The 55270-nt window shown below is 63.8% G+C and carries 60 protein-coding genes and 1 pseudogene (1 of these 61 cut by a window edge); 29 read left to right on the forward strand and 32 right to left on the reverse strand.

Annotated elements, in window-relative coordinates:
- The 4 genes from A8M77_RS21425 to A8M77_RS36470 form a co-directional block, all read right to left on the reverse strand.
- On the reverse strand, positions 1 to 430 hold a 430-nt coding region (locus tag A8M77_RS21425), incomplete at its 3' end, for a hypothetical protein (protein ID WP_143694705.1).
- A 1132-nt stretch (positions 431 to 1562) separates the two neighbouring features.
- Positions 1563 to 2708, reverse strand: coding sequence for a hypothetical protein (locus A8M77_RS21430; RefSeq protein WP_086923542.1), 1146 nt, complete (start codon positions 2706 to 2708; stop codon positions 1563 to 1565).
- A gap of 9 nt (positions 2709 to 2717) precedes the next feature.
- Entirely contained in the window at positions 2718 to 3569 is an 852-nt protein-coding gene (locus A8M77_RS21435) for a serine/threonine-protein kinase (RefSeq protein WP_086923543.1), read from the reverse strand.
- Positions 3502 to 4314 (reverse strand): hypothetical protein, encoded by an 813-nt coding sequence (locus A8M77_RS36470; RefSeq protein WP_192871651.1) that lies wholly within the window; start codon positions 4312 to 4314, stop codon positions 3502 to 3504. Before A8M77_RS36470 ends, A8M77_RS21435 begins: the two co-directional genes overlap by 68 nt.
- Positions 4315 to 4418: 104 nt before the next feature.
- On the opposite strand from A8M77_RS36470, the gene A8M77_RS35380 reads away from it, so the two are divergent.
- The 8 genes from A8M77_RS35380 to A8M77_RS21475 all read left to right on the forward strand — a co-directional run bounded on the left by A8M77_RS35380 (position 4419) and on the right by A8M77_RS21475 (position 13044).
- Complete coding sequence (locus tag A8M77_RS35380; RefSeq protein ID WP_143694706.1) at positions 4419 to 4679, forward strand: hypothetical protein; 261 nt, start codon at positions 4419 to 4421, stop codon at positions 4677 to 4679.
- Positions 4680 to 5096: 417 nt separating this feature from the next.
- A complete protein-coding gene (locus A8M77_RS21445) occupies positions 5097 to 5561 on the forward strand; it encodes a MerR family DNA-binding protein (RefSeq protein ID WP_086923627.1) in 465 nt (154 codons plus the stop codon).
- Positions 5558 to 6028 (forward strand): hypothetical protein, encoded by a 471-nt coding sequence (locus A8M77_RS21450; protein WP_086923544.1) that lies wholly within the window; start codon positions 5558 to 5560, stop codon positions 6026 to 6028. Before A8M77_RS21445 ends, A8M77_RS21450 begins: the two co-directional genes overlap by 4 nt.
- A 127-nt stretch (positions 6029 to 6155) precedes the next feature.
- Positions 6156 to 7481 carry a TolC family protein gene (locus A8M77_RS21455; protein ID WP_086923545.1) on the forward strand — a complete coding sequence of 442 codons (1326 nt, stop codon included), beginning with the start codon at positions 6156 to 6158 and terminating at the stop codon, positions 7479 to 7481.
- 19 nt (positions 7482 to 7500) lie between these two features.
- On the forward strand, positions 7501 to 9168 hold the full coding sequence (locus tag A8M77_RS21460; RefSeq protein ID WP_086923546.1) for an efflux RND transporter periplasmic adaptor subunit: 1668 nt from the start codon (positions 7501 to 7503) through the stop codon (positions 9166 to 9168).
- Positions 9165 to 12335 carry an efflux RND transporter permease subunit gene (locus tag A8M77_RS21465; RefSeq protein ID WP_086923547.1) on the forward strand — a complete coding sequence of 1057 codons (3171 nt, stop codon included), beginning with the start codon at positions 9165 to 9167 and terminating at the stop codon, positions 12333 to 12335. The genes A8M77_RS21460 and A8M77_RS21465 overlap by 4 nt, the downstream gene beginning before the upstream one ends.
- Entirely contained in the window at positions 12322 to 12684 is a 363-nt protein-coding gene (locus A8M77_RS21470; RefSeq protein ID WP_086923548.1) for a hypothetical protein, read from the forward strand. The genes A8M77_RS21465 and A8M77_RS21470 overlap by 14 nt, the downstream gene beginning before the upstream one ends.
- A gap of 63 nt (positions 12685 to 12747) precedes the next feature.
- Complete coding sequence (locus tag A8M77_RS21475; protein WP_192871652.1) at positions 12748 to 13044, forward strand: hypothetical protein; 297 nt, start codon at positions 12748 to 12750, stop codon at positions 13042 to 13044.
- Positions 13045 to 13140: 96 nt separating this feature from the next.
- On the opposite strand, the gene A8M77_RS36905 is transcribed toward A8M77_RS21475, so the two are convergent.
- Together A8M77_RS36905 and A8M77_RS36910 are read right to left on the reverse strand one after the other, a co-directional pair.
- The gene (locus tag A8M77_RS36905; RefSeq protein WP_238136911.1) at positions 13141 to 13425 is read right to left on the reverse strand and encodes a hypothetical protein; all 285 of its coding nucleotides are present in this window, start codon (positions 13423 to 13425) and stop codon (positions 13141 to 13143) included.
- Positions 13426 to 13445: 20 nt separating this feature from the next.
- A complete protein-coding gene (locus A8M77_RS36910; protein ID WP_238136917.1) occupies positions 13446 to 13760 on the reverse strand; it encodes a hypothetical protein in 315 nt (104 codons plus the stop codon).
- 44 nt (positions 13761 to 13804) lie between these two features.
- Between A8M77_RS36910 and A8M77_RS21485 the strand changes: the two genes are divergently transcribed.
- On the forward strand, positions 13805 to 14002 hold the full coding sequence (locus A8M77_RS21485; RefSeq protein WP_086923549.1) for a hypothetical protein: 198 nt from the start codon (positions 13805 to 13807) through the stop codon (positions 14000 to 14002).
- 335 nt (positions 14003 to 14337) lie between these two features.
- Here A8M77_RS21485 and A8M77_RS21490 read toward each other — a convergent pair whose 3' ends face one another.
- The 4 genes from A8M77_RS21490 to A8M77_RS36615 all read right to left on the reverse strand — a co-directional run bounded on the left by A8M77_RS21490 (position 14338) and on the right by A8M77_RS36615 (position 17933).
- The gene (locus A8M77_RS21490; RefSeq protein ID WP_086923550.1) at positions 14338 to 15219 is read right to left on the reverse strand and encodes a serine hydrolase; all 882 of its coding nucleotides are present in this window, start codon (positions 15217 to 15219) and stop codon (positions 14338 to 14340) included.
- A gap of 231 nt (positions 15220 to 15450) precedes the next feature.
- Entirely contained in the window at positions 15451 to 16761 is a 1311-nt protein-coding gene (locus A8M77_RS21495) for a YncE family protein (protein WP_086923551.1), read from the reverse strand.
- A gap of 52 nt (positions 16762 to 16813) precedes the next feature.
- On the reverse strand, positions 16814 to 17620 hold the full coding sequence (locus tag A8M77_RS21500; RefSeq protein WP_086923552.1) for a creatininase family protein: 807 nt from the start codon (positions 17618 to 17620) through the stop codon (positions 16814 to 16816).
- 115 nt (positions 17621 to 17735) lie between these two features.
- On the reverse strand, positions 17736 to 17933 hold the full coding sequence (locus tag A8M77_RS36615; RefSeq protein WP_202820642.1) for a hypothetical protein: 198 nt from the start codon (positions 17931 to 17933) through the stop codon (positions 17736 to 17738).
- Between the two features lie 730 nt (positions 17934 to 18663).
- Between A8M77_RS36615 and A8M77_RS21510 the strand changes: the two genes are divergently transcribed.
- Positions 18664 to 19116, forward strand: coding sequence for an SbtR family transcriptional regulator (locus A8M77_RS21510; protein WP_202820643.1), 453 nt, complete (start codon positions 18664 to 18666; stop codon positions 19114 to 19116).
- 113 nt (positions 19117 to 19229) lie between these two features.
- A complete protein-coding gene (locus A8M77_RS21515) occupies positions 19230 to 20135 on the forward strand; it encodes a F510_1955 family glycosylhydrolase (RefSeq protein ID WP_086923553.1) in 906 nt (301 codons plus the stop codon).
- Positions 20136 to 20271: 136 nt separating this feature from the next.
- On the opposite strand, the gene A8M77_RS21520 is transcribed toward A8M77_RS21515, so the two are convergent.
- On the reverse strand, positions 20272 to 20574 hold the full coding sequence (locus A8M77_RS21520; protein ID WP_086923554.1) for a DUF5676 family membrane protein: 303 nt from the start codon (positions 20572 to 20574) through the stop codon (positions 20272 to 20274).
- A gap of 458 nt (positions 20575 to 21032) precedes the next feature.
- On the opposite strand from A8M77_RS21520, the gene A8M77_RS21525 reads away from it, so the two are divergent.
- The 4 genes from A8M77_RS21525 to A8M77_RS21540 all read left to right on the forward strand — a co-directional run bounded on the left by A8M77_RS21525 (position 21033) and on the right by A8M77_RS21540 (position 25609).
- Positions 21033 to 21380 (forward strand): hypothetical protein, encoded by a 348-nt coding sequence (locus tag A8M77_RS21525; protein WP_086923555.1) that lies wholly within the window; start codon positions 21033 to 21035, stop codon positions 21378 to 21380.
- Positions 21381 to 21408: 28 nt separating this feature from the next.
- Positions 21409 to 23637, forward strand: a complete 2229-nt coding sequence (locus A8M77_RS21530) for a copper-transporting P-type ATPase (protein ID WP_086923556.1) — start codon at positions 21409 to 21411, stop codon at positions 23635 to 23637.
- A gap of 41 nt (positions 23638 to 23678) precedes the next feature.
- Positions 23679 to 24125 carry a DUF411 domain-containing protein gene (locus A8M77_RS21535; protein WP_086923557.1) on the forward strand — a complete coding sequence of 149 codons (447 nt, stop codon included), beginning with the start codon at positions 23679 to 23681 and terminating at the stop codon, positions 24123 to 24125.
- A 392-nt stretch (positions 24126 to 24517) separates the two neighbouring features.
- Positions 24518 to 25609, forward strand: coding sequence for an IS630 family transposase (locus tag A8M77_RS21540; protein ID WP_086923558.1), 1092 nt, complete (start codon positions 24518 to 24520; stop codon positions 25607 to 25609).
- On the opposite strand, the gene A8M77_RS35390 is transcribed toward A8M77_RS21540, so the two are convergent.
- The 5 genes from A8M77_RS35390 to A8M77_RS21560 all read right to left on the reverse strand — a co-directional run bounded on the left by A8M77_RS35390 (position 25583) and on the right by A8M77_RS21560 (position 28850).
- A complete protein-coding gene (locus tag A8M77_RS35390; protein WP_143694708.1) occupies positions 25583 to 25936 on the reverse strand; it encodes a hypothetical protein in 354 nt (117 codons plus the stop codon). The genes A8M77_RS21540 and A8M77_RS35390 overlap by 27 nt on opposite strands.
- A gap of 1269 nt (positions 25937 to 27205) precedes the next feature.
- The gene (locus A8M77_RS36915) at positions 27206 to 27418 is read right to left on the reverse strand and encodes a GDCCVxC domain-containing (seleno)protein (protein ID WP_086923559.1); all 213 of its coding nucleotides are present in this window, start codon (positions 27416 to 27418) and stop codon (positions 27206 to 27208) included.
- Between the two features lie 31 nt (positions 27419 to 27449).
- On the reverse strand, positions 27450 to 28145 hold the full coding sequence (locus tag A8M77_RS21550; protein ID WP_086923560.1) for a cytochrome c biogenesis CcdA family protein: 696 nt from the start codon (positions 28143 to 28145) through the stop codon (positions 27450 to 27452).
- A 1-nt stretch (position 28146) separates the two neighbouring features.
- Complete coding sequence (locus tag A8M77_RS21555; RefSeq protein ID WP_086923561.1) at positions 28147 to 28407, reverse strand: hypothetical protein; 261 nt, start codon at positions 28405 to 28407, stop codon at positions 28147 to 28149.
- Positions 28404 to 28850: a heavy metal-responsive transcriptional regulator gene (locus A8M77_RS21560; protein ID WP_086923562.1), complete on the reverse strand. Its 447-nt coding sequence runs from the start codon at positions 28848 to 28850 to the stop codon at positions 28404 to 28406. The genes A8M77_RS21555 and A8M77_RS21560 overlap by 4 nt, the downstream gene beginning before the upstream one ends.
- Before the next feature lie 116 nt (positions 28851 to 28966).
- On the opposite strand from A8M77_RS21560, the gene A8M77_RS21565 reads away from it, so the two are divergent.
- Entirely contained in the window at positions 28967 to 29173 is a 207-nt protein-coding gene (locus A8M77_RS21565) for a hypothetical protein (RefSeq protein WP_086923563.1), read from the forward strand.
- On the opposite strand, the gene A8M77_RS35395 is transcribed toward A8M77_RS21565, so the two are convergent.
- The 4 genes from A8M77_RS35395 to A8M77_RS21585 all read right to left on the reverse strand — a co-directional run bounded on the left by A8M77_RS35395 (position 29158) and on the right by A8M77_RS21585 (position 31664).
- Positions 29158 to 29640, reverse strand: a complete 483-nt coding sequence (locus A8M77_RS35395; RefSeq protein WP_143694709.1) for a hypothetical protein — start codon at positions 29638 to 29640, stop codon at positions 29158 to 29160. The two genes, A8M77_RS21565 and A8M77_RS35395, sit on opposite strands and share 16 nt — an antisense overlap.
- A gap of 687 nt (positions 29641 to 30327) precedes the next feature.
- Positions 30328 to 30765: a hypothetical protein gene (locus tag A8M77_RS21575; RefSeq protein WP_086923565.1), complete on the reverse strand. Its 438-nt coding sequence runs from the start codon at positions 30763 to 30765 to the stop codon at positions 30328 to 30330.
- A 190-nt stretch (positions 30766 to 30955) separates the two neighbouring features.
- Entirely contained in the window at positions 30956 to 31249 is a 294-nt protein-coding gene (locus A8M77_RS21580; RefSeq protein ID WP_086923566.1) for a hypothetical protein, read from the reverse strand.
- Between the two features lie 223 nt (positions 31250 to 31472).
- Positions 31473 to 31664 carry a heavy-metal-associated domain-containing protein gene (locus tag A8M77_RS21585; RefSeq protein WP_086923567.1) on the reverse strand — a complete coding sequence of 64 codons (192 nt, stop codon included), beginning with the start codon at positions 31662 to 31664 and terminating at the stop codon, positions 31473 to 31475.
- 181 nt (positions 31665 to 31845) lie between these two features.
- On the opposite strand from A8M77_RS21585, the gene A8M77_RS21590 reads away from it, so the two are divergent.
- The 5 genes from A8M77_RS21590 to A8M77_RS21610 are packed head-to-tail and all read left to right on the forward strand — an operon-like array spanning position 31846 to position 38938.
- Complete coding sequence (locus A8M77_RS21590) at positions 31846 to 34269, forward strand: heavy metal translocating P-type ATPase (RefSeq protein ID WP_086923568.1); 2424 nt, start codon at positions 31846 to 31848, stop codon at positions 34267 to 34269.
- The gene (gene cueR / locus A8M77_RS21595) at positions 34266 to 34757 is read left to right on the forward strand and encodes a Cu(I)-responsive transcriptional regulator (RefSeq protein WP_086923569.1); all 492 of its coding nucleotides are present in this window, start codon (positions 34266 to 34268) and stop codon (positions 34755 to 34757) included. Before A8M77_RS21590 ends, cueR begins: the two co-directional genes overlap by 4 nt.
- Positions 34758 to 34811: 54 nt before the next feature.
- The gene (locus tag A8M77_RS21600) at positions 34812 to 36779 is read left to right on the forward strand and encodes a DUF4396 domain-containing protein (protein WP_086923570.1); all 1968 of its coding nucleotides are present in this window, start codon (positions 34812 to 34814) and stop codon (positions 36777 to 36779) included.
- 57 nt (positions 36780 to 36836) lie between these two features.
- Positions 36837 to 37520, forward strand: a complete 684-nt coding sequence (locus tag A8M77_RS21605; protein WP_086923571.1) for a heavy metal response regulator transcription factor — start codon at positions 36837 to 36839, stop codon at positions 37518 to 37520.
- 2 nt (positions 37521 to 37522) lie between these two features.
- Positions 37523 to 38938: a heavy metal sensor histidine kinase gene (locus A8M77_RS21610; protein ID WP_086923572.1), complete on the forward strand. Its 1416-nt coding sequence runs from the start codon at positions 37523 to 37525 to the stop codon at positions 38936 to 38938.
- Between the two features lie 37 nt (positions 38939 to 38975).
- Here A8M77_RS21610 and A8M77_RS21615 read toward each other — a convergent pair whose 3' ends face one another.
- The gene (locus tag A8M77_RS21615; RefSeq protein ID WP_086923573.1) at positions 38976 to 39914 is read right to left on the reverse strand and encodes a LysR substrate-binding domain-containing protein; all 939 of its coding nucleotides are present in this window, start codon (positions 39912 to 39914) and stop codon (positions 38976 to 38978) included.
- 97 nt (positions 39915 to 40011) lie between these two features.
- Between A8M77_RS21615 and A8M77_RS21620 the strand changes: the two genes are divergently transcribed.
- The 8 genes from A8M77_RS21620 to A8M77_RS36920 all read left to right on the forward strand — a co-directional run bounded on the left by A8M77_RS21620 (position 40012) and on the right by A8M77_RS36920 (position 45607).
- Positions 40012 to 40464, forward strand: coding sequence for a hypothetical protein (locus A8M77_RS21620; RefSeq protein WP_086923574.1), 453 nt, complete (start codon positions 40012 to 40014; stop codon positions 40462 to 40464).
- Between the two features lie 103 nt (positions 40465 to 40567).
- Entirely contained in the window at positions 40568 to 41722 is a 1155-nt protein-coding gene (locus A8M77_RS21625) for a trans-sulfuration enzyme family protein (RefSeq protein WP_086923575.1), read from the forward strand.
- A 37-nt stretch (positions 41723 to 41759) separates the two neighbouring features.
- Positions 41760 to 42647, forward strand: coding sequence for a transporter substrate-binding domain-containing protein (locus A8M77_RS21630; RefSeq protein ID WP_443272079.1), 888 nt, complete (start codon positions 41760 to 41762; stop codon positions 42645 to 42647).
- 37 nt (positions 42648 to 42684) lie between these two features.
- Positions 42685 to 43422, forward strand: a complete 738-nt coding sequence (locus A8M77_RS21635; protein WP_086923577.1) for an amino acid ABC transporter permease — start codon at positions 42685 to 42687, stop codon at positions 43420 to 43422.
- Complete coding sequence (locus A8M77_RS21640; RefSeq protein WP_086923578.1) at positions 43422 to 44111, forward strand: amino acid ABC transporter permease; 690 nt, start codon at positions 43422 to 43424, stop codon at positions 44109 to 44111. The genes A8M77_RS21635 and A8M77_RS21640 overlap by 1 nt, the downstream gene beginning before the upstream one ends.
- 9 nt (positions 44112 to 44120) lie before the next feature.
- Positions 44121 to 44855 (forward strand): amino acid ABC transporter ATP-binding protein, encoded by a 735-nt coding sequence (locus tag A8M77_RS21645; RefSeq protein WP_086923629.1) that lies wholly within the window; start codon positions 44121 to 44123, stop codon positions 44853 to 44855.
- Positions 44856 to 44892: 37 nt separating this feature from the next.
- On the forward strand, positions 44893 to 45411 hold the full coding sequence (locus tag A8M77_RS21650) for a cupredoxin domain-containing protein (protein ID WP_086923579.1): 519 nt from the start codon (positions 44893 to 44895) through the stop codon (positions 45409 to 45411).
- 46 nt (positions 45412 to 45457) lie between these two features.
- Complete coding sequence (locus A8M77_RS36920) at positions 45458 to 45607, forward strand: hypothetical protein (protein WP_238136918.1); 150 nt, start codon at positions 45458 to 45460, stop codon at positions 45605 to 45607.
- Between the two features lie 47 nt (positions 45608 to 45654).
- Here A8M77_RS36920 and A8M77_RS37460 read toward each other — a convergent pair whose 3' ends face one another.
- The 11 genes and pseudogenes from A8M77_RS37460 to A8M77_RS21695 form a co-directional block, all read right to left on the reverse strand.
- On the reverse strand, positions 45655 to 45858 hold the full coding sequence (locus A8M77_RS37460) for a transketolase-like TK C-terminal-containing protein (protein ID WP_443272048.1): 204 nt from the start codon (positions 45856 to 45858) through the stop codon (positions 45655 to 45657).
- Positions 45788 to 45955, reverse strand: coding sequence for a hypothetical protein (locus A8M77_RS37465; RefSeq protein WP_443272082.1), 168 nt, complete (start codon positions 45953 to 45955; stop codon positions 45788 to 45790). The genes A8M77_RS37460 and A8M77_RS37465 overlap by 71 nt, the downstream gene beginning before the upstream one ends.
- A gap of 194 nt (positions 45956 to 46149) precedes the next feature.
- A pseudogene (locus tag A8M77_RS36925) lies at positions 46150 to 46567 on the reverse strand (HAD family hydrolase); the annotation flags it as partial.
- Positions 46568 to 46847: 280 nt separating this feature from the next.
- Positions 46848 to 48671, reverse strand: coding sequence for a glycoside hydrolase family 15 protein (locus A8M77_RS21660; protein ID WP_086923580.1), 1824 nt, complete (start codon positions 48669 to 48671; stop codon positions 46848 to 46850).
- Positions 48672 to 48675: 4 nt separating this feature from the next.
- Positions 48676 to 50082 carry a glucose-6-phosphate dehydrogenase gene (zwf, locus tag A8M77_RS21665; protein WP_086923581.1) on the reverse strand — a complete coding sequence of 469 codons (1407 nt, stop codon included), beginning with the start codon at positions 50080 to 50082 and terminating at the stop codon, positions 48676 to 48678.
- A gap of 1 nt (position 50083) precedes the next feature.
- A complete protein-coding gene (gene gnd, locus A8M77_RS21670) occupies positions 50084 to 51199 on the reverse strand; it encodes a phosphogluconate dehydrogenase (NAD(+)-dependent, decarboxylating) (RefSeq protein WP_086923582.1) in 1116 nt (371 codons plus the stop codon).
- A 334-nt stretch (positions 51200 to 51533) separates the two neighbouring features.
- On the reverse strand, positions 51534 to 52304 hold the full coding sequence (locus A8M77_RS21675; RefSeq protein ID WP_086923583.1) for a copper resistance protein B: 771 nt from the start codon (positions 52302 to 52304) through the stop codon (positions 51534 to 51536).
- A complete protein-coding gene (locus tag A8M77_RS21680) occupies positions 52301 to 54226 on the reverse strand; it encodes a copper resistance system multicopper oxidase (RefSeq protein WP_337590026.1) in 1926 nt (641 codons plus the stop codon). The genes A8M77_RS21675 and A8M77_RS21680 overlap by 4 nt, the downstream gene beginning before the upstream one ends.
- Positions 54187 to 54495 carry a four-helix bundle copper-binding protein gene (locus A8M77_RS21685; protein ID WP_086923585.1) on the reverse strand — a complete coding sequence of 103 codons (309 nt, stop codon included), beginning with the start codon at positions 54493 to 54495 and terminating at the stop codon, positions 54187 to 54189. Before A8M77_RS21685 ends, A8M77_RS21680 begins: the two co-directional genes overlap by 40 nt.
- Before the next feature lie 294 nt (positions 54496 to 54789).
- Entirely contained in the window at positions 54790 to 55161 is a 372-nt protein-coding gene (locus A8M77_RS21690) for a BON domain-containing protein (protein WP_086923586.1), read from the reverse strand.
- A gap of 65 nt (positions 55162 to 55226) precedes the next feature.
- On the reverse strand, positions 55227 to 55270 hold the end of the coding sequence (locus A8M77_RS21695; RefSeq protein WP_086923587.1) for a hypothetical protein. Its footprint extends 409 nt past the window's final position; only the last 44 of its 453 coding nucleotides appear in the window; its start codon lies off the right edge, out of view — the gene reads right to left on this strand; the stop codon is at positions 55227 to 55229.

Below are 55270 nucleotides of genomic sequence, written 5' to 3' on the forward strand. Positions count from 1 at the left end.
CACGCAGGCCGGTGCCTCTATTCGATCCCCATCGCCAGCGTCTCGGGGCCGGGGGCTGCGGCCCCGAGACGCTGGCGATGGGGATCGAATAGAGGCACCGGCCTGCGTGCGACCAGAGGTCGAAGGTGTACTGCAGCCACTTCGTTCGGCGCTCGAGCACGACGCCCGGCAGCTGCTCGCGGCAGGCGGCGGCCAGCTCATCGAAGGTGACGGCCGAGGCCTTGCCGCTCACAAGGAAGTCCACCGACCGCTGGTTGATCTCGGCTTTGATCGAGAAGCTCCGAGCGACCTGCTGCGCATCGTTCTGAGGCGCCGGCTGGCGCGGATCCAGCTCCTGCGCTGCCCAAAGAGTCGTGGGCCTCGGGGGCGCACCGCGGCTGGCGCGGCTGCTGCGGCTTCGTCGGGTCTCCGGGTCCTCGGCGGACTCCATGACGTCTGCGATACGGTGCGTCTTGGAGACGGGCGCGTGGAGGATGGAGGGCGCTGGCTTGCGCGCGGCGGACGCTCGGCCCGGGCGAGCAACCGGCCCTTGCGCACCGCCACGACCACCGTGGCCAGGATGCTCACGGGCAGGAGGAGGACGGCGCACAGGACGAGCGCGGCGCAGCCGAACAGGCACATGCAGAACAGGCCCGCCGCGTCGCCTGGGTGGTCAATCGCCTGGCCGAGCAGCTCGAGCCAGCCGCACTCGGCGGCGCGTGCGCGCAGCGCGGCGGTGACCGCATGGGAGGCACCTAGGGAAAGCAGTCCGGCAAGCATCTTTTCTCGGTCTTGTGTGTGAATTCCTGGATATGAACTCGTCGCGTCCGTAGCGTTCGCAAGAATAGTAGCGTACAAATAAAAGAGGTCGCAAGAATTGCATGACATCGAGGTTACTCACCCAACGAGCGGCGGCCGGAGAGCCCAGCGCCGCGCCGGCCACTGCCCCAGCCGCTAGGAGAGCGCGCCCCCCCCCCCGCGCGCCGGCCCACCAAAGAAAAAAGTTCGTCGAAGACAATAAAGATTGTCGGAAAAGCGGTATCTGCCTGGCAGAGAGGCCCACGTTCGGCGGTGCTTCGGCCCTGTATTGCCGCCGAGCCCCGGCTGTCGAACCAGGCGTATCCGCTCGCGCAATGGGCTGCCGGGGGGAGCTTCAGACTGAGCTCGGATGTCCAGCGCCACCAGCGCATTCGACGTAGCTGCTCCGCGCGGGCCTATCGCGTCGATCATCAGCAGCCACGGCGCGGTGTCGAGCTTGAGCTTCTCTTCGAGACGCCCGTTCCGCATGCGCCTTGGGCGGCTTCTCGATTAGACTGGCCGCAGGCGAAAGAGCACGCGGTAGCCGGCCTCGATCGCCTTCCCAGCGCGACCGAAAGCGAGAACCGCTAACCAGTCGGGCCATCGCAGCAAAACAGCCATCTTCTCCATGGACGAAGAGTAGGCACGTCATTCGTCACGCCGCCGTGCACCAAGACGCGAGATTTGGGATTGCGCACCTGCAGTGTCGAGTTCCGAATCGCTCCGGGGTTCGACGCTAATTCATAGAAGGTGCGGGTCGGCAGAGTGGCGCCAAGCATCACACCCTACCTTGAGGTGCCCTCCCGCACCGCGTTAAGCCAGGTCCTGACGTGGCGGCCATCGCTACGGTCCGCAAACAAGATGCGTTTCGTGTGAATTTCGCCCCATCTCGCGTCCCACATCTCCAGCGCTTTCTCGGCTTCGCCGGATCTCGTGAACACGCCCTCAACTTCGGCGAACCATCGCAAGTACTGAAGCCACGAGAGCTTCTGCCATGCCTCACCTTCCCCCGCTCGGAGGATGTCTAGGATCTGAACTCCATACGGATCGGACCCGAAATTCCGATCGGCAAACCATCGCTCGCGGTCAAGCCGGAGTACCTCCTGGTCTCGTATCACCGTGGCGAGATCCGCCTCGTTCCAGTACGGCACCAGGCGGCCAGCACCGTCTTCATCCCTCCATCGACTAGGAACGAAGCGCCGGAGGTTGAAGTATTTGCCCGACGAGGCGTCAGCAACACCCGCGGCTTTCCACATGACTAGGTCATGCGCGCAGAACGCGACATGGACTCGTAGCTGGGAACTCAGCAGCTTGACGAGATGGACTGCCGTGGCGAGCGCGGCTCCGTCATCCAGCGGCTGGCGAGGCTCGATCTCGCCAGCCAAAAACGTCAGGTAGACGCGTTCGCAGTCGGTGCTTGATAGGATGCTGCCGATCTGCTGAGCTCTTGCAGGGGTTGCGAGATCCCGGAGGCTGATCATTGCGGTAACGAGAGTATCGATGCCGTTTTCACCCGCATATGCTGCGGTCGCGTCAGCCACGTCAACGATGAGGCGATAGTAGTCATCGCTGAAGTCGCGCGGAAACAGAGCGGGCGAGCAGACGGCATCAATTCCAAGTGAGCGGGCATCGTTCACGACTTCTCTGCCACGCGTCGCCCACCAACCCAGGTCGCTGTGGTTGGCCGTCTCAAAATCCGCCGAGTAGTAGGTCCACTCGGCCAGCTTGCCTTTGTCAACCGTTGGGTTGTACAGCTGCGGGTCTAGGATTACTTCGAGGCTCTCTCGCCGGTCTCTAAGCCTCGCGAGACCACTCCGAACAGCGTTGGGGCCGTCGTTTACAGGACTGATGACTAAGCCTCGATAGTCCCCAATGTCGGCCTCCTCAAGCAATCCCCACGATCCGTGCCCTTGCTGCAGATAAGCTGCCATGTTGCGCTTTCAGAGGTTCTTCAATGCTTCGATGAACTGTCCTGGCCGCCTGAATCGGGCGATGGGCCAGGGCTTTAGCGCCTGCACCAAACACCCGAACCCTGCACGAGTGAGCTCATCAGAACTCGAGGGCGGCATTTCCTGTTTTCCGGCCACTGCATGGATCGCCTCGTGGATCGACTGGCCCGGGCCGGCAAAGGGATGGCGGCCGATAACACATTCACTCAAGACGATGGCTAGACCGAACTGGTCGGTTCTCCAGTCAATCAGAGCCTTTTCATTGGTGAGCTGTTCCGGTGCGGCGTACGCGGGTGTTCCGGGCCCTTGCGCCAGGAATGCTTTCGTGAGTGATGGCTCATCGAGCATGCGCACTATTCCGAAGTCCGTCAGTACGGGAACTCCGTCAGCGCGAAACATGATGTTGGCTGGCTTGATGTCCCGATGGACCAACCGACGAGGATGAAGATGCTCCAACACCTCCGCCAAGCAGAGTCCGATTGCCCGAACCTCGGCCGCGGGGATCGGTCCAGCTTGAAGCCGAGCCTCGAGCGTGCCGCCGCCAAGAAATTCCTCTACTACGACCCATAGCGTCGATAGGCCATGCTGGTAGGGGAAGGCGGCGACCAGCTTTGAGATGCTGGGGTGAGAACTTCCTCGAAGGGCCTCGGTTTCTCGGATCAGTCGATCGGGAGAACCAGCAACAACTGCGAGCTTGAGCGCGAATGCGACCCCATCCACCGCGACGACGAGGTACGCGCTCTTGAACGCGCCCTTGGCAATCAGCCCATTGAAACTAAGCTGCTGCTGCTTGCAGATCTCCTCGGCGGCGGCCTGAAGATCTAGGGGCGGGGCGGCACTCATAGAGCAATGCATCGAAGTGCTCGTGTGCTCGAGCACGGACCCATTTCAACAGCGGCTCCTGCTCGCATGCTTCGATGAGTATCTGGATTGCCTTTCCGTCGAACGCGCATAGTCCCACCCCTCTCAATTCGAATTCTTCACGATCTTGCATCGCGCGCTCTGCCACAGTGGGAGGCAACAGCACGTATGTTCGATTTGCGTAAGCGGTGCTGCGGTAAGCCTGCATAAACGCTCGCCGCCAGTTTTTAAGCTTGGCCTCGAACGCGACGAGCGCGCCCGCGCAGTCTCGGGCAAGGACGTCGACCAGCCCTGAGCGATGGTCCCACTCTGTAACGACTTCGACAGAGCCGTAGCAACTGCGTCCCGCCTGCAGTTTGCCCACAAAGCTTGCGACCAAGTCTGCCTCCGTGGCAAACGTCGTCTTCTGGGCGATGGCTCGTTTCGTCGTCATGGTGCTAGACAGCGCAGATGGTACCTGCATCTGCGGCCGGCCTGAGGGCGATTCTGTGATGGACGCCTCACAAGGCGCTGGGCGCCTCCTCGTAGTTTCCCCAGCTTGAGTGGATCTCAAAGATTCATGGCTCGGCCGAGCGAACATAAAGTTTGACCGCGCGCCGATCTTGGCTTGCGCCGCAAGCGTGTTCGGCCGCGCGGGCTGGCGGGTTGCGACGGCGCGAAACGCGCCTTTGCTCTTGAGCTTGTCGAGAAACTCCCGTTCGCGCCGCTGATAGTCTCGATCTCGCATGGATGAGACTTTTCCTGCAACGCGAACCAGCTCTTTTGATGTCCCCACCAAGTGGCGCCTGGCTCTGTTTCTCCGGCTCACCACAGCCTCAAACGCCTTGGCAAATGCAGCGTCTCATCAGCCTTGGCAGTGCTCTGTTGTTGCGCACTGCCTGTAGCACTCATGTGAGCTGCGCGATTTCGATCGAGCTTCATACGTTGTTCCTCGGCTCGCTGCAGCCAGGTGGCGCGCTGCTCTTCAATCAGGTCGCTGTCCGTCCCGTTGGAAGCCAAAGTTCGAGCGATTCCGATCCGTCGCTCATCCGCAACAGCGAGAATCCAGCAGGCGCGGCGACCTTGCGATTGACGGTCAACAGCATCTCATGATCGCCGTTCATCGTTCCTCCCATTCGATCGAATGTCGCCATAGACCCTCGAGACCTTCCTCGCCATCGCCGGCATCGCGAGATTGGGAAGTTCCTCATGCTTGAGGACCACCTCGCCGCGCGTTGTGTCGATTCGTTGTACGACTGCCTTTGACTTGGGCCCCTTGGGCGATGGCGCGGAGCGCTGCGCGACCTGGGTGGCGCCGAACGACACAACGAGCAGGAGGAGGGCAAGGCGTTCGTGAACTTCATGAGGTACTCCATCACTTTCGGCCGACCTGATCTGCACCTGCTGCGTTGACCATGCAAGCACCGGCGCGAGCGTTCGCGCGGATGCCGAAACCCCCACACCGGCGCTGTCGCAACTTGCGTGGCCCCATTTTCCGGCTAAACTCCGTATCGAACAACCGAGTTGGACATGCCCTCCCACGCCTTCACCATCTCCAAGCTTGCCGACGCGGCAGGCATTGGCGTGGAAGCGGTGCGTTATTACCAGCGTCGCGGCCTCTTGGCGCAGCCTGGCCGCGCGGAAGGCTCCTTCCGCGAATACTCCGCCACGGATGTCCAGCGCTTGCAATTCATCAAGCGCGCGCAGGAACTCGGCTTCACGCTCGAGGATGTGGCCGAGCTGGTCTCGCTGAGCGCGGAGCCTGACAAGCAACGCGTTCGCGCAGTGACGCAGCGCCGCGTTAGCGAGATTCGCGAGCGGGTCAGGAACCTGCAGGCGATGGCGAGTGCCCTGGAAGGTCTGGCCAGCTGCTGCGAGAAGGCCGCGCCAACCGATGCTTGTCCCATCATCGCAGCGCTGGCCGGTGCACTGCCGTCCGAGTTGCGAACCAAGTCGGTGGCGCAGGCACAGGTCGTCGAGGCGGAGACGGTATGACCATGACCCGCGCCTTCAAGCGACTGGTCAGCGCCGGGCTGGTCGGGCTGATTCTGTTCGCGCAGCTGGCCATTGCCGCTTATGCTTGCCCCGCGCTGCAGTCGTCAGGCGCTCGGATGCAGGGCCTGGAAGCTGCGGGTGGCGGCGATCAGGTGGTTCGCGACGATGGCATGGCGACCACGGGCAACGATGCTGGTCTTGCCGCCATGCCCGGCTGCGATCAGATGGCCGGCGCGCCGGACGAGGCCGCTCCCAATCTGTGTGCAGAGCACTGCCATTTCGGCCAGCAGGGCAACCAGTCCCATGTGCCGGCGCTCCCCGTGATGACGCTGGTCAGCCTCTACACCGTCGCTGCGACGGTGCCCGACGAGGCGAGTCTGCCGGTGACGGTGCGCACCGCGTCGCTGTCCACACCCGCTGTGGTCCCCATACCGCACGCCATCCTGCACTGTTGCATCCGAGATTGATCGTCCAGACGACGGCGCGCTGATGACCGCACAGGTCATGCGCGCCGAGGCTGCGCCTGTTCGCGTGCGAGTTTCGGCTCGCCTCGCCAACGGGACCAACCCCGCCCGTTCGTTGTCTGGAGATCTCATGTTCATCACCCTGTCCCGTCGCGCGGCCTGGCCGCCGCGGCGGCCGCGTTTACAGCGGACCATCCTTGCCCTGGCGCTCGCCGCGGCGTTCCTTGCTGCCGATCTGCACGCCCAGGAGTCATTGACCCTGGAGCGCGCGCTGTCCCTCGCCCAGGACCGATCACGCCAGTTGAGCGCTCAGGACAGCGCCGCCAGCGCTGCCCGCGAGATGGCGGTCGCCGCCGGCCAGCTGCCTGATCCGACGCTCAAGGCCGGTATCAACAACCTGCCGGTCAATGGCGAGGACCGCTTCAGTTTGACACGCGACTTCATGACCATGCGCTCGATCGGCGTGATGCAGGAGTTCACGCGCGCCGACAAGCGCGAGGCGCGCTCAGCGCGCTACGAGCGCGAAGCCGATTCGGCCCTCGCCGCACGGGAACTCGCGCTGGCCAATTTGCAGCGCGATACCGCCAGTGCCTGGCTGGAGCGCTACTACCGGGAACGCGTTCGCGAGCTGCTGATGAACCAGCGCGACGAAGCCCGATTGCAGATCGATGCGGCGGACGCCGCCTACCGGGGCGGGCGCGGCGCCCAGGCCGACGCATTCGCAGCGCGTTCGGCTGTGGCCCAGATCGAAGACAGGTTGGCAGAGGCAGACCGTCAGACTGCCACGGCCACCACGCAACTGGCTCGCTGGATCGGACAGGGAGCGGATCGGCCGCTGGGCAGTCTTCCCAACACGGATACCGTGAGATTGAACCAAGCCGATCTCGACGCCGAACTGGCCCACCACCCGCAGCTCACCGTGATGGCGCGGCAGGAGGATGTGGCGCGAGCCGAAGCCGACATCGCGCAGGCCAACAAGAAGGCCGACTGGAGCGTGGAGCTGATGTACAGCCAGCGCGGCTCGAGCTATTCCAACATGGTCTCGGTGAATCTGTCCGTCCCGCTGCAGTGGGATCAGAGGAATCGCCAGGACCGCGAGCTAGCCGCCAAGCTGGCCGTGGTCGAGCAGCGGCGTGCCGAGCGCGAGGAAGCCACGCGAGAGCACGTGGCCGAGGCGCGCGCCATGCTGCAGGAATGGCGCAGCAACCGGGAGCGCCTGACGCGCTACGACGACGCGCTCATCCCCCTGGCGACCGAGCGCACACGCGCGGCCCTCGCTGCCTACCGCGGCAGCACCGCGCCGCTCGCCGGGGTGCTCGACGCCCGCCGGGCCGAGATCGACATCCGTATCGAGCGCCTGCGCCTGGCGCTGGACACCGCACGCCTGTGGGCGCAGCTGAACTACCTCGTGCCGGTGGGCCACGCCGCCACCACCGTCCCTGCCATCCGGCCTTGAAGCGCCCTCGGAGAGCTCCATGCAAACAAAAAACCTCGTGATCGCCTTCATCGCTGCCTGTGTCCTGGGGGCCGGCGGTTACGGCATCTATGTCCTGGGCATGCAGCGCGGCATGACCATGGCTCCGGCGTCGGGCGGCTCTGCCGGGCCCGGCACGGAGAGCACCCCCGGCGCGTCCTCGGCTGTCACGGCATCTGCGAACGAGTCGGGCGAGGACGCCACGCGACGCCACATCGCGGCCGGCCTCAAGGCCGGCGACGTCGACCCGGCGAACGGCAAGAAGATCCTCTACTACCACGACCCCATGGTGCCGGGCAACAAGTTCGACAAGCCGGCCAAGTCGCCCTTCATGGACATGATGATGTCGCCGGTCTATGCCGGCGGTGACGGCGACCAGAACAATGTGACCGTGAGCCCGCGCGTCCAGCAGAACCTCGGCGTGCGAACCGCGGCTGTCACGGAGGGCACGCTGTCGCCGCAGGTTGCAGCCGTCGGCAGCATCGCCTTCAACGAGCGCGACCAAGTCATGGTTCAGGCGCGGGCGACCGGGTACGTCGAGCGCCTGCACGTGCGTGCCACGCTCGACCGCGTCGCCAAGGGCCAGGCTCTCGCCGAACTCTACGTTCCCGACTGGATTGCAGCCCAGGAGGAGTTCCTGTCGGTGCAGCGCATGCGAGGCACCGACCTGGCTCCATTGGTCGATGGTGCCCGCCAGCGTATGCGGCAGGTGGGCATGAGCGAAGGGCAGATCGAACTCGTGGCCCGCAGCGGCCGCACGCAGCCCCGCAGCACGCTGGTCGCACCGATCGGCGGGGTCATCACCGAATTGACGACGAGAGAGGGGATGACGGTGATGCCGGGCGCCACGCTTTTCCGCATCAACGGTCTTTCCACCGTCTGGGCCAATGCCGAGGTGCCGGAGAGCCAGGCGGCTCTGCTGCGACCAGGCGCCAAGGTGCAGGCCAGGAGCCCGGCTGTTCCCGGCGAAACCTTCGACGGCAAGGTGCAGGCCATCCTGCCCGACGTCAGCCCGACGACGCGCACCTTGAAGGCGCGGCTGGAGCTGTCGAATCCGGGCGCTCGGTTGGTCCCGGGCATGTTCGTGTCGATGCAATTCATGGACATGCGCGCCGACAAGGTGCTGCTGATTCCGACTGAGGCGGTTATCCAGACCGGCAAGCGCACCGTGGTCATGCTGGCCGAGGAGAACGGCCGCTTCAGCCCGGTGGATGTCGAGATCGGCATCGAGAGTGCAGGCCAGACCGAGGTCAAGCGTGGGCTGCAGGCCGGCCAGCGCGTCGTGGTGTCTTCCCAGTTCCTGATCGACTCGGAGGCGAGCCTCAAGGGCGTCGAAGCGAGGCTGAACAGTGCACCGGCTGCGCCCGGTGCGGCGGCTGGCGCTGCGGCGGCCAGCGCTCCAAGGCATGTGGGCGAGGCCAAGGTGGAAAGCCTGAGCAAGGATGCGATGACCTTGTCGCATGGCCCGATCCCGACGATGAAGTGGGGCCCGATGACGATGGACTTCAAGCTGCCCACAGGCGGTGCACCGCGCAATGTCCAGACCGGCGACCGGGTGACCTTCGAGTTCTACATGGACAAGGACGACCTGCCTCAGCTCACCCGGGTGACGCCGATGGCGCCCGAGCCCAAGGCGGGAGCGCCCGCTGCAACGGGAGGCAAGCGATGATCGCCGGGCTCATTCGCTGGTCGATTGCCAACCGTTTCCTGGTGCTGCTGGCCACGCTGATGATCAGCGCCTGGGGCGTGTATTCGGTGTCGAAGGCGCCACTCGACGCGCTACCGGATCTGTCGGACGTGCAGGTCATCATCCGCACGACCTATCCCGGGCAGGCGCCGCGCATCGTCGAAAACCAGATCACCTATCCGCTGACGACGACGATGCTGTCGGTGCCGGGCGCAAAGACGGTGCGCGGCTATTCGTTTTTCGGCGACTCGTTCGTGTACGTGCTGTTCGAGGACGGCACCGACCTGTACTGGGCGCGCTCGCGCGTGCTCGAATACCTGAACCAGGTGCAGTCGCGCCTGCCGGCCGGCGCCAAAGCCGCGCTTGGGCCCGACGCCACTGGCGTGGGCTGGATCTATCAGTACGCGCTGGTCGATCGCAGCGGTACGCAGGACGCCTCGCAGTTGCGCGCCCTGCAGGACTGGTTCCTGAAGTACGAGTTGAAGACCGTGCCCAACGTCGCCGAGGTGGCCTCGGTGGGCGGCATGGTGCGGCAATACCAGGTCGTTCTCGATCCTGACAAGCTTGCGGCCTACAGGATTCCGCACACCAAGGTGGTCGAAGCGATCCAGAAGGCCAACCAGGAGACGGGCGGGTCGGTGCTCGAACTCGGCGAGGCCGAGTACATGGTCCGCGCCTCGGGCTACCTCCAGAGCCTGGACGATTTCCGCAAGGTGCCGCTCATGACGACCGATGCCGGCGTGTCGGTGCGCCTGGGAGATGTGGCCCGCATCCAGGTCGGCCCCGAGATGCGCCGCGGCATCGGCGAGCTCGACGGCGAAGGCGAAGCCGCCGGCGGCGTGATCGTCATGCGCTCGGGCAAGAACGCGCTGGAGACCATCGCAGCCGTCAAGGAAAAGCTCAAGACCTTGCAGGCCAGCCTGCCCCAGGGCGTGGAGATCGTGCCAACCTATGACCGATCCGGCCTGATCGAGCGCGCGGTGCAGAACCTGAGCCACAAGCTGCTGGAGGAATTCCTCGTGGTCGCAGTCGTGTGCTTCATTTTCCTGTTCCATCTGCGATCGGCCTTCGTTGCCATCGTGTCGCTCCCGATCGGCATCCTGGCCGCCTTCATCGTGATGCACTACCAGGGCGTCAACGCCAACATCATGTCGCTCGGCGGCATCGCGATCGCCATCGGTGCGATGGTCGATGCAGCGGTCGTGATGATCGAGAACGCCCACAAGCACATCGAGCAGTGGAACCACGAACACCCGAACCAGACACTTCGGGGGGAGCCGCACTGGCGGGTGATCGCCGATTCGGCGGCGGAGGTGGGACCGGCGCTGTTCTTCTCGCTGCTCATCATCACGCTGTCCTTCATCCCGGTGTTCACGCTGGAGGCACAGGAAGGACGGTTGTTCTCGCCGCTGGCCTTCACCAAGACCTACGCAATGGCGGCGGCGGCCGGCCTCTCGGTGACCTTGATCCCGGTGCTGATGGGCTACCTGATCCGGGGCAGGATTCCCGACGAGAAGACCAATCCCCTGAATCGCCTACTCATCGCGGCCTATCGGCCGTTGCTGAACGCGGTGCTGCGCTGGCCGAAGCTGACGCTGTTGGGCGCCGCAATCGTTCTGGTGCTGAGCCTCTGGCCACTGCAGCATATCGGCGGCGAGTTCATGCCGCGGTTGGACGAGGGCGACCTGCTCTACATGCCGTCGGCTCTTCCGGGCCTGTCGGCCGGGAAGGCGGGTCAGCTCTTGCAGCAGACCGATCGCCTGATCAAGACCGTGCCCGAGGTGGCCAGCGTGTACGGAAAGGCGGGGCGTGCGGAGACGGCCACAGATCCGGCACCGATGGAGATGTTCGAGACCACGATCCAGTTCAAGCCCCAAAACGAATGGCGTGCCGGCATGACGCAGGACAAGCTGGTCGAGGAACTCGACCGCATCGTCAATGTGCCCGGCCTGACCAACATCTGGGTACCGCCGATCCGCAACCGCATCGACATGCTGGCAACCGGCATCAAGAGCCCGGTGGGAGTCAAGGTGGCGGGCACCGATCTGGTCACGATCGACCGCCTGACGGGTGAGATCGAACGCGCGCTCAAGAACGTGCCGGGCGTGTCGAGCGCGCTGGCCGAGCGGCTCACCGGCGGCCGCTACGTGGACGTGAACATCAAACGCGACGAGGCCGCGCGCTTTGGCATGAACATCGCGGACGTGCAGTCAGTGATTGCCTCGGCGGTGGGTGGCGAGAACATCGGCGAGACGGTCGAAGGCCTGCAACGCTTCCCGATCAACATGCGCTACCCGCGTGAGATCCGCGATTCTCTGGAGAAGCTGCGGACGCTGCCGATCGTCACCGAACGCGGCGCGCGGCTGGTGCTTTCCGACGTGGCGGATATCCGCATCACCGACGGCCCGCCGATGCTGCGCAGCGAGAACGCGCGGCTGTCGGGCTGGGTGTATGTGGATATTCGTGGGCGCGACCTTCGCTCGGCGGTCCAGGACATGCAGCGAGTGGTCGCGAAAGAGGTGAAGCTGCCGCCGGGCTACTCGATCTCCTGGTCGGGGCAGTTCGAGTTTCTCGAGCGCGCGACCGCCAAGCTGAAGGTGGTCGTGCCGTTCACACTGCTCATCATCTTCGTGCTGCTATACCTGACCTTCAAGCGCTTCGATGAAGCGCTGCTGATCATGGCCGCGCTGCCCTTCGCGCTGGTCGGTGGCATCTGGCTGCTCTACCTACTCAGCTACAACCTGTCGGTCGCAGGGGCGGTTGGATTCATCGCGCTCGCAGGGGTGTCCGCCGAGTTCGGCGTGATCATGCTGCTGTATCTCAAGCACGCATGGCAGGACCGGATCGACGACGGGCGCACGGAGAACGTCGACCTGCTGGACGCGATCCGCGAAGGCGCGGTGCTGCGCGTGCGGCCCAAGGCGATGACGGTCGCCGTCATCCTGGCCGGCCTGTTCCCGATCATGTGGGGCAGCGGCACCGGCTCCGAGGTGATGCAGCGCATCGCGGCGCCGATGGTGGGCGGGATGATCACCGCGCCGCTACTGTCGATGTTCGTGATTCCGGCGGCGTACTTGCTGATGCGCCGGCCGCGTGAGCGGCGCGCATCCGGGCTTGCGTTCTGGAGAAGGCGTCATGGCACGACCTGAATGCCTCCAACGATGGCGTGCACTCTTTGGTGTCGCGCTGTTCCTGTGTTTGGCCTTGCTTGGTGTGGGCGCGCGGGCGTCGATCCCCGGAATGCAGCACGCCGGGCCAGTAGCGATCTCGGTCATGGTCTCGGAGTCGATGCAGACCGTCGCGGACTGCATGCCCTGCGCGCGCTGCTACGTCGCTCCAGCGCCGGTGACGCAAGGGTTCAGTGGCGAGGGCAAGACGCCCGATGAACCGTTCTGGCGGGTTCGTTCCCCCTCCGTACCCGATACGGAGTATTTCGAGACAGGAGGCCGGCACGTCGGGTTGCCGGTGAGCATCCTGTACTGCCGGTGGCTGAATTGATCGGTGGCCCGCGGGTTTCAAGGCTCGCAGTTGCCATGTACCGATCAACTTCAGGAGCTCATCATGAAAAGGCTATTCATCACCATCATCGGCGCCCTTGCGCTGGGTGCCACCGCGCAAGCCATGGCCGGCCCGGACTTCAAGGTCATCGAGCAGGCGCGCAAGGACAAGCAGATTGCTCAAGCCGATACCCGTGCTACCCGGGCCCGCGATGAGGCGAGGTCGCCGAGGTGCCCTCCCGAGCCGCTCGTGCTGCCGCTGGACCACGGCCCGCGCGCGCAGACCACGCCTGCCGAGAACCAGCGGCGCAAGAACCGCTATGAGGCGCAGGTGAAGGCGTGCAAGGAAGCTACGAAGTGAAAACAGTGCGCCGACAGCTGACCTCGTTGTTGGCGCTCGCCGCGGTCGCACGTTCGTCGTGGGCCGCGGCATCCAGATCGAGCAGATGGGAGCCGATCAGCCCGTCTCCTTCGCCGCGGCGGGTGTCCGCAGTCCGACCAGCACCCGCGTCGCGAGCGCCTGCGGTTCGCCATCCAGGCTGGGTTCGGCCTCGAGGTCGAGGCGCTCGAGGTCGTAGCTGCGTGGCACGTCGAGCGGGGTGGAGAGTTGGGTGCGCAGCGCGCTCACCGCCTTACGCTGCACAAGGTTCGGCCGGGGCGGCGGCAGGCCATCCTGCAAGTGCAACGGCTGCTGCAGCGCCGCGTCGCGCAGCAACGGCAAGATGATGCCCGCATCGGCCAACAGCCGCAGGTAGCTGTCGGTCAGCCGAGCCAGGCTGGGACCGTCGCCGAGCAGTTGCGCCCGGGGCGGCGCTGCGCGATCATCAACAGCAGCGCCTGCTCGAAGGCTTCGGCCTGGTGCCTCAGTGCTTCGCCGGTCGGCGCCGCGTGCTCGCCGTTGTTGGCGAGCAGCCGGCAGGCGAGATCGACGAATTGCGCTCGAAATGCGCCAACACGCGGGAGCTGTACCGCAAGGTCTGCGCGCCGCGGTTCTTCCGGCGCGGCATCACGCCCACCGCCAACAAACTCATAGTCCGGGTCAAGCTTCTTGGCAAGAGCATTTCTGGGGAGGCGCACCGATATTCGGCGCGCCACACTCCGGCTCGTCGACGGAGGTTGCCATGATCACCAAGATTCAGCTCAATGACGAGCAGTGGAAGACACTCCAGGCCCTCCTTGAGGCCCATACCAAGCGGCGTCCGACTGATTCGATCAAGGTCTCGGATCGCCTAAGGTCGAACGGATTTGTCGCTGCGGACCGACAAGGTCGCAAGTTCCTGACCGAACAAGGGCTTGCCAGATTGAACCAAGGTCGCTAGGTCCCCAGCCCGCGCCAGGAAAGCTCTCTGTGAACCGATCACGACCGGATGACGCGCGTTCGCTTGCCGTCCGGCATCCTCAAGGGAAACGGATCGTAGCGATTCCGCCAGAACGCTCGTCGGAACTCCGACGAGTTCACCGCGGGCAACCCCATCGACAACGACATGGAGCTTCCCCCTGTTGATGGCCCGGCCAGCGTTTCAGCCCGATGTTGCCGGCGCAGCCTCAGGGGTCCACTCCGATCCTCGGAATCCGTCTCAGCGATGCCTATTGGCACTGCCTGGCCGGATTCGACGATGTGCGCAGTGGCTTCCAGCGCGCTTGGTGCGGCAGGTCATGGCGGGGACGCAGGCACGACGACGTGCGTGCGCTGGGCCGCCAGCCGCAGGCGTGCTCCTGCCGAACGCACCACCGGAGCGGGCGTTGCTCCGACGAGCCGACGGTGGATGGTGATTGCATCGCGGGTGCGCTGCGATGGCCTCGCAGCACCCAGCAAGACGACGATCACCGTCCGTCCACCCGCTTCGGCACGCATGGCCAGACAGCGACCTGCATCGTTGGTAAAGCCCGTCTTCGACAAAAGCACATGCCACCCCGGTGCGCCGACGAGCCGGTTGGTGTTGCGCACGGTCCGGTGCCGCCCGTTGACCAGCACGGTGTGGCTGCGCTGGCTCGTGATCTGCGAGATTGCGGGATAGCGCGTCGCCGCGCGCAGCACCTTGACCATGTCCTGGGCGCTTGACACGTTGTTCGGCGACAGCCCCGTCGGCTCCTCGATCAACGTGCTGTACAGGCCGAGTGAGTGAATCTTCCGCTGCATGGCCGCGGCGAACGCCGCCAACCCTCCGGGATAGTGGCGAACCAGTGCCGAAGTCGCGCGGTTGTCAGAGGCGAGGAGCGACAGGTCGAGCAAGGCGCCACGCGGCACCACCGAACCGACCGGGATACCCCCGCGGCTGCGCCTGAAGCGGTCCGTGTCCGCCGCCTCAATCCGCAGACTCTCGTCCGGGTCCTGCTGCGCATCGAGCAGCACCATTGCCGTCATCAGTTTTGTCAACGACGCGATCGGCGCGGCGCTCGCGCCGTCCTTGCTCAGCAGCGCCTCGCCGCTGGCGTCGTCTACGACCATGACATGCGCCGAGGCGAAATCGATGCGTGCCTGCCCAGTGGAGCAGACCAACAGCAGGCTGAAGGCGACGGTGAAACGCCGGAGCATGATCGGTTACTCCCTCGGCCGGAATCGAAGGCCGACGCCCTACTAATGTGAAGGCGGCAACTTGGACTACAAGGGCAGCGTGGATGCGATCGAGAGAGTCGGACAGATCTCGGTCCCCTGGATAGGTCGGTTGGTTGCTCGCCTCCAGGGCATCCTCCAGCAGCCGCAGGTTCTCTTGGCGCCGCCGTGGCGCAGTGGTAGAAATTCCCCTGGTGAAAAGGCGCTCGCTGGTTAGCGCAAATTCCCTGTATGCCCCAGCGAGTATCGGCCAGGCTGCGGCCACACCGTCAGCCCGTGCGGTTCACGACCGACCTTGATCTTGTCGACGCTGCCCGTTGTGGTGTCAAAGCGATACACCACATCGTCGTACCGGCCGGACAGCCACAGGTGTTTTCCGTCGGCGCTGACGTTGCCCATGTCAGGGCTGCCACCCCCCGGGATGAACCAGGTCCGGGTGACGGTACGTGTGGCGAAATCAATGACCGAGACGCTGCCTTTGCCGCCCGGCGGGCCGTGAATCCTGTTGATGCCACGGTTGGCCACGTACAGGCTTTTGCCGTCGCGACTGGGGTACAGGCCATGCGCGCCGATACCGGTGGCTATGAAGCCGATCTGTTTGAACGATTCGCCATCGACCACATGGACGCCGTCGGCCATCATGTCGGCCACGAAAAATACCTTGCCGTCTGGCGATACCCGTATGTCTTGCGGCATGCCCTTGGTGGTGCGGATTTCGCCACCAACCTGGCTCGGGTCGGGTAACTTGGCGGGTTTCTTGCCGGGTGTCGCGATCAGTGCGAGGACATCCGGCCGATCGAAGTATTTGCTCAACTTGAGGGTGTTCACTACGCTGCGATTCACCAGGTCGATCTTGGTGACCGCCCCGTCAAACTCGCAGGTGAACAGCGCAAACCTGCCGTCGATCGAGAAATCGGCGTGATTGATGCCGTCGCACTTCGGCGTGGCAATCGAATACTGCAGCTTCATGCTGCGCGGGTCACGAAAATCCAGACGCTTGTACGCCTCGGCCACCACGATGGCCGATTGACCGTCTGGAGACCAGTACATGTTGTAGGGGTCTTCTACCGGGATCGGTTGACCCGGTTTGCCGGTGTTGGGATCGATCGGCGTCAGACTGCCGTCGCGGCGACCTTCGGCGTTGTTGGCTACCCATAGCGTGCGCAAATCCCACGCGGGCACCACGTGCTGCGGGTTGACGCCCACCTTGAACGTATCGATCACCTTCAGCGTGGCCGGGTCGATCACCGACACGGTATTGGACGTGCGATTGGGTACGTACACCCGCTCCAGGGCCCCGGCTACCGCCGGGCTCATGCGGTTGACGCCTGTCTCGCTGTAAAGATTGTTCCGATCGGGCACGGCCGGCATGCCAGGCACCGTCGCCACGGGGCTGCTCTGCGTGGAAGCGCCGGGTAGCGGCTGCGCGTATGCGGGGGGCGCGACGGCCTGGTTTGCGACCCACCAAGCGGCGGCCGACACGGCGACCACCACTGACACGACGACAACGGGATTCTTGCGCATGCTCGAGCCTTCCATCTCTCGGTCAACACATCATGCAATGAAAGGGGCGCGCTCAACGCGAAGCACCCCGCGCGGTGCGAATGGCGGCCACCGTATTCGCCACAATCAAATCGACACCCAACTGACCCAGCGCCGCGCTGGAGGTGCGCGGATCGCCAGCGACGCCATTGGCCGCACCTTCGCGCGGGTCACGTGTCATTTGATCTGGCCTGACCATCGTGGCGTCAATGGCCAGCATTAGCGAGGTATCGGCCGTGCCCGCATGCACGCCAATCTGCGCATCGCTCAATCCCTTGGCTCTGAGTGCCTGCACGTAGTCGGTTTGCGTGATCCGGTAGTAGTCCGCGATGAAGTGGGCTCGGGCAGGCGTTGCCGCCCAATCGTGATTCAGGCGCGTCGCCACCGCCTTGAGCTGGGCCTGATAGCCGCCGTGATCACCGATCAGCACCACGTCAACAAAACCATTCTGCTTGAAGCTGCGCGCGGCGGCATCCAGGACGCTCTTGAAGGCGTCTTCCGGCACCGAAATTGTGCCGGCAAAGCGCATGTGTCCAGCGGGCGGGGATATGCTGCCTTCGGGCACATAGGCCACCACCGGCGCGACCAAAGTATGGCCCAGCGATGTGGCGATCCTGCCTGTCAACACCTTGACCCGCACATTGTGCTTGCCCAGTGCCATGTGCGGGCCGCTCTGCTCGGTGCCGCCGACCGGAATGATGATCGTGGTCGTGCCGGCGCGGATTGCATCGCGGATCTCGGTCGAGGTCAGCTCCTCAAGATAAACACTACTGGAGGCGGACCACGCAGCGGGGCTGAAAACGGCCAACCAAAGGGTGAGCAAGGCAAGCAAGGTACGCATTGATAGTTCGTGTCTTGTGATTGGTGAAGGGTTCCCACTAGGCGGCGCAGGAGTCGCTGCACCTATGGCTGCGACGGCGCCCGCTGCTCGTGCTGCTTACGCGCCCCGTACCGGGTCATACCCGTGGCTTGTACACCGCGGCCACGAGCAACACCAGCAGGGCGGCACCGGCGTCGGCCACGAGTTGGATCCGCAGACCACCGAGATCGGCGCTGGACAATTGCGTCTCTGCCACTACGCCTGCTGGGCGGCAAATTGGCTGCATGTGCAACAGCAAGACGATGGTGGAGGGGATGGTTATCAGGAATTCCACCAGGACCGATGGTGCCGGAACAAGCCCAACGAGGTGCCCAGCGACTGAACAAGCCCGGTCAGCGCCGAAGCGAAGCTCAACGGGAGGATGACGAACCAGGCGGCATTTCCATCTCGAGATAGGCGGCACGCACCAGCTGAGCATCCTGGCTGGTCAGACCGGCGACGGCGAGAGCGAGGAAGCTAGCGACCGCGCCGAGCCAGCCGACCGACGGCGAGACATGTGCGGTAGGCGCGAACTTGCGGATGCGGGGGGCATGGTCATGGTTGTTGCACGCAGTGTTCTGTGACGCTGGAGGGCGGTATGTGGTCACCAGCGACAGTGGCCGCCAAGGCCACGGCCGGTGAGGTGCAGGATGGCGAACAGCAAGACCAGGACGATGGCGATGATCCCAAACACCTTCACCCAGCGTGGTGTGCTGGCGGTTGATCCGCGGCCGGAACCCACGCCGGTGTCGCCGTTGGAATCGGGATGGGGGCGGGTCAGCCATGTGCGTGCCCTCTGTCGCGGGTGCTGGCCAAGGTGTTCGACCACAACAGTTTACGTGTCTCTGTGCACGTCGTCACGTACATTGGGATGATGCCGAAGCTGTGGAGCGAGACGATTGAGGCGCAGCGTCGCGAGCTGCGCGACGCGATCGTGGACACCACTGCGGCGCTGGTGGCTGAGCACGGGCTGCGGTCGGTGACGATCTCGCAGATCGCAGGCGAGACCGGATGGACGCGCAACGTTGTACAAGTACTTCTCAACCGTCGAAGCGATCCTGATGGCCTGGCACGAACGTCAGGTCACCCGCCACCTCGAGCATTTCGCCGAAGTCCGGGCCCAGCCTGGCGGTGCCTACGCGCTCATTTCCTACCAGCATCACGGCACCGAGCTCGCGGCGCTCCTGCATCGAGGTGAGCACGTCGCCCGAGCGCATCACCAACTCAGCGGCTCGATCCGAAACCTGCTGACCGAGGCCGCAGAGACCGGCGATGTTCGGGACGATGTCGCGCCTGGCGAGCTAGAAGCTACTGTTCTCCACGCCCTCGCAGCTGTCAGTGCCCTGCCGTCCAAGGCCGCGGTCCGCCGGCTCGTCGCGGTCACTCTGGCTGGGTTGCACCCCCGCGCCCCATGTCCCCAGCCACAGGTGCCGCCGCGGCCGAGCGTCATCCCGGCCCAAGGTTGTGAACCGATGTGATCGGCTCGGCGAAGCTGGTTTGCGTGGTGTGGAACTGTTCTACCTGCCGATGCACCAACCATCATGACGGTTGTCGCGCTGCCGATGAGGGAATGACAACGAAGGAGATTCATATGCTCCGCAACAAACACACCCTCCACGCCTGGATGCTCGCATTCGCACTTGGCATCCTCGCGGCGCCACCGGTTCGCGCCGGCTCACCGGTGACCTTGACTCACGTCCACGGGCTGTCCTATAGCGCTGACGGGCATCTCCTGATCCCCAGCCACCATGGCCTTGCCGTGTATGCGGACGGGCGTTGGTCCAAGGCGGAGGGGCCTTCGCACGACTACATGGGCTTTTCCGCCACGCGCGATGCGCTGTACAGCAGCGGGCACCCGGCGCCGGGATCCGAACTGCCCGACCCCCTTGGCCTGATCAAGAGCAGCGACGGCGGCAAGACCTGGCAGCAACTCGGGCTTTCGGGCGAGTCTGACTTCCACACTCTGGCAACCAGTTTCGCGACCAACGCGGTGTACGTGGCCAACAAAGAGGTGAACACCCGCATGAGCCAGGTCGGCATCTACTACACGCTAACCGACGGCCTCAGGTGGCAGCGCGCCGCGGCCAAGGGACTGGGGCGCTGGCTCCACAGCCTGGCCGTGCATCCCACCGACGCCGCCGTCGTCGCCGCCGGCACGGATGAGGGACTCTATCTGTCCCGAAATTCGGCCGAGACTTTCGAGCGGCTGGTCGGCGGCATGGTGATTGCGGAAAGCTTCGCCCCACAGGGGCAGCATCTGTGGTTCAGCACCCATTCCGACAAGGCGAGGTTGGCCCGGATCGCATTGACGGCCGGGGCCAAGGCCGAAGAGGTGCCGATCTCAGCGCTGACGGACGATGCCGTGGCATACATCGCGCATAACCCTGTCCGGCGCGGAGAGATCGCCTTTGCGACCTTCAAGCGAAGCGTATTCCTCAGCAAGGACCAGGGTCGGACCTGGACGGAGATCGCGAAGGACGGGATGATCCATGAGTGACCCACATGTGGAGTAGCCTGTTGATGCGTCTGCGGCAGCAGGCGGAAGCATCCTGGAATTGCCGCTCAAAGTAGGCCCAAAGGCCCGACTATGCGGCGGGGCCCGACCTAGGCGCCCGAGTCTAGTGGACGGCTGCTCACGCCCCCAAGCGTTTACGCAGCCATCCGAAGAAACTGCCGGCCAGAAACGCCCAGAGTGCCATTACGACCAAAGCCTCGATGAAGCTGCCCCACGCAAACGGCGCGGACCTCAGCAGCAGTGTGAAGTCCATCCCGTGGAAGAGGCTGTTCATGAAGCCAAGAAACGGACCGGGAGCGACAAGCCACACCAACGTACACAGCACGTAGAACACCGCCACGGTGACAGCGAACGCGATGCCGGTGCGAAGCGGACCAGGCGAAGGAGTGTCGTGCTGCAGAGGAAGTGCATGGGAACCCATTTCAATCTCCTTTCGTCGTCTGTGGCGAACGACAAATTTATGAGCAGGGCTGTGCGGTCGCCTTGATGTGGATCAAACCTGGTGGCTGCTGATCCTGCAATCCTTGCGGCATCAAGGAGATAGACATGCGTTCCCTTCTCGCGTTCGCTGCTGCAGCCGTCCTATCTACGGTTGCCGTGGCGCAATCCGCTAAGTCGGACCCCGGACCACGCAGTCCACCATCCGCCGGGCGCCGGGGGCGCCGCGGCTGCGGCTCCGTCCGTCGCCGAGGAGCAGGACTCCGAGAGCGCGTTTGGGCAGTCTTGGCGGGACTATGCCGCCTTGACGCCGCGCTTTATTCCGAACTTCTCCAAGGCCAACGGCGGCGCTGCGCGCTCGGGCAGCATCCAGTAAAGTAACTGCCATATGAGGCTCCACGTCCGAACCACAACCATGCAAATTTCACGAGCAGCAGTGGGATGAGCCAAGATGACCAGGCGAAGGGTACCGTCAAGGGTGCCGAACTGGTTTCCGGTTTGGGCGCCATCATTCTTGGCGCCGGTCTGGCCCTCGTGCTGCCTGAGTGGCTCCGGTCATACGCCACGTCCCTGTTGGTAGGAGGCCTTGTCGTTCATGCGCTGGGCATGACGCTGAAATACAGGCTGGAGTTCCGCCGTGGACCGCCGCTTTGGTGGGAACGCGCCCTCTTCTGGCTCTGCTGGGCGTGCCTCCTCGGGCTGGGCATCTGGATTGCGGCGGCCGCGCTTTTCGATGCGTCAGTAAGGGCACTTCATGCGCCCTTGACCTTCCCACGCTGGCAAGGTTGAAACTGGCAAACAAGAACAGGAAAACGCCATGCCGCCATCCAGCACGGAACACCAGCACCCCAGTCACAGCCATTCAGGACACGCCTCCCATCAGGTACCTTCGGAAGCCAGGTCAACGGTGACCGTGCCATCTGGCAAGCAGGTGGAGTACACCTGCCCGATGCATCCGCAGATCCGGCAGATGGGTCCCGGCCATTGCCCGATATGCGGCATGGCTCTGGAGCCGGTCGTGGCGACCGAGGCAGCTGGCGAAAGTCCCGAGCTGCGCGATATGACCCGCCGCTTCTGGATTGGTACGGCGCTCACCGCTCCGGTGTTCGCGTTGGAGATGGGTGGCCACCTGACCAATCTGAATCACCTGCTCGGCCAGCAGTTGTCGAACTGGATTCAACTGCTCCTGGGCACGCCAGTGGTGCTCTGGGCCGGTTGGCCGTTCTTTGTGCGTGCAGCAGCGTCGGTGAAAAACCGCAGCCTGAACATGTTCTCACTCATCGCGCTCGGTACGGGGGCGGCGTGGCTTTACAGCGTGGTGGGCACGGTGGCGCCGCAACTGTTTCCGGAGGAACTGCGTCTGGCTGACGGTGCCGTGCAGATCTACTTCGAGGCGGCGGCAGTCATCACCGTGCTGGTGCTGCTCGGCCAAGTGCTCGAGCTGCGAGCGCGCGAGAAGACGTCGGGCGCCATCAAGGCGCTGCTGGGTCTGGCCCCCAAGACCGCTCTCAAAGTTCGCCAAGATGGGACGGACGAGACGGTCCAGGTCGATGCCATCCAGGTCGGAGACCTGCTGCGTGTGCGCCCTGGCGAGAAGGTGCCGGTGGACGGTGAGCTCACCGAGGGCAAGGGCAACGTCGACGAGTCGATGGTCACCGGAGAGCCAATCCCCGTTTCGAAGGCCGTGGGTTCCAAGGTCACTGCAGGCACGTTGAACCAAACCGGCGGCTTCGTGATGCGTGCCGAAAAGGTCGGCGCCAACACGCTGCTCTCGCAGATCGTCCACATGGTGGCGGCCGCGCAGCGCAGCCGCGCCCCGATTCAGCGGATGGCCGACCAGGTGGCCGGCTGGTTCGTACCGGTCGTTATTCTCGTGGCCGTGTTGACCTTCGTGGCTTGGCTGGTCTGGGGGCCATCGCCTGCCTTCAGCTACGCACTCATCACTGCGGTGGCCGTCCTCATCATCGCCTGTCCTTGTGCGCTCGGCCTGGCCACGCCCATGTCCATCATGGTGGGTGTCGGCCGTGGCGCCCAGCACGGGGTGCTCATCCGGGACGCCGAGGCACTGGAGCGCATGGAGAAGGTTGACACGCTGGTGGTCGACAAGACCGGCACGCTCACGGAAGGCCGCCCAAAGGTAGTCCATATCGAGCCGGCGCCTGGATTCACCGCGGAGGACGTGCTCCAAAAGCTCGCCAGCGTCGAGCGTGCCAGCGAGCACCCCTTGGCCATGGCCATCGTGATGGACGCCCAGGAGCGCAAGCTGCCGTTATCGCCGGTGATCGACTTCGACTCGCCGGTCGGCAAGGGGGTCATGGGCACGGTCGGCGGCGAGGCCATTGTCTCGGGCAGCGCCAAGTTTTTGGCCGAGCATTCCATCGATGTCGGCAGACTCGAAGCGTCGGCAGAAGGCCAGCGCCAGAAGGCAGCCACGGTGATTTTCGTGGGCGCGGGCGGCAAGCTGGCCGGCTTCGTCGCCATCGCCGACCCGATCAAGGCGACGACCCCGTCCGCTCTGCAGGCGCTGAAGGCCGCCGGCGTTCGGATCGTGATGCTCACCGGCGACGGCAAGACGACAGCCGAGGCCGTCGGACGCCAGCTCGGCATCGACGAGGTGGTCGCGGAAGTGTTTCCCGAAGACAAGGCCTCGGTCGTTCAGCGACTGAAGTCCGAAGGCCGCGTGGTGGCCATGGCCGGCGACGGCGTGAATGACGCCCCCGCCTTGGCCGCGGCCGAGGTCGGCATCGCGATGGGAACCGGCACCGACGTCGCCATGGAGAGCTCTGGCGTCACCCTGCTCAAGGGTGACCTGATGGGCATTGTTCGGGCCCGAACGCTGTCGCATGCGACCATGCGCAATATCCGCCAGAACCTGTTCCTGTCATTCGCGTACAACGTGGCCGGGATTCCCTTGGCAGCCGGTGTGCTCTACCCCCTTTTCGGATTGCTGCTGTCGCCGGTCGTCGCGGCCGCGGCGATGGCGCTGTCGTCGGTGAGCGTCATCGGCAATGCGCTGCGCCTGCGCACAATCCGGGTAATTGACTGAACCGCTGGCGCGACCGAGCAAGCATACTCGAAAGGACTCACATGAAAAGACGTTCACTCCTCTTTGCGATCGCAGCGACCCCCGTCCTGCAACCAGGCCTGTCTCAGGCGGCTGCTCCGATCCAGATCTACAAAAATCCGGATTGCGGCTGTTGCAACGCTTGGATCGACCATCTGAAGGCGGCCGGTTTTGCCGTGCAAGTCACCGATACCGCAGACACCTCGAGCGTTCGAAAGCGCTTCGGGATGCCGGAACGCCTTGCAAGTTGCCACACCGCGACGCTGGAGGGATACGTCGTGGAAGGTCACGTGCCCGCGTCCGATATCAAGCGCTTGCTGGCCATGAAGCCACAGGCGATCGGCATCGCTGTACCTGGAATGCCGGTGGGGTCCCCTGGGATGGAATACGGCGATCGGCGTGACCCTTACCAAGTACTTCTAGTCGATCGAAATGGACGGGAGAGAGTCTTCGCCAGCTATCCCAGGTAGGCGCCTCGTCAGCCGTGCCAGGAGAGGCGCGGTCCCTTTGCCTTACAGCGGCGCGCAACCCGAGGGGTGGGTTCGCACCTTGGCGACCAATTCCATGTCCACCACGCCGACGCGCGCTCAAAGTTCCCGGACATGTCGTTGCGTGTGCGGTGGCGATTGGAAGCATCCTGAAACTGCCGCTCCAATAGGTCGCCCATGCATAGGCCTTTCGGCCTTTCAGGCCGGACTACATCTGCTGCTTCCAAGGACCAGGTGACGGCGGAAGCCATTTTTTACCGCGTGATCGCCTCATCACGTTGGAACTTTGGTTGGCTCAACTAGTGTGCTGTCCCGCAAATAACTGGCATTAATCGTGCATGCCGATGCGGTATCTGGGGAACGGAGATACCGCGATGAGAACAGGCAGGCCGAAGACCAAATTGGTGCTCAGTGACGAGGAGCGAATGCAGTTGCAGTCGTTCGCGCGCAGCCGTTCGTTGCCGGCGGCGTTGAGCGGGCGGGCTCGACTGATCCTGGACAGCGCCGACGGCGAACCCAACAGCGCAATTGCGCAGCGACTGAAGCTGACCAAGCAGACGGTGGGCAAGTGGCGCGCTCGCTTCGTCGAGCGGCGCATCGCCGGCTTGTACGACGACGTTCGCCCCGGCAAGCCACGCACGATCGACGATGAGCGCGTGGCGCAGTTGATCAAGACCACCCTGCATACCAAGCCGGCCAACGGCTCGACGCACTGGAGCGTGCGCATGGTGGCCGCCGAGACCGGGATCTCCAAGACCAGTGTGCAGCGCTACTTTCAACTCTTCGGTCTGCAGCCGCATCGCACCGAGGGCTTCAAGCTGTCTACCGATCCGTTCTTCATCGAGAAGCTGCGCGACGTCGTGGGCCTGTACCTGAGTCCGCCGCAGAACGCGCTGGTGCTGTGTGTGGACGAGAAGAGCCAGTGCCAGGCGCTGGAACGAACTCAACCGATGTTGCCCATGGGATTTGGCTACGTCGAGGGCGTCACGCACGACTACAAGCGACATGGAACAACCACGCTTTTTGCTGCGCTGAACGTGCTCAATGGCGCCGTGCTCGCCAGTTGCAAACCGCGCCATCGGCATCAGGAGTTCCTGTCCTTCTTGCGCGAAATCGACAAGGCGGTGCCGCTGGACTTGGACATCCACTGCATCGTCGACAACTACGCCACCCACAGCCATCCAACGATCAAGGCGTGGCTGGCCAGCCGACCACGCTGGCATCTGCACTTCATCCCGACCTACAGCTCTTGGCTCAATCAGGTCGAGCGTTTCTTCGCGTTGATCACCGACAAGGCCATTCGTCGCGGCTCGTTCACCAGCGTCAAGCAACTCGTGCAGCGCATCGACCATTTCGTCGCGCACTACAACGCGAACTGCAAGCCATTTCGCTGGACCGCCACCGCCGATTCGATACTCGAGAAGTTGCATCGACTTTGCTCACGTATTAGCGGGACAGCACACTAGCGGCGCGAGAAAACCCTCGACCTCCTTATCGGAAATCGGCGTCACGCCGAGGCCGAATACCTGGTTAAGGCGCAGCACCACCGATTGCACCCATAGCGTATTCCAAGCAAGGCCGGGGTGAAGATCCTTCAGCAGAGCGTTGCGCGGATCGTCGCCGGCGGAATAGGTCACCCGCAGAGTCGTTCCGATCTCGACGGCGCCGAACGCCGGCTTGCCATCGGCGGTGCGTGACCCCCAAAGGCCCTCAAACCATCCGAAGTCGTCAAAGTAGGCGAGCCGAGGGTCGCCGCTCGCCAGATTGCGCAGCGCGTCGTTGAAGTTAGCCACGGCTGCGCGTAGGTTGCGTGTCTGGGCCTCGGTCTGATAGCTCTCCAGGTTGGAAGGGTCGTCGCCTCGTTCCCGACGCCGACCACGAGGATTCGCGTTGACGGATGCGAGGCGCGGATTAGTGCCATGGCCGCAGCAATCTCGCCTTTGCAGTACGCGGTGGTCTCATGTAGCCTCGCAGCCATTGGATCACGCGCCTGCAGATCGAGCAGGGCGCTCCAGTCGTTAATGCCGATCCGGATCACCACAACCCCGCGTTCCCAGTGCTCTGGCCTCTGGTTCATCAACGCGACGAGCCGCGGCGCCTGCCGGAAGCGGCCTCGCATGAGATTCCGACAGGCGGCGCCCGAGTTCGCGAAGTTGTAGAGATAGTCTTGCTTGGGTGGTGAGCGTCCGCCGGCCAGCCCAAGCCACTCGCGCCCGCGCGCGATCGGCCCGGGCCACCCCCATTGGACCCATGGCCCCAGATCTAACTCCTCCCCTCGCAGGCGCGCCAAAACTTCGGTCCGTTGAAAGGTTCCCGAACGAAATGCGCCGCCCCGCTCGCCAGTTTGCATTGGAAACCAGATGGGGTCGTGATACGACTGACTATTGGAATCGCCCAGCACGGCGAGCGGAGTGGCCGTGGAATGCGCATTAGGCTTTACGCCCTTGGAAGGCAAGGTATCGGGCGACACTCTCAGCATGAGGACCGCCAAGATGATGGCGACAGGTGCCAGGGCGCAGGCCGCGAATTCGACGTGCCGACATAAATGAAACCGGCGATTGTTTGGCGAATCGAGCCTTTCATCATCAGGCCTGCGAAGTCCTCGAAGTCACCGACCGGTGCAGGCGGCGCAGCCACCGTTCCCATTGCAAATCCTTTAACCTGCCCATATACATCTCGGGGCACCCGCTCTCGAGCGGGCGCAAATCGCCGCCACGATGTCGATGTATTCGCGTGAAACCATGAGGGAACTCCAAGGTGGTTGAGGGGCCGAACCAAGATGCCAGCCTCTTGTGAAGCATCTAAGATTGATACGAGGGCACATTCCATCACTTCAGGGAGTCGCCGACAAGCCTTCGCGAAATGCTAATCTTGCGATGTGCTATGGGTTGGTTTTCGCACCCTGGCGGCCGTTCCCACATCCACTACGCCGGCGCGGCGCTCAAAGTTTCAGGACATGTCGATGCGTATGCGGTGGCGAGCGGAAGCATCCTGAAACTGCTGCTTCAGTAGGCTCTGATGCAGAGGCCCGATTCAACGGCATCTGCATCCAAAACGCTTGCTCAGCCGCACCAAGGCCGTGGCGCCTGAACCGGCGGGCACGGCGCCGACCCAAACGAGCAGAACACGCAGCAGTCCCCGGGCTTGGGGCGAAGCACCACCTTGCAGCCTTCGCACTCGTAGAAGAACTGGCAAGCGTCGATTGGCATCACCTCGCGCTTGGCGTGGCCACAGTGAGGGCAGGTCAGCAGCGAGTCGAACAGCAGGGCGTTCATCGCGGGTGCGAAGCCATCGTGGACCTCGGCATCAAACGGCCAGTTCCGGTATCCAAAAGAATTGGGCATTGAGCATGTACAAGCCCATAAGGACGAGTGCAGCGCCACCCACGATGTCAAAGGCGCGCTGGTAGCGAGCGAGCGGCCGCAGTTTTTCCAGCCAGCCCATGGCGCCCGCGCCCAGTGCGATCGGCACCCCGCGCCCGAGCGCGAAGGCCAGCAGCAGCAACGCGCCCCAGGCCGGCGACCCGATGCCAGCCACGACACCGAGCAGCACGATCAGCGCCGGCGTACAGGCCGGGCAAATCGCGATGGCGAAGGGAACGCCCAACGCGAAGGCACCCCAGGAGCCGGTGGCACGGCTGGCGCGCAACGATAGGCCCTTGAACGGCATGCGGATCCAGCCTGGCCACAGCAAGCCCATCAGAATGAGCCACGGCCCGAGCACCAACCCCCAGTAGCGCCCGAGCAGAGATTGCACCCCCTTGCCACCGGCGCCGGCCACCACACCCAGAAGCACATGCGTGAGCACCATGCCAGCGATGAACATGCCGCCGAATACCAACGCCTGGCGCGGCGCGCGTGCCTTGGTCACGTAGGCCAGGGAGACGGGAATGGCTGCCAAGGCGACGGGGTTGAAGCTGAAAAAAAGGCCGCTCAGGAAGCTGACCATGAGCCCCGCCACGCCAGCGTGCTGGACGGCCTGCTGGAATGCCTCGATGTCCATATCAGCCCGCGCCCTGGCGACGCTCGTGCATCGCTGCAGTTAGTGCGTCAGGCGTGGGGAGCGATGCGAACACCAGTTCGCCATCAATGGCCACCGCAGGCGGCCGGAGCACGCCCAGCTCGACGGCATAGTCGACGGCTGCAAGGACGTCGAGTTCGCTCCACTCCACGGCTGGGTCGGCCCGCCGGGCCGCAGCGCGCAGGCTGTCCAGTTCGCGAAAGCACTTCGCGCAACCAATGACGTGCAGCACTTCTACCTTCATCGATGGGCTCCCTGGTCGCTTGCCGAGAGCGCGGCCAAGATCGAGCAGTCCTCGACGGGGCGGGTGTCGTTGCTGCAGTTGGCAATAAGCTGGTCCAGCGCCTTGGACATCTCCTTCATGGCTTTGATGCGGGCTTCCAACTCGAGTTTTTTCTCAATGACTCTGCTGCGCACATCGCTGCAGCACGTTGATGCCCTGTCGCGTAACTGCAGCAGGGCATGGATTTCCGACAGCGTGAAGCCGCTGTGCTGCGCCTGCTTGATGAAGCGCAGTCGCTGTACCGCCTCCGGCCCATATAGTCGGTAGCCCCTCTCGGTCTTGCTCGGCACCTGCATCAGACCTTCTCGTTCGTAAAAGCGAACGGCATTGGCCGAGACCTCCGCCAGCGCGGCAAGTTTGCCCACGGTCAGGCGTTCGGGCGCGGAGGGAGAAGCAGCAGCCATATTGAAGAATAAACCTTCGCCCTAAGGCGAAGGTCAAGCGACCCCTCGATTGACCTTGCCATAGGACGAAGGTGTACGCTGCATGTAGCGGCAAGAAGCCGCGATGGGGAGATGCCGTGATTGAGCAGTTTGACGTTGGTAATACCCTGGAACGGGGCCTGCTGCGGCTCTACAAGCAGGCAGTGGCTGAACGGCACATGGAAGTGGCCGAGCAGTTGCTGTGCGCGCTGGAGCAACTCGCGAAGTCAGATCCCGCCGGTGAGCACGCAGTAGAGGCGGCGTACCTCTGGATCTGCTGCGATCGTCGTCATCTCGATGCCTGAGAATCACTCTTGATTTCTTCAGGTACATGCCGCTGCTCGATCGTGCGCGGTTGCACCTCGACTGGCGTGCCGCACCGCAAGACGTTCGTGCGGACAACATCGCCTCGGTTCGCACTTGAACTCTCTTCCAACAAGACCACATGGCTGTGTCGACGGCTTGCCGTTCGGTCAATGACGACAGCGAAGCGGCGTTCCGCAAGCTGCTCTGCGGTGGCAACTTTTCTACAATCGGTCATGGCTCCACGGCGAAGCTGCGCGGCCGAGCCTACTTCAAGCACCACGGCAGTTCGCCAACCATGCTGAAACGCGTCGACCTCTTCGAGAAAGGCCGAGCAGCCCAGCACACTGGCGGCGAGCACCGGGCCGGCTCCCAGGCCAAGCGCCCGATGAAATTTGGCCATTGGGATCCATTCGATGTTGACAGACGAGCGGACAATCACGCTGCCACCGAGGGGCGTGCCGAACATCGGCAGAAGGGGCCATCAGCATGCCTTTCGGCATGCGCGGCCCCGTTTGCTCGCGTGACACCCGTCTGCTGGCGCAGCACGCACGTCTTTGCCTGACCGAGCTCAACGCTACCTCTCGCCGGAAGGAATTTCGTTTCGACGCATGGCCTCGAGAGTCTCTTGACGAACCTGCTCGCGTGTCTTGCCTGGGCCGGTCTTGGCAACAGGCCACGGAGCGCCGTATCGACTCGCCCAGGTCCAATGCCGCTGCTTGCTTGCAGTCTCGAGTTCAGTCACGACTTGCGCCCTCGGCATTTCCTTGCCGGCGTCATGATCGCGGTGATACATGACCCCGGCTTCATTTGGCGCAAAGTGAGAGGGGGCGTCAGCGGAGGCTGCGAAAGGTACTGCAGCAGCTGAGACACCAAAGACGATTGCGAATGCTAGCGATGGTTTGCTTAGCATGATGTGTCTCCCATAGTGTTTGCCGTGATCACCTTGATCGGGCGATGTCGATCCAGTCGACATGCAACTCACTCTACGGGTCCAAGCTTTGCACCCAGCCGACACGCGCATTACAAATGCGTTATCCCGTTCGATCGCCAATTCCGCAAGCACAAAGGAAGGCGCGCAGCGGGCAGATGCCCGCTGCGTGCGTGTTGCGCTTTTCGGGGCGGCGCGCGCTGGATTTGCAGCCTCTCGGCGATATCAGCGGCTGGCCGTCCTTGCCGAGGCTCGGTTGCTTTCGATGCTTTGCACCAATGCTGTGTACTCGGGACCAGAACGCAGCCGCGCGTATTCGGCAGCAGCTTGCCTATAAGCTGGGCGCGACAGGTCGGAGCCCGCTTCGCCGTTCTGCGCCGCCGCCAGACCCGATCGCATCCAGATCAGGGTGTCGGCCATTACGGCGACCCGGCTGTTTGCCGAGACGAAGGCAACCGCGCGCGGATCGCCTTCGGGATAGCCTTGCGTGGGAGCAGCCTGAGCCCAGCGTTGCGCGTCGGCAGAGACTTCCGCGCGGTTCAACGATGACACCAGCGCAGTGGGCCTCGGATCTCCCTCGGCATAGTTTCCGGCAAGCGCGGGAGCGCCGTATGCGGTCAGAAGGGCGGCAAGGGCGAGGGAAGTTTTGAATGCGTGCTTCATTTGAATCTCCACGGAAAATTGTGCGCAACGCTCGGTGAGCCGAAGTCCGCTTACGCGGCTTGTCGGCTACCGAACAGAAATGATTGACCTGTGACGCGAGCTGCCTGGGCGCCTCTTCAATCGGCTGCTCCAGGAGGGCTGCGGGGCGATGAGGCGGTTTAGGCGGCCTCATCGCGGCGAGCGGCCTGCTTTACTGCGGCGTGCCGCCTGGCACCGGATGCCGATGAGGGCGCGCCTCGCGTGCTTGCTGGCGATCCTCACCCCTCATTTCGGCCTTGGTGGTCTTCTTCACGCCAGAGCCTTCGCCCTCGGCAGTGCTGCCATCCCGGATCTGCTTGACGCCTGCCGGCTTCGCGTTTTTCTTGGCTTCAGCAGCGGCTTGTGATTTGGTGTTCGTCTGCGGTGCAGCCTCCTGCGTGTGGCTCTGCGCGTAAGCGCCGCCGAAGAACACGGTGGCTGCAATGGCAAGGAGAGTCTTTTTCATTTCAGTTCCTTCTAGGTTGGGCATGACGCAGACGCACCGACTGTGGTGCCGGTTCGCTGCATCAAGGCCAAACTGTAGAAAGCATGGCGCGACGAGAGGCTTACCCATACATGACAACTTTGTAATCTGGTACTTTCACCAACACGATCGCAGGACGTGGACGCGCGCCGCAACGATGGAGCAAGTCCAGCGCCTCGTATCATTCGTTCCCAGCGCGGCTCCCTTAGGCTGTCGGGTAACCTGCCTCGGCCAGCGCGGTGGCAACGCTGGCGCGGTCCTCGGCGCTCTCGACGCGCACCTTCTTGGCGGGAAGATTCACTTCGACCTTGGCTTGCGGGTCCAAGCCCTTGACCGCCTGGGCGACACGGCTCGCGCAATGGCCGCAGGTCATCGATTGGATTTCGAACTCATGCATCAGTAGCTCCTTCGGTGGATCGGAGATGGCAGTCTCAGGTTTCCCACCATGGGAAGGTCAACGTGCGGTATGAGATTAACCTTGTAAAACCCAGGATTTGCCGTGGGGCGGCTTGACCTTCCCATGATGGGAACGATGACATTCCTGAACTTCGGGATACCTTGGACAATAGGAGATGTCGATGAGCAGCAGTTTGACAATGCCGTTACCCGCCGGCGGCTTGAAGGAGTGGTCCCTGCCTATTGAGGGAATGACGTGTGCCTCCTGCGTTGCACGAGTAGAGAAGTCCCTCGCCGGCGTGCCCGGTGTCATCGACGCCACCGTTAACTTGGCGACAGAGGCGGCCAGTGTTCGCGCTGACAGCTCTGTCGACCTGGGCGCGCTGAGAGGCGCGGTCGAGAAGGCGGGCTACGGCGTCGGTGAGCAGACGCTCGATCTGCAAATCGAAGGCATGACCTGCGCGTCGTGTGTCGCGCGGGTCGAGAAGGCGCTTGCCAAAGTCCCTGGCGTGGTTTCCGCCACGGTGAACCTCGCCACGGAAAGGGCCGAGGTCAAATTCGCAAGCCGAGACGTTGACCCGGCGGCGCTGATCGCCGCTGTTCAGAAGGCGGGCTATGGAGCACGCCAACCAGACGGCGCGGGCGCTGTATCCGACAAGGCAGCGCGCCGTTTGCCCGATTGGTGGCCTGTAGCTGTGGCCGCCTTGTTGTCGCTGCCGCTGCTGCTTCCAATGTTCGGGTCGATCTTCGCCAGGGAGTGGATGCTCGATGGGTGGCTGCAGCTCGCGTTGGCAACACCGGTCCAGTTTTGGCTGGGCGCCCGCTTCTACCGCGCCGGGTTGAAGGCGCTGAAGGCCGGCGCTGGCAACATGGACCTGCTGGTAGCCCTGGGCACCACGGCCGGTTACGGGTTGAGTGTCTACCTGCTCTACGTGCATGCGGGCCATGGCATGCCGCCGCACCTGTACTTCGAGGCGTCGGCGGTGGTGATCACGCTGGTGCTGCTGGGCAAGTGGTTGGAGGTTCGGGCCAAGCGTCAGACCACGGAGGCCATTCGGTCCTTGAATGAGCTGCGCCCCGAGCGGGCGCGCATACGCCGCAATGGCGTGGAGCAGGACGTGCCCGTGGAGCAGGTCCAGGTGGGCGATCTGGTGGTCGTCCGTCCTGGAGAGCGTGTGCCGGTGGATGGCGTCATCGTCGAAGGCTCCAGCGAGATCGACGAATCGCTGATCACCGGCGAGAGCTTGCCGGTCGCCAAGCATGCGGAGGACCCCATAACGGGTGGCTCGGTCAATGGTCAGGGATTGCTCGTCGCGCGCACTACCGCCGTGGGTGCGGAATCGACACTCGCGCGCATCGTGCGGCTGGTGGAGTCGGCTCAGGCCAAGAAGGCGCCAATCCAGCGGTTGGTGGATCGTGTGAGCAGCGTGTTCGTCCCGGTCGTCATTGGCATCGCGTTGCTGACGCTCCTCGCCTGGGGCTTTGCCACCGGCAACTGGGAAACCGCCATCCTGAACGCCGTGGCGGTGCTCGTGATCGCCTGTCCTTGTGCCCTGGGCCTGGCTACGCCGACCGCCATCATGGCGGGCACCGGCGTCGCCGCCCGCCACGGGGTTTTGATCAAGGATGCTGAAGCGCTGGAGGTGACTCACAGCGTCAAGGTCGTTGCTTTCGACAAGACGGGTACCCTGACCGAAGGACGTCCAGAGCTTGTCGCCTTCGAAGCCACTGATGATGATTTCGCCGCACTGCTTCAGGCCAGTGCAGCTATCCAGGCGGGTAGCGAACATCCGCTCGCCCGCGCCGTCCTGGCAGCAGCCGAAAGGGCCGGTCTGGGCCCCGTCCCACGTGCAAGCGAGGTACGTGCAGTGGCTGGCCGAGGAGTGGCGGCGACCGTCGGCGGTCGCGCGTTGCGTCTAGGAAGCAGCCGCTTCATGCATGAGCTCTCGGTGCCGCTCGGCAAGCTCGAAGCCCGCGCATCGCGGCTGCAGGCCGAAGGGCGCACCGTTTCCTGGCTGGCCGACGTGAGCGGGCGCCCAGCGCTGATCGGCCTTCTGGCCTTCGGCGATGCGCCCAAGCCGAGCGCCGCGGCGGCCATCGCGCAACTGCACGCGCAAGGCATCCGCACAGCGCTGGTCACCGGCGACAACCGCGGCAGCGCCGAGGCGGTGGCGAAGCTGCTGAAGATCGACACGGTGCGCGCCGAGGTGCTGCCCGAAGACAAGGCCTCCATCGTCGCACAGCTGAAGGCAAGCGGTGAACGCGTCGCGATGGTGGGTGATGGAATCAACGATGCGCCGGCGCTGGCCGCGGCCGATGTGGGCATTGCGATGTCCACCGGCACCGACGTCGCGATGCATGCGGCCGGCATCACGCTGATGCGCGGGGACCCGGCCCTCGTGAGCGACGCGATCGACATCTCGCGCCGTACCTACGCCAAGATCCGGCAGAACCTGTTCTGGGCCTTCGTCTACAACGTGGTCGGCATCCCGCTCGCCGCCTTCGGGCTACTGAGCCCGGTGATCGCCGGCGCGGCGATGGCCTTCAGCAGCGTAAGCGTGGTGAGCAACGCGCTGCTCTTGCGGCGCTGGAAAGGAGGTGCATGATGTGCAGTGGTTTTGATGGGCCGTTCAACATTGGCACGGCATCCGCCCGTTCCGGGGTCAATGCCAAGATGATCCGCCACTACGAATCGCTTGGGTTGTTGCCCAAGGTCGGCCGCACGGATTCGGGATATCGCCAGTACACCGACAAAGATGTGCATACGCTGCGGTTCATCCGGCGCGCACGCTCGCTCGGCTTCGGAATGGCGGAGATCGCCGAACTGCTGAAGCTGTGGCAGAACAAGCGCCGCGCGAGCGCCGCCGTCAAGCGCATTGCGCTTGCGCATGCCGATGACCTCAGCCGACGCATTGAAGAAATGCAAAGCATGAAGCGCACCTTGGAGCGGCTGGCGGACTGTTGCCAAGGAGACCAGCGGCCGGATTGCCCCATCATCGACGAGCTTGCCGAGCTCAGCGGGTTCGCGGGCTGCCATCCAGGCTCTAAAGGCCAGCGCCTACAGACGGCGCGGGCTCTCTCGATGTCGAATTGACGGTTCTCGCCCGAGGCCAGTCCCGGCCTCGGATCTCACCCTGCGGAGACCGGCATGTTTGTTCAGCCTGTGGACTATTTCCTGGCCGTCTGGTTCGTGCTCGCCGCACTGTCGACCGCCTACGTCGCATGGGACCAGTTCCGCAACAATCCCGAACCGGTCGTGATGAAGTGGGGCTTCATCCTGGTAACCTTGTACATGGGACCTTTGGGCCTGTTGCTGTACGTGATGGCAGACAAGGAGCCGGCGCCCGGCGAGCACGAGGACTTCGTCAAGCCGCTGTGGAAGCAAGGCGTAGGCTCAACAATTCACTGCGTGGCCGGCGACGCGACCGGGATCATCCTGGCTGCCGTTGTCACTGCTGTGCTTGGCCTCCCGATGTGGATCGACCTCATCGTCGAGTATGCCGCAGGCTTCGCCTTCGGCTTGTTCATCTTCCAGTCGCTCTTCATGAAAAGCATGATGGGAGGGACCTACTGGGAGAACGTGAGGAAGTCGTTCATGCCGGAATTCATTAGCATGAACGCCATGATGGCCGGCATGGCACCGGTCATGGCGCTTTTGATGATGGGCCGTGACATGCGCGCCATGGATCCGACCGAACTGCTGTTCTGGGGGGTGATGTCTCTGGGCGTGATCGCGGGCTTCGCGATCGCGTATCCGGTGAACGTCTGGATGGTCGCGTGCCAGATGAAGCACGGGCTCATGACAGAGCGCAAGCCGAAGGAAGACTCCGTCTCGGCGCCCGCTTTGTCCCCCCACGGCCAGCCGCATGCTGTCGAGCAGATACCAGCGCGCGCGGGCCACCTGGTTCACGAGAGCCACAGCGGCCTTCAGCACGCGGGCAGCGAGAGCAAGTCGCCGGACGGTCGGGCGCGCGACAAGCATCATGCTCATGGCGGCCACAGCATGCGGCCGAACGTCACCCGACCGCAGCTTGCGGCCGTGACCATGACAACCACGCTCATGCTGCTCGGCGGCATGACGGTACCTGCCCTGTTCGTGAACATGCGGCTGTCGGCCAGGGACGTGGGCGGCGCCATCATGCCGCCGTCGATGATCATGGGGTGGGACACGCCAGGCGAGGCAATGCGAGACATGGCCGCCATCCATCCACGCGAAGTCACGAAGAAGGCGAAGGCGGACGCGCGCGGCGACGCGGAGCTGGTGCCTGAACTCGTCGACGGCGTGAAGGTGTTCAATCTGGAAACACGGGTGATCCGATGGAACATCCTGCCGGACGAGACGGTGGAGGGCTATGCGTTCAACGAAACGATTCCCGGCCCCAGGATTCGCGTCACCGAGGGCGATCGGGTGCGCATCAAGGTCACGAACCGGCTGCCGGAGAGCACGACCGTCCACTGGCACGGCCTGATTCTTCCAAATGAGATGGACGGACCCGCCAAGATCACGCAGAAGCCGATCCCGCCTGGCGGCAGCTACACCTACGAGTTCACCACCGAGCAGGCGGGCACCTTCTTCTATCACACGCACGACCATGCGGACCGTCAGCAGGCCTTCGGCCTCTACGGCGCACTGATCATCGATCCGAGGAACGCGCAGGAAGCGCCGAAGGCCGACCACGAGTACGTGCTGCAGCTCCAGGAGTGGCTCAAGCGCGAAGGATTGACCTACCCGGCGATGCTGATGGAAGGTGCGTTGCCGAACTTCTTCACGATCAACGGCAAGGCTTATCCGGCGACCGATACGGTGAAGATGAAGGTTGGCGAGACGATCAAGCTGCGCTTCATCGGCAGCAACAACAACTTCGTGCATCCCATGCACGTGCACGGCGGCCCGTTCACCGTGGTTGCGCGAGACGGCTATGTCCTGCCCGAAGCCGCGCGCTTCGAGGCCGACACGGTCAACGTGGGCCCCGGGCAGCGCTATGACGTGATCTGGAAGGCGCGGCGGCCGGGAAAATGGCTGGTGCACTGCCACATCCCGCACCATACGACGAACAATAATGTCGAACACAAAGGCGGCGGCGGCCTGACGATGATCTTGGAAGTGGGAACTTGAGCGCGCTCGGCCTTTCGTCACCTTCCGTTGGGCCCACCCTGGCATCAAACTAGCACGATGAAAATTCTTCTTGTCGAGGATGAGACACGGGCGGCGGACTACCTGCGCCAGGGACTGGTCGAAAGCGGCTACACCGTGGAGCTGGCGTTCAACGGCACGGACGGCTTGCATGCCGCGCTCACTGGTGATCACGACCTGGTCGTGCTGGACATCATGCTGCCGGGTATCGACGGCTACGCCGTTCTTTCGGCGCTTCGCACCGCCAAGCAGACGCCGGTTCTGATGCTCACGGCACGCGGGCAAACCGATGACAAGGTGCGCGGATTCGATCTCGGAGCGGACGACTATCTGGTCAAGCCATTCGAATTCCCCGAACTGCTGGCACGCGTACGGGCGCTCCTGCGCCGCGGTCAGCCGGCCCCCCAGGAAACCATGCTTCGGCTGGGCGACCTGGAGGTGGACCCGGTGCGGCATCGCGCCACCCGACAGGGCCAGCGCATCGATCTGTCAGCCAAGGAGTTCGCGTTGCTCACACTGCTCGTCCAGCGCACGGGCGAGGTGCTGTCGCGGACCCAGATTTCATCACTGGTGTGGGACATTCATTTCGATTCGGACACGAACGTGGTCGAGGTGGCCATCCGTCGCCTGCGCGCCAAGATCGACGATCCATTCGAAGTCAAGTTGATTCACACTGTGCGTGGGGTGGGGTACGTGCTCGAGCGACGGGACGCGCCGTCGTGAGGATGAATCTGCGCAAAAGGCTGGTAGGCGCCTCCCTGGCCGCACGGCTGGCGGTGGCGAGTTCCTTGTTCGGTCTGATCATTGCGGGCGGCGCGATTTTTCTAGGCTATTGGACGCTGTCCGACCAGCTTGACAAGCGTACGTCCACTGAGCTCGACGGCAAGGTACTCCTGCTTGCACACCTTCTTTCGGAGATGCCAGCGCCCCCCGCGATCTCCGAACAGCTGCATCGCTTTAACGATTTGTTGGTGGGCCACGACGACCTCCATCTCGCCATCGTGGAGGTCGGCACGAATCGGGTGATCTGGTCTTCCTCTGCCGTCGCCCAAGAAACCGTGGAGCGCCTGAGAGTTCCAGGAACGGACGACGCCTCGATGGAATGGAGCGCAACGCCAGCGCAGCGCTACAGCACCGCTGTGGGCATTCGGACCGTCGCCTCGGGGGAGTCGGTTCGCTTCTATCTCTCGATCGATCGAAAAGCGGACGCGGCCTTGCTACGGGCATTTGTCGGGGCGACCTTGCTTGGCGTGCCCTTCCTGCTTGTGCTCGTGTCGGCCGGTGTGTGGCTGATCGTGCGCACCGGGTTGCTGCCAATGACGCGTTTTGGCCGCTTGGCGGCATCCGTCAGCACGTCGTCGCTTGCGCAGCGTCTGTCATTGGACGGCCTGCCGGCGGAACTTAGCGCGCTCGCGCGGGAATTCAATGCGATGCTCGAGCGGATGGACGAGGGCGTGCGCCGGCTCAAGGAGTTTTCGGGCGACCTGGCTCATGAGATGCGCACGCCGGTCGCCACGCTGATGGGACGCTCGCAGGTCGCGTTGTCGCATCAGCGAACGAATGAGGAACTGCGCGACGTACTGGCGGGCAATATTGACGAGCTTCAGCGGCTTAGCCGGCTCATTTCGGACATGCTGTTCATTGCCCGCGCCGACCAGGCCGATATCGCCATGGAGAGGGAGTCCGTATCGCTGCATGGGGCCGCGCTGCACGTTGCCGACTATCTGAGCCTATTGGCGGAGGAGCGTAACGTCACGGTGGGCGTCTATGGCGAGGCGGAGGTTAGGGGTGACCGCATGCTCTTGCAGCGTGCGGTGACCAACCTCCTTTCCAACGCCATTCGACATGCCTCGCCTGCGAGCGAAGTGCGTGTCGAGATCGCTCGGCGCGACGAGTTCGCACTGCTCGCGGTGGTAAACCAAGGCAGCGGGATTGCGCCCGAGCACCTGGAGCGAATCTTTGAGCGGTTCTATCGCATCGACTCGGCGCGCGCACGCCACGATGGCGGCACCGGTCTCGGGTTAGCAATCGTGCGCACGATCATGTCGGCGCACCAGGGACATGTAGATGCCCGAAGCGTCGCCGGCGTGACCACCGTGACGCTGCAAATCCCGGTCGACTCGCATGGGCCCGATTCCTAGCAGCTAGCGCCACGCAGTGGGTTCGACAACCAGGCGATCAGGATTTCGAACTGGGTTTCAGGAAGGTCGCGAGCGCCTTCTGATCTCCAGCCAGCTGGATGCGCATGAGTTGAAGCACGCGCTGCGCAACACTGGACAAGGGCTGACCTGGGGGAAGCACTAGCAGCCCGGCAAAGGAGATGTCCAACGATAGCGCGCGGATGACCAGACCTCGCTGGGCGTATTCCAAGGCCGTGATCGGATTGACGACGCCGATCCCCAGCCCGTGCATGGCCATTTCGCAAACGCTCGCGGCGTATGGTGTCTCCACAGCCACTTTCAGGCTGACGCCGCAGTCCTCCAGCGCACGCTCCAGGCGTCGTCGCGAAGCATCCTCGGGGTTGAGCGCAAGAAACGGCTCTTCTGCGAGTTGGCTTGGCTGAACAGTTTTGGTGTTCGCCAATCGGTGCTTCGCGTGCATTACCACGACGCCGGGAAAACGTGCGAATTCGGAATGCTCCAAGCCGGTCGTGGGCATCTCATCGGCCATGAGCCCAAAGTCCGCTTGCCCTGCCAACACGGCGTCGTGCACCTCACGAGAGCTCAGCACCTGCAACGAAATCTGAGGTCTTCCCTCAGCGTCCGGCCGCTCGGCCACAAGCCGCGACAAGGCCCGTGGGACGAAGGTCAAGCCGAAAGCTGGGTAGACGGCCATACGCAGCGTGTTGACACCATAGCGCTTCAAACTGCGCATGCGGTGCTCGATGCTGCTCAGGCCCACGTAGGCACGTTCGACCTCGATCATCAGCGCCCTTGCTTCTGCCGTCGGCTGCAACCGGCCGCGCAACCGCCGAAACAGCGCAAAGCCTGCTGCCTCCTCGAGCCTGCGCAGTGACTGGCTGATGGCAGGCTGGGTGACGCCCATGAGCACTGCCGCCTTGCTGGCGGAGCCGACGGACATCACGGAACGAAACACCTCAATTTCCCGGAGCAACATATAAGCACTACTTATGAAGTAAGAAGTTTGCGCGTGATCCAGATTATCGTCGCAGCCGTAGAGTTGGTGTCTTCAGCCATCCCCCTGGAGAAGCGCCATGAAATTTCGAACCGCCTCGGCAGTGATTGCCCTTGTTTTTGCCGTGCCGTCCTGGGCGCACGACTTTTCGGCCGACATCGTCAAATTCAACAGCATCGCAGCGACCAAGAAGCTCGACAGCGAACCGGCCATTGCGGCCAAGCTCGCGCTGGAGCGTGCGCAAGGAGAAATCGAGCAGTCGGACGTGAAGATGGTGCTGCGCATCCGCTCGATGACCAACACGGGTCTGCGCACGCTCGGCGAGCAGCCCGCTTTCCTGACCAGCGAATTCAAGCGCCTGGAAGCTGCGCTGGCCAATCCGAAGACTACTGACGCCACTAAGATTGCCGCTGCGAAGGAGATATTCGCCCGACTCTCGGTCGAAATGCGGGTGTACACCGATCTGGAAAACATGGCCGTCGAGCAGATGAAACAAGCCTTGCAGCTCATCGAATCCGCGCCCGGCAAATAGGTGCAGCAGCACCGCCCGTCCGCAGCAGAACCGCCACCCATTCCCTGCAACAACTTCAGGGCAGGGCGCAAACCTTGCACCTGTTGAACTACCTCCTTCTCTCGTGAACTTCCAAACTTCAACCAACGACGCGTTCGCCAGTCTGGCCCCGCCGGTGTGGCGCGCATCGACAGTGGTCTTCGATTCGCTCGACGATTTCGTGCATCGGCGCAGCCGCATGCCGGACGGCTTCAGCTACGGAACGACCGGTACACCGACGCAGCGCGCGCTCGAGATACGCATCGCCGAGTTGGACGGCGCCGCGCATTGCGTCGTCTTTCCTTCAGGGCAAGCGGCCATCTGCAGCACGCTTCTGGCGCTGCTGAAGAAGGGCGATCATCTTCTGATGACGGACGCTGCCTACGGCCTCGCGAAGTCGTTTGCTGTCGAGCGGCTGCAAGCGCTCGGCGTCGAGGTCGAGTTCTACAGGCCGCGCATCGGCGCGGACATCGAACGGCTGATCCGGCGTACCACGCGGCTCATCTGGCTGGAGTCGCCAGGGACAGTGACGATGGAGCTGGAAGACGTTCCCGCGATCGCTGCCATCGCCCGAGCCCATGGCGTGGTGACGGCCATCGACAACACCTGGGCAAGTCCGCTGGGCTTCTCTGCGCTGGCGCACGGCGTGGACCTCTGCATCCACGCTTGCACCAAATACATGGGCGGCCATTCGGATGTGCTGATGGGCAGCATCGCCACCAACGACGAGCGCCTGTATCGATCGCTGCGGGGTCTCCAATCGCTGATGGGACTGGCCGTTAGCGCCGAGGACTGTTTCCTCGTGTCGCGCGGACTGGACACGATGCAGGTTCGGATGGAACGCCAGGCGGCGAGCGCCCAAATGATCGCCGGCCGGCTCTCAAAGCATCCGTTGGTCCGCCAGATGCTCTTTCCTGCACTGCCGGGCGCACCGGATCATGCCGTGTGGGCCCGTGACTTCAAGCTGTCGGGGTGCCTGCTGTCGCTGCAGCTCGTGGACTCGCCCTATGAGGCCTACCGCGCGATGTTCCGAGCGCTGAAGCTGTTCTCGATCGGCGCGAGCTGGGGTGGGGTGCGCAGCATCGCCGCTTTCTATCCCGCGGAGGAGTTGGCCAAGCGCCAGTTCTGCGACGTGCACGGACCGGTCATCCGCCTGTCGGTCGGCTTGGAGGATCCGCAAGAGCTGCTCGACGAACTGCTGGGCGCGCTGAACGCCTTCGAAGCCAGTATCAAACTCTAGTCCAAGACATTCGGAGCCTGCGATGACTTTCAAGCCGATGATCAAGTCCCTCATGGTAGCGGCCGGCCTTGCGCTGTGTGCCGGTGTGACCGCGCAGCCGCTGGACGGCACGCTTAAGAAAATCAAGGACACCGGAACCATCACGGTAGCGACTCGCGGTGCGTCCATTCCGTTCAACTACCTGGACGACAACAACAAGCAGACGGGTTTCGCCTGGGACATCTCGCAGCGCGTGGTCGAGCAGGTGAAGAAGGAGCTGAAACTCGCGAAGCTGGAGGTAAAGACCCTGGAGGTCACGCCGCAGACACGCATCCCTCTGGTGGCCAACCAGACTGTGGATCTGGAGTGCAGCTCGACCACCAACAACGCCGAGCGACAGAACCAGGTTTCCTTCTCGACCACCTTCTTCGTCGTGGGGGCGCGCCTGCTCGTGCGCAAGAACTCCGGGATCAAGCACTGGTCCGACCTGGTCGGCAAGAATGTCGTCGTCAGTGCAGGAACGACCGCCGAGCGCATGCTGCGCCGCCTCAACGAGCAGAACAAGTGGGGCATCAACATCATCCTGGCCAAGGACATCAACGAGAACTTCCTGACGGTCGAGACCGGTCGAGCGGTTGCGGCCACCCAGGACGACATCATTCTCTTCAGCAACATCGCTCGCGCCAGAAATCCTGCTAACTGGGAGGTGGTGGGCGTGCCACAGCAGAAGGAGGCCTATGGCTGCATGCTGCGAAAGGGCGATGTCGCCTTCAAGAAGCTGGTCGACAATGTGATCGTAGGCATGATGCGCTCGGGAGAGTTCGCATCGCTGTACGAGAAATACTTCCTCAAGCCGATCGCCGTGAAGGGGAACGTCACGGTCAACTTCCCGATGTCGCCGGAGATGCAGGAGCTCATCCGCAACCCGAACGACCAGCCGCTGTGATCGCCGGTCGTCGCGATCTCACGAACCGTCTCACACGATGCACTACGCCTGGGATTGGCTGATCTTCTTCAAACCCTCGGTCACTGGGGAGGGCTTCTACGGCCTGATGCTGCTACGTGGACTGTTGTGGACAGTGCTCCTGTCGTTGATGGCTTGGACGCTGGCGCTGGGCATAGGCCTGGTAGCTGGCGTGGCGAGGACGCTTCCCAACCGTGCAGCGCGCTACCTCTCGACGGTGTACATCCACTGTTTCCGCAATACCCCGCTGCTGGTCCAGCTGTTCCTCTGGTACTTCGTCGTGCCGGAACTGTTGCCCATCGAATGGGGTAATGCGGTCAAGCAGATGAATCCGACGACCAACCAGTTCCTCACGGTGTTGGTCGGACTGACGCTCTACACGGCCGCGAAGGCGGCCGAGCAGGTGCGTGCAGGCATCGAATCGGTGCCACACAGCCAGAAGCAGGCGGCCATGGCGCTCGGGCTGGGGACCACGGGGGCCTACCGGCACGTGATCCTGCCGCAGGCACTACGCATCGTCATTCCCCCGCTGACCTCGGACTTCCTGAACGTGTTCAAGAACTCGGCCGTGGCACTCACCATCGGGCTCATGGAGTTGACCGGGCAGACGCGCCAGCTCAGCGAGTTCAGCGCGCATCCGTTCGAGGCCTTCATCGCCGCGACGGTCATCTACATGGCGATCACTTACGGCGTGATCGTGCTGATGCGTCGTATCGAGATCCGGGTGCGCGTGCCGGGCTTGCTGGGAGGCACCTGATGGGTTACGACTTCGACTGGGCGTCTTTGCAGCGCGCCTTGCCGTACCTGATGCAGGGCCTGCAGATGACCGCCTTCCTGGTGGTGGTCGCCATGGCAGCGGGCATCGCCCTCGGAACCCTGCTGGCGATCACCCGCATCTTCGGGCCGCGTCCGATCGCGACGGCCGTTGCCGGCTATGTGAACCTGTTCCGCTCGATTCCGCTGATTCTCACGATCCTGTGGATCTACTTCCTGATGCCCGTGGTGCTCAGAGCCACTACCGGCGATCCCAACCTTACGGTGGGGCCGATCTATGCGGCGCTGGTGGCGTTCGTGCTCGCGGAGTCAGCCTACTACTGCGAGATCATCCGCGCCGGCATCGGCAGCGTCCGCGCGGGACAGATGCAGGCTGCCCAGTCGCTGGGCATGACGCCCTGGCAGGCCATGCGCCACGTCATCCTGCCGCAGGCGTTTCGCAACATGACGCCGTCGCTGATCAACCAGACCATCGCCCTGCTGAAGGACACATCGCTCGTCTACGTGATCAGTCTGAACGACTTTCTCGGGGCCGCGAGCAAAGTGGGGCAGCGCGACGGGCGCGTGGTCGAGGTCTACATCCTCGTGGCCGTCGTCTACCTGGCGCTGTGCACGGCTGGTGCCTGGTGGGTCACTTGGCTGCAACGGCGCAAGACCGCGGCAGCGCTTTGAATGAATTCCATGATTGAAATCAAAGGTGTCTCGAAGTGGTACGGCAAATTTCCGGTGCTGACCGAATGCAGCACGAGCATCCGCGAGGGCGAGGTGGTCGTGGTTTGCGGCCCGTCCGGCTCCGGCAAATCGACGCTCATCAAGACTGTCAATGCGCTCGAGCCCATCCAGCGAGGCAGCATCACGGTCAACGGCATCCAGATCGCCGATCCCGGGACCGACTTGCCGAGGCTGCGCGCCCGGGTCGGCATGGTGTTCCAGCACTTCGAGTTGTTTCCGCACTTGAATGTGACAGACAATCTCACGCTGGCGCAGGTTCAGGTACTTAAGCGATCGCGCTCGGAAGCGGTCGAGCGAGGGCTGCGCATGCTTGACCGGGTCGGGCTTTCCGCCCATAAAGACAAGTTCCCAGGTCAGCTTTCGGGCGGCCAGCAGCAGCGCGTCGCGATTGCGCGGGCGCTGTCCATGGATCCGGTCGTCATGCTGTTCGACGAACCGACCTCGGCATTGGACCCGGAGATGGTCGGTGAAGTGCTCGAGGTCATGGTGCAACTCGCCGGTGAAGGAATGACGATGATGGTGGTCACGCACGAGATGGGGTTTGCCAACCAGGTGGGTGACCGGGTGATCTTCATGGATCAGGGAAGGATCGTCGAAGACTGCGGCCGCGACGAATTCTTCGGTCGGCCGCAGGGGCGCACTCCGCGCGCCCAGGACTTTCTGTCCAAAATCCTGCAGCATTGACGACCAAGTCTGCTCTGCCTCAACCCAAGGAACCACAATGAAATCGATCAAGGTACTCCTGCTGGCCGGCATGCTGGCGGTTTCCGGCGCCGTGCTCGCGCATGGCGACGAGGATCACAGCACCCCGTCCGGTCCGGTCAAGAAGGAGCAGAAGGACTGGGGAATCGCGGGAGAGGCGAAGGCGGCCAAGCGGACCGTCGCCGTCAGGATGACGGACAACATGCGCTTCACGCCCGATCGCATCCAGGTGAAGCAGGGCGAAACTGTCAGGTTTTCCTTCAAGAACGATGGAAAGTTGATGCATGAGTTCGTCCTGGGCACGAAAAAGGAACTCGACGAGCACGCGGCGCTCATGATGAAGTTTCCCAATATGGAGCACGACGAGCCCTACATGGCGCACGTTGCGCCCGGCAAGACGGGCGAGATCGTCTGGACTTTCAACCGGCCCGGTGATTTCGATTTCGCCTGCCTGATAGCGGGTCACTACGAAGCCGGAATGGTAGGCAAGGTCAAGGTTGTGGCGGCCTCAGGTGCACGGCAGGGTACCGCGCGCTAGTGCCGCCTGGGCAGGCATTTTTCGGCTCGTCGAGCTGGACACGCCGATGAGTGACGCCATCGGTGCCGGCTTACCGGCGAGGGGGCTGATTTGCGTTGGCAGCATGGTGCTGCTGCGCCGTCGGCGCCGGTTGTGCCAACAGTTGCCTGGCAGCGGCAGCGGCAGCGGCAGCGGCGGCGACGTGCGCGGCATCTAGCGCTCCCAACCGAACGGCGACGCCGCCTTCGACCGAGACTCGCGCCGTCACAGCGAGCGGCAGGACGCTGTGGCGATACTCGGGGCGCTGGCTCTCGACAAATCCGACGGCATGCTGACGACGCGGGCCGCGATCCCTTCGCTCTTGAGTTGCTCGTAAGCGGCGATGCAGAGCGCAACTTCACTGCCAGTCGCCAGCGCCAGCACATAGGGCTTGCCGTCGGCCGGCGTCGGCGAGCACCATAGCGCCACGCGCGGCGACGCCGGCGCTCGCATACCGGCCCCGGTCGAGCGTCGGCAGCGCCTGGGGCGACAGCACCAGACTCTCCGGCCGCTCGGTGATGCCCATGATCACCTTTCCAGGCATCGATCACTTCGTTCGCGTCGGCCGGGCGCAACAGCACCATGCCCGGCATCGCACGGCACGAGGCGAGTAGCTCGATCGGCTGGTGCGTCGGCCCGTCCTCGATAGCTCGAGCGACACCCAGCCGTCAACGCTGCCGGTCGCGTCGTGCACCGGCCGGAACAGGTCGGCCGCGTGCGTCAGGTCTTTGAGGGCGAGTTCTGCCCCAGCAAGGCCGGCAGATCGACGTCTGCAAGCTTGCCGATGCGCTCCAGCGTGATGTCGGCCGGGGGATAGCTTGCGATGTTGTGCTGATCGAAGGCGTAGTGTCCCTGGCGCCGGAATACCGTTGTCAGTCGGTGGCCCAGGGCCTGTTTCATCGCGGCGAGGGATGCGCAGCTTGCCGTCCACCATCACGTAGCGGCGCGCCGGGTCGTGCCGCTGCACCGTGTCGGGCATCAGCTCCTAAATGTAGATCTGTAGATCAGCACGCGGCCATCTACGGTTTGCCAGAGCCCGAGCGCTGAACCTTGCGCGGCTGGAGCACCACATGCCGTCCGACAGGATCACCGGATCACCGTCGGGCTGAATGTGCTCGATGGCGCGCAGCGCGCGAGGTCGGACTAGGCGCCCAAGAAGTTCACGATCAGGTCAAGTCTCAGTCAAGCTGCAACGAAGCTTCGTTCGACGAAATCGCTGAGGGCGTGTTGGAACGTGAGCCATGCCGAGGCCAATGGGCCGCGGCGTCGGATGTCTTCGGGAAGTCGTAGGTCAAGGGCAACGGCCGCGACGCGAACTCGAGCGGGCTCCGCTCGCCGCTCGCAAAGCACTTCACATGGGAGCCGCGCCGATGTCGACCACCAGGACTTTCATAGTCGGGCTCGCCGCGCTGCTGGCTTCATGACGTCTGCGCGACCGCTGCAGGGCGCTCGCCTCGCGTGCAAGAGTGCTTGATCCGGTGCTGCGGCAGCGACAGGAGCCGGGCGGTGTTGACCAGCGCCATATGGGTCAGCGCCTGCGGAAAGTTGCCCAGCATCCGGCCGGTGTGCGGGTCCAATTCTTCCGACAGCAGGCCGACGTCGTTGCGCAACGCGAGCAACCGTTCGAACAGCGCCTCGGCTTCGTCGCGTCGGCCGGTCAGCGCCAAGCTGTCGGCGAGCCAGAACGTGCATGGCAGGAAGACGCCTTCGCCGGGCGGCAGGTTGTCGACACCCGTGGCAGTCGCGTAGCGCAGCACCAGGCCGCCGGCCATCAGTTCGCGCTGGATCGCGTCGACCGTCGCACGTACCCGCGCATCGTCGGGCGGCAGGAAACCGACCAGTGGGATCAGCAGAAGGCTGGCGTCGAGGTCGGATGCGCCGTAGTACTGCACGAAGCTGTTGCGCCGGGCATCGAAGCCGGCGTCGCAGACCTGCGCGTGGATCGCGTCGCGCGTGCGTCGCCACGCATCGATCGGACCGTCCAGGCCGAAATGTTCGACTGCCTTGACGGCTCGGTCGAAGGCGACCCAGGCCATCACCTTCGAATGCGTGAAGTGCCGCCGTGGCCCGCGAATTTCCCAGATGCCTTCGTCGGGCTCGCGCCAGTGCGTGTCCAAAAAGGCGAGCAGCGCCCGCTGGATCCGCCAGGCATGCGGCTCGGTGGCAAGGCCGGCGGCACGCGCTAGGTGCAGCGTGTCCATCACTTCGCCGTAGATGTCGAGCTGGAACTGCCTGGCCGCTGCGTTGCCGACGCGCACCGGCGCGGCGCCACCATAGCCGGGCAGCCAGCCGAGTTCGACTTCGTCGAGACGGCGCTCCCCGGTCACGCTGTAGAGGTTCTGCAGGTCCGCCGGGTTGCCGGCAACGGCGCGCAGCAGCCACTCGCGCCAGGCGACCGCCTCGCCAGTGTAGCCGGCGAGCAGTAGCGCGTTGAGCGTGAAGGTCGCGTCGCGCAGCCAGCAGTAACGGTAGTCCCAATTGCGCACGCCGCCGCCCTGTTCGGGCAGCGAGGTGGTGGGCGCGGCGACGATGCCGCCGGTGGGCGTGTAGGTCAGCGCCTTCAGCGTGATCAGCGAGCGCAGCACCTCGGAGCGCCAGCGACCCCGATAGCTGCCGCGCTGCGACCATTCAAGCCATTCGCGCTGCGTCTCCAGCAAGGTCTGCTCGGGGTCGATCGCTGGCTGCATCGGTACGTGCGAAGGGCGGTAGTTGAGCACGAACGGGACGCGTTCGCCGGCGCCGACTTCGAACCGGGCCACAGTCTTCATCTGCTCGCCATGCGTGCATACCGCGGTGTGCAGTTCCAGCGTGTCCGGCCCGGCGGTCGCGAGCAGCGTGCCGTGCGCCTTGTGCACCCACGGCACGATCGAACCATAGTCGAAGCGAATTACCAGTTCGGTGCGCATGCGCACGCGCCCGCTCAGCCCCTCGACAATGCGCACGATGTCCCAGCGCTCGTTCGACAGCGGCATGCTGTCGATGACGCGCACCGTGCCCTCGTCGGTCTCGAACTCGGTTTCCAGGATCAGCGTGCCGTCGCGGTAGCGGCGCCGCACCGCGCGCACGCCCTGAAACGGCGCGATCAGCCAGCGCCCATGGTCCGGGCCGCCCAGCAAGGCCGCGAAGCAGGCTCCCGAATCGAAACGCGGTATGCACAGCCAGTCGATTGAGCCGTCGCGGCCGACCAGCGCGGCGGTATGGCAGTCGCCGATCAGCGCGTAGTCTTCGATGGGCAGCGGCATCGCGTCACCGCGCCGGTTCGGGGTTGCGCCAGCCCCCATCGGCCGCGATCAGGCGGTCCGCCTCGGGCGGACCCCAACTGCCGGGCGGGTAGGAGGTGGCGCGGGGATGCTCGGCGAGCACCGGCTCGACAACGGTCCAGGCCGCCTCGACCGCGTCTTCGCGGGCGAACAGCGCGTTATCTCCGGCCATCGCATCGCAGAGCAGTCTCTCGTAAGGAGCCTCTTCACCGGCTTCCTCTTCCACCAGACAAAGCTCCTGCTGGTCGCCGACGAACCCCTTGCCGGCGCGCTTGACGCGGGCGGCCAGCGCGATGATCGAACCCGGCGAAAGGTGGAAGCGCAGATAGTTGGCCTCCGCGCTCGTTCTCACCGAGTCCGCGAACAACTGCTGCGGCGGCGGCTTGAGCCGCACCAGCACCTCGCACGCCGCTTCGGGCAGACACTTCCCCGAGCGCAGGTACCACGGCACGCCTTCCCAGCGCCAGGAGTCGATGTGCAGCCTCAGCGCGGCGTAGGTCTCGACATCCGAGTCCTTCGCGACCCGGGGCTCTTCGCGATAGCCGGTGTACTGGCCACGCACGATATCGGCTGGTTGCAGCGGCCGCATCGCTTGGAAGACATTGGCCTTCTCGGCATGCATGGCCGCAAAGCCGCGCCGCGGCGGCGGTTCCATCGCGAGCAGCGCGACGATCTGGAACAGGTGGTTCTGCACCACGTCGCGCAGGCAGCCAGCGCTCTCGTAGAAAGCACCGCGGCCCTGCACGCCGAACTCTTCGGCCAGCGTGATCTGCACGCTCGCCACGAAGTTGCGGTTCCAGATCGGTTCGAGGAACGAATTGGCGAAGCGGAAGTAGAGGATATTCATGACCGCTTCCTTGCCGAGAAAGTGATCGATGCGGAAGATCGCGTTGTCGGCAAACACTTCGAGCGCGACGCGGTTGAGCTCGCGCGCCGACGCGAGGTCGCGGCCGAACGGCTTCTCGACGATGACACGCGCCTGCGCAGCCAGGCCCGCCGTGCCAAGTCCCCTGATAACGGTCGGAAACAGCGCTGGCGGAATGGCGAGGTAGTGCGCCGGGCGCGTTGCCCCGCCGAGGGCCAGCTTGAGCGCTTCGAACGTGCCGGCATCGTTGTAATTGCCGCCCACGTAGTGCAGCACGGACAGCAACCGATCGAGCGCGATCGGGTCGCCCACGACAGCGGCGTTCTCAACGCTTTCCTTTGCCCGTGCGCGCAGTTGCTCGATGCTCCACGCCGACGAGGCGACGCCGATCACCGGCACCTTCAGCGCTCCGCGTTTGCACATCGCGCAGAGCGCCGGAAAAATCTTCCTGTAGGCCAGGTCACCGGTGACGCCGAACAGCACCAGCGCGTCAGACGCCGCAATGGCTCCGGCAGGGTCGTCGTGCATTTCAGTGCCCCGCACGGCCGCCCAAAGGGCATTGAGCAACCTCTCGGGGGCAGCGAACGAATAGAGCGTGGCGGCCTTTCACCCTAAGCCTCGCTTTCGGTTCGCCGGCGGCCCTTTCGACATGGCCGCCGAATTCTCGTCGCATCGCCGACAGCACGCGATTGGCGAAGTCCGCTTCTCCGCGCGAACTGAAACGGGCATACAGCGCGGCGCTCAGCACCGGCGCCGGCACCGCTTCGTCGATGGCGGCCTGGATCGTCCAGCGTCCTTCGCCGGAATCGGAGACGCGGCCGTGGAAGCCAGCGAGCACAGGGTCGGCGGCGAGCGCGGTGGCGGTCAAGTCGAGCAGCCACGAGCCGATCACGCTGCCGCGCCGCCAGACCTCGGCGATCTCGGGCAAGTCCATTTCGTACTGGTACAGCTCGGGGTTGCGCAGCGGCGTGGTCTCTGCATCGACGGCGCCTGCGCGCTTGCCGACATCCGCGTTGCGCAGGATGCTCAGCCCTTCGGCGTATGCTGCCATGACCCCGTACTCGATGCCGTTGTGCACCATCTTGACAAAGTGGCCGGTGCCGTGTGGACCGCAGTGCAGATAGCCCTGTTCGGCGCTGCTGCCGTTGCGGCTGCGGCCTGGCGTTGGTGCGACGGCACCGACGCCGGGGGCCAGCGTCGCGAACAGCGGCGCCAGGTGCTGCACGACCGCGTCCTCGCCGCCAATCATCAGGCAGTAACCGCGATCGAAGCCGGCGACGCCGCCGCTGGTGCCCACGTCGACATAGTGAATGCCCGACGCGCGCAAATCGGCCGCACGGCGGAGGTCGTCGGCGTAGTAGGAATTGCCGCCGTCGACGACGATGTCGCCGGCGTCGAGAAGTGGCAAGAGATCGCAGATGGTCTGGTCGACGACCCCCGCCGGGACCATCAACCAGATCGCTCGCGGCCGCGACAGCATCGTGACCAACTGCTGCAGCGACGCCGAGCCGGTGGCGCCCTGCGCGGTGAGCCGCTCGACGCTGGCGGGGTGCGCGGCGTAGACGACGCAGTCGTGGCCGCCGCGCATCAGCCGGCGGGTCATATTGGCGCCCATGCGTCCGAGTCCGATCATGCCAATCTGCATTGCGATGCTCCCGGCTTAGGTCCGTGGGTGTTCGAGTTGCGTCAACCTTGCGCAGGTGGTATTCGCGCCTCGCCCGAGTGTTCCCGGCGGCCGTCGACCAGAAGGATGGCCTGGCAGGGCAGCAGGGCGCCATCGGCGTCGAGCCTCAGGCCCAGCTGGGACTCCAGGGAATATGCAGCGCGCTATTCGGTCCTTTTCTGCATCGCACCTCATGCTCACCTCATCCGGTTGCAATCAACCAAATCAGCGCGGGCTGCATCCAAGACTGACAGCGGATTCGAGCCATCTTTTCCTCTATCAACTTTCCTTGCTTGCCGTCAAGTCCGACAGTCTTCTAGAACCACACCCGAACTCCCGCGACCACGCGCCATCCGCTCACATCTTCACCCCGTTCCCGCGCAAACTTCGCCGCGCCGCCGAAGCGTTTCTGCCAGGACACGCCAATGTAGGGGGCAAACTCGCGCTTGATCTCATAGCGCAAGCGAAGCCCGAACTCAACGTCGTTCACGCCGCGCCCGATGCCCAGTTCCCGCACTTCTTGAACTGCGATATTGGTTGCGAAGCGAGGCTGCAAGATCCAGCGCTGGGTCAGCAGGAGTTCATACTCGACCTCGGCCCGACCAGATACCTCGCCGCGTTCGCTGACGAAGGCGGCCGCCTGAACCCCGAACCGATAAGGTGCGAGTCCCTGCACTCCGAAGACTGCATACGTTCTCGATGGGCCATCCGATCTTGGCTTGAAGTAGCGCACGCCCGCTTGCAGATCCCAGAAGGGGGCAACCAAGCGCCCGTAGAGCACCTGTACATCCAAGTCCTCCATCCTGCCGTTGTAGGGCTTCGTGCCTTCGGTGTATATCCAAAGCCGGTTGTAGTCTCCGCCGATCCACCCCAGCGTATTGAAGCGCAGCGCATCGCTGCCTTTGCTGCCGCCGGCGAAACGCGCCGTAGTGTGCTCGAATTGGTCGAACAAGAAGTAGCTGCGGATCGGGCTGTCCTCGATGGGCGGGGGAAGTGTCTGGGCCTCGGCGAGCGGAGTCAACATCGCGCACGACACCAAGACGCCCGCATGGCGTAGCGCGCGTTTGGTGTTCGACGAGCGCTTCATGTCCGCCCCTTCGCTTTCGGATCGACGACTGAGACCACGCGCAGCATGCCGAGTTCCATATGAAAGAGCAGATGGCAATGGAAGGCCCACTTGCCGAGTTCGTCGGGCTCGACATCGAACGAGAGACGTTCACCTGCTTTCACATTGATGGTGTGCTTTAGCGGCCGCTTCGCGCCCGCGCCGTTCTCCAGCACCATCCACATCCCATGCAGGTGCATCGGGTGATCCATCATCGTATCGTTCACAAGGGTGACGCGAAGCCGCTCGCGGTAGTCGAACGGGATCGGCTCTTCGGCCTCGGAGTATTTCTTTCCATCGAATCCCCATATCTGACGATCCATATTGCCGGTGAGGTGCAACTCGATCTCGCGCTCGGGCACACCTTCCCGTCCTCCCGTCGACAACCGCCGCAAGTCGCTGTAGACGAGCACTCTACGGCCCGCGTCCCCGAGTCCGGTGCCCGGTTCGTTCACCCGGCTGGCAGGCATTTCGGCGATCGTGGAATTGCCTGGTCCGTGGCGGTCTGGCCCGTGGGGTTCGGCCTGCTTTGACGTGGCCTTTGCCGGCGCGGCGTCCGCCGGCATCGTCATGCCGGGCATTGCATCCATCTTCGGCTGCGTAGGCGCGGTATCCGCTGGCATGGCCATGTCGGGCATCGCATCCATTTTCGGCTGCATAGGTGCGGCGTCCGACGGCATCGCCATGCCGGGCATCGCATCCATCGTGGGCTTGCCGCCGCTGGCGGGCATGGACATAGCCCCCATCGCATCGCCGGACATGCCCATGTCGGCCATGGTCCGAAGGGGACGCACGCGGCGCTCGGGCATCGGTGCGCGCAGCCCGGAGCGCAGCGCAAGCGTGCCGGCTGCATAACCGCTGCGATCCATCGCCTCGGCGAAAATGGTGTACGCCTCTGCGCCGCGCGGTTGCACGATCACGTCGTAACTTTCGGCTGGAGCGATCCTGAACTCTTCAACTGCGACCGGTTCGACGTTCTGGCCATCCGCCTGCACGAGCGTCATCTCCAAGTCCGGAATACGAACATCGAAATGCGTCATCGCACCCGCGTTGATGAAGCGCATGCGGATGCGCTCGCCCGGCTTGAAGAGCGCGGTCCAGTTTTGATTTGCAGCCTGCCCGTTAAGCAAATACGTGTAGGTGGAACCGGTCACATCCGCGATGTCGGTCGGGTCCATTCGCATCTTTGCCCATTCCATACGGTCCGCGATCGTGGCGCGCCAGCCATTGCGGGACGCATCCCGAAAAACATCGGCCATCGTGCGTCGGTTGAAGTTGTAGTATGAACCGAACTTTTTCATCTTCGCCAGTACGCGCGCTGGATCCTCGAAGGTCCAGTCGGACAGCATTACGACGCATTCGCTTTCGTACGCGAACGGGTCGCGCGTGGCGGGGTCGATGATGAACGGGCCGTACAGGCCCGCCTGCTCCTGATTGCCCGAATGGCTGTGATACCAGTACGTGCCGTTCTGGCGCAATTTGTACCGATAAGTGAACGTCTCGCCGGGTCGAATGCCGGGAAAGCTCACCCCTGGGACGCCGTCCATGTCCGGCGGGACGAGGAGTCCGTGCCAATGGATCGAACTCGTCTCATCCAACTGGTTTGTCACTCGGATCGTCGCGGTCTCGCCCTCGCGAAACCGCAACACGGGACCGGGCAGCAAGCCGTTGACTACGGTTGGCGTGGCGCTCTGTCCATCGATATTGAGCCTGCCATTAGCGATCACGAGGTTGGACACCGGGCCGGATTCCTGCGGAGGCAATGCACGATCCGAAGCGGCCCACGTGTAACTTGGGGACAACGCGTTAAGCGCAGCCCCAGCACCCGAGGCCGCACTGGCTCTAAGGAAGCGTCGGCGCGGATTCATGTCATCGTCCTGCAACTCTTCGCGCAGTTCTGGCATTCTTCGACACACTCTCGCATATCACCCACCTGCTCGCAGCTCTTGCCGCATGCCTCGCACGCTTCGGCGCAGATCAGGCAGACCCGGCCGTGCAGTGGCGAGTCGCTCAGCATGAAGTTGGCCGACGTTTGGCAGAGTTCGGCGCAGTTGAGCATGAGGCGAAGGTGCTTCTGCTCGGCATGGCGCCCGCCGCGTTCCAGGCAGTAGCCCATCGCCATCCGGAGGCACATGCTATGGCAATCGAGACACGCCTTGATGGCGTCCTGCATGGGCGAGTCCACGCGGCTTTGGCGCGAGGTGGATGAATTTCCCGACGCTGTCGGCGCTGCAGAGTTCGATTCCGCAGCGAGCGCGTCGACCGACGCAAGCGTTTGAAGACCCCCGCCTGCGGTAACCGCAAACGCTGTTTGCAGAAGCCGACGGCGCCGTGTCCGCGGCGCCGATTTCATCTCACGGACTTCGTGTAGCGCGCTGCTTTCCATGACGGTCCTTTCGATTCTTGATCTCAATCACTGATGTTCGGTCGAACCCACGTCCTTGATGTCGTTGAGTGCTGAACGAACCTACTCGCGCTTTCCTTCCACTGGGTGACCCTTGCGTTCCGTCATCCTCTTTTCCATCATTTCGCGACCATGACCAAAGCCGGGGCCAGCGCTCTGCTCTTTGACAGTGATCTGGTCAACGACTTGGGCAACACCGTCGGTTCCGCGGGCCACCGCGACAGCTCGATCCTTGATGGCCGGGGTGTCGACAGTTCCTGACAAGGTGACCACCTTCTTCTGTACGCCGACGTCGATCTGAGCGGCCTTCACGGTTTCGTCCGACGTGAGATTCGATTTGACCTTCACGCCGATTCCAGAGTCGCTGGGGCCGCAGGCGACCGCAACAACGGCACTCGCCAATACACCGACGTATGCAATACGCTGCTGATACATGATTCTCTCTCCTTTGGCGAGTTCGCCACGGATTGCTGGGGACTGCGCGCTGCAAAGTTTCTTGATTACCTATCTGGCTTTGGCTTCATAGCCTCCTCGCGCTTCATCA

The organism is Variovorax sp. JS1663 (assembly GCF_002157355.1).
GTDB lineage: Bacteria > Pseudomonadota > Gammaproteobacteria > Burkholderiales > Burkholderiaceae_C > Variovorax.

Bases quoted from the DNA above. Each gene is read 5' to 3' on its own strand.
- A8M77_RS21430 (WP_086923542.1), bottom strand. From the start codon at position 2,708: ATGGCAGCTTATCTGCAGCAAGGGCACGGATCGTGGGGATTGCTTGAG.
- A8M77_RS21435 (WP_086923543.1), bottom strand. From the start codon at position 3,569: ATGAGTGCCGCCCCGCCCCTAGATCTTCAGGCCGCCGCCGAGGAGATC.
- A8M77_RS36470 (WP_192871651.1), bottom strand. From the start codon at position 4,314: ATGCGAGATCGAGACTATCAGCGGCGCGAACGGGAGTTTCTCGACAAG.
- A8M77_RS35380 (WP_143694706.1), top strand. From the start codon at position 4,419: ATGCAGCGTCTCATCAGCCTTGGCAGTGCTCTGTTGTTGCGCACTGCC.
- A8M77_RS21445 (WP_086923627.1), top strand. From the start codon at position 5,097: ATGCCCTCCCACGCCTTCACCATCTCCAAGCTTGCCGACGCGGCAGGC.
- A8M77_RS21450 (WP_086923544.1), top strand. From the start codon at position 5,558: ATGACCATGACCCGCGCCTTCAAGCGACTGGTCAGCGCCGGGCTGGTC.
- A8M77_RS21455 (WP_086923545.1), top strand. From the start codon at position 6,156: ATGTTCATCACCCTGTCCCGTCGCGCGGCCTGGCCGCCGCGGCGGCCG.
- A8M77_RS21460 (WP_086923546.1), top strand. From the start codon at position 7,501: ATGCAAACAAAAAACCTCGTGATCGCCTTCATCGCTGCCTGTGTCCTG.
- A8M77_RS21465 (WP_086923547.1), top strand. From the start codon at position 9,165: ATGATCGCCGGGCTCATTCGCTGGTCGATTGCCAACCGTTTCCTGGTG.
- A8M77_RS21470 (WP_086923548.1), top strand. From the start codon at position 12,322: ATGGCACGACCTGAATGCCTCCAACGATGGCGTGCACTCTTTGGTGTC.
- A8M77_RS21475 (WP_192871652.1), top strand. From the start codon at position 12,748: ATGAAAAGGCTATTCATCACCATCATCGGCGCCCTTGCGCTGGGTGCC.
- A8M77_RS21485 (WP_086923549.1), top strand. From the start codon at position 13,805: ATGATCACCAAGATTCAGCTCAATGACGAGCAGTGGAAGACACTCCAG.
- A8M77_RS21490 (WP_086923550.1), bottom strand. From the start codon at position 15,219: ATGCTCCGGCGTTTCACCGTCGCCTTCAGCCTGCTGTTGGTCTGCTCC.
- A8M77_RS21495 (WP_086923551.1), bottom strand. From the start codon at position 16,761: ATGCGCAAGAATCCCGTTGTCGTCGTGTCAGTGGTGGTCGCCGTGTCG.
- A8M77_RS21500 (WP_086923552.1), bottom strand. From the start codon at position 17,620: ATGCGTACCTTGCTTGCCTTGCTCACCCTTTGGTTGGCCGTTTTCAGC.
- A8M77_RS21515 (WP_086923553.1), top strand. From the start codon at position 19,230: ATGCTCCGCAACAAACACACCCTCCACGCCTGGATGCTCGCATTCGCA.
- A8M77_RS21520 (WP_086923554.1), bottom strand. From the start codon at position 20,574: ATGGGTTCCCATGCACTTCCTCTGCAGCACGACACTCCTTCGCCTGGT.
- A8M77_RS21525 (WP_086923555.1), top strand. From the start codon at position 21,033: ATGAGCCAAGATGACCAGGCGAAGGGTACCGTCAAGGGTGCCGAACTG.
- A8M77_RS21530 (WP_086923556.1), top strand. From the start codon at position 21,409: ATGCCGCCATCCAGCACGGAACACCAGCACCCCAGTCACAGCCATTCA.
- A8M77_RS21535 (WP_086923557.1), top strand. From the start codon at position 23,679: ATGAAAAGACGTTCACTCCTCTTTGCGATCGCAGCGACCCCCGTCCTG.
- A8M77_RS21540 (WP_086923558.1), top strand. From the start codon at position 24,518: ATGAGAACAGGCAGGCCGAAGACCAAATTGGTGCTCAGTGACGAGGAG.
- A8M77_RS36915 (WP_086923559.1), bottom strand. From the start codon at position 27,418: ATGAACGCCCTGCTGTTCGACTCGCTGCTGACCTGCCCTCACTGTGGC.
- A8M77_RS21550 (WP_086923560.1), bottom strand. From the start codon at position 28,145: ATGGACATCGAGGCATTCCAGCAGGCCGTCCAGCACGCTGGCGTGGCG.
- A8M77_RS21555 (WP_086923561.1), bottom strand. From the start codon at position 28,407: ATGAAGGTAGAAGTGCTGCACGTCATTGGTTGCGCGAAGTGCTTTCGC.
- A8M77_RS21560 (WP_086923562.1), bottom strand. From the start codon at position 28,850: ATGGCTGCTGCTTCTCCCTCCGCGCCCGAACGCCTGACCGTGGGCAAA.
- A8M77_RS35395 (WP_143694709.1), bottom strand. From the start codon at position 29,640: ATGTTCGGCACGCCCCTCGGTGGCAGCGTGATTGTCCGCTCGTCTGTC.
- A8M77_RS21575 (WP_086923565.1), bottom strand. From the start codon at position 30,765: ATGAAGCACGCATTCAAAACTTCCCTCGCCCTTGCCGCCCTTCTGACC.
- A8M77_RS21580 (WP_086923566.1), bottom strand. From the start codon at position 31,249: ATGAAAAAGACTCTCCTTGCCATTGCAGCCACCGTGTTCTTCGGCGGC.
- A8M77_RS21585 (WP_086923567.1), bottom strand. From the start codon at position 31,664: ATGCATGAGTTCGAAATCCAATCGATGACCTGCGGCCATTGCGCGAGC.
- A8M77_RS21590 (WP_086923568.1), top strand. From the start codon at position 31,846: ATGAGCAGCAGTTTGACAATGCCGTTACCCGCCGGCGGCTTGAAGGAG.
- cueR (WP_086923569.1), top strand. From the start codon at position 34,266: ATGATGTGCAGTGGTTTTGATGGGCCGTTCAACATTGGCACGGCATCC.
- A8M77_RS21600 (WP_086923570.1), top strand. From the start codon at position 34,812: ATGTTTGTTCAGCCTGTGGACTATTTCCTGGCCGTCTGGTTCGTGCTC.
- A8M77_RS21605 (WP_086923571.1), top strand. From the start codon at position 36,837: ATGAAAATTCTTCTTGTCGAGGATGAGACACGGGCGGCGGACTACCTG.
- A8M77_RS21610 (WP_086923572.1), top strand. From the start codon at position 37,523: ATGAATCTGCGCAAAAGGCTGGTAGGCGCCTCCCTGGCCGCACGGCTG.
- A8M77_RS21615 (WP_086923573.1), bottom strand. From the start codon at position 39,914: ATGTTGCTCCGGGAAATTGAGGTGTTTCGTTCCGTGATGTCCGTCGGC.
- A8M77_RS21620 (WP_086923574.1), top strand. From the start codon at position 40,012: ATGAAATTTCGAACCGCCTCGGCAGTGATTGCCCTTGTTTTTGCCGTG.
- A8M77_RS21630 (WP_443272079.1), top strand. From the start codon at position 41,760: ATGATCAAGTCCCTCATGGTAGCGGCCGGCCTTGCGCTGTGTGCCGGT.
- A8M77_RS21635 (WP_086923577.1), top strand. From the start codon at position 42,685: ATGCACTACGCCTGGGATTGGCTGATCTTCTTCAAACCCTCGGTCACT.
- A8M77_RS21640 (WP_086923578.1), top strand. From the start codon at position 43,422: ATGGGTTACGACTTCGACTGGGCGTCTTTGCAGCGCGCCTTGCCGTAC.
- A8M77_RS21645 (WP_086923629.1), top strand. From the start codon at position 44,121: ATGATTGAAATCAAAGGTGTCTCGAAGTGGTACGGCAAATTTCCGGTG.
- A8M77_RS21650 (WP_086923579.1), top strand. From the start codon at position 44,893: ATGAAATCGATCAAGGTACTCCTGCTGGCCGGCATGCTGGCGGTTTCC.
- A8M77_RS36920 (WP_238136918.1), top strand. From the start codon at position 45,458: ATGAGTGACGCCATCGGTGCCGGCTTACCGGCGAGGGGGCTGATTTGC.
- A8M77_RS37465 (WP_443272082.1), bottom strand. From the start codon at position 45,955: ATGGGCATCACCGAGCGGCCGGAGAGTCTGGTGCTGTCGCCCCAGGCG.
- A8M77_RS21660 (WP_086923580.1), bottom strand. From the start codon at position 48,671: ATGCCGCTGCCCATCGAAGACTACGCGCTGATCGGCGACTGCCATACC.
- zwf (WP_086923581.1), bottom strand. From the start codon at position 50,082: ATGCACGACGACCCTGCCGGAGCCATTGCGGCGTCTGACGCGCTGGTG.
- gnd (WP_086923582.1), bottom strand. From the start codon at position 51,199: ATGCAGATTGGCATGATCGGACTCGGACGCATGGGCGCCAATATGACC.
- A8M77_RS21675 (WP_086923583.1), bottom strand. From the start codon at position 52,304: ATGAAGCGCTCGTCGAACACCAAACGCGCGCTACGCCATGCGGGCGTC.
- A8M77_RS21680 (WP_337590026.1), bottom strand. From the start codon at position 54,226: ATGCCAGAACTGCGCGAAGAGTTGCAGGACGATGACATGAATCCGCGC.
- A8M77_RS21685 (WP_086923585.1), bottom strand. From the start codon at position 54,495: ATGCAGGACGCCATCAAGGCGTGTCTCGATTGCCATAGCATGTGCCTC.
- A8M77_RS21690 (WP_086923586.1), bottom strand. From the start codon at position 55,161: ATGTATCAGCAGCGTATTGCATACGTCGGTGTATTGGCGAGTGCCGTT.